The organism is Kitasatospora sp. NPDC029312, assembly GCF_055569215.1.
In genome coordinates this window covers 1-57,671 of record NZ_JBVHXY010000016.1, presented here as the reverse complement: position 1 = coordinate 57,671, position 57,671 = coordinate 1, and the positions used below count along the sequence as shown (strand labels likewise).

The 57,671-nt window shown below is 73.9% G+C and carries 44 protein-coding genes and 1 pseudogene (1 of these 45 running past the window's edge); 34 read left to right on the top strand and 11 right to left on the bottom strand.

Features of this window, described 5'->3' with window-relative positions; all coding sequences use genetic code 11:
• The 4 genes from ACZ4WV_RS15555 to ACZ4WV_RS15540 all read right to left on the bottom strand — a co-directional run.
• Positions 1-78 carry the beginning of a TetR/AcrR family transcriptional regulator gene (locus ACZ4WV_RS15555; RefSeq protein ID WP_465746795.1) on the bottom strand. Its footprint begins 603 nt before the window's first position, so only the first 78 of its 681 coding nucleotides appear in the window; its start codon is at positions 76-78; the stop codon falls past the left edge of the window.
• A 10-nt stretch (positions 79-88) separates the two neighbouring features.
• Entirely contained in the window at positions 89-1,246 is a 1,158-nt protein-coding gene (locus ACZ4WV_RS15550) for an FAD-dependent oxidoreductase (RefSeq protein WP_465746793.1), read from the bottom strand.
• Positions 1,247-1,650: 404 nt separating this feature from the next.
• Positions 1,651-3,213, bottom strand: a complete 1,563-nt coding sequence (locus ACZ4WV_RS15545; protein WP_465746791.1) for an ArnT family glycosyltransferase — start codon at positions 3,211-3,213, stop codon at positions 1,651-1,653.
• Positions 3,214-3,342: 129 nt separating this feature from the next.
• Positions 3,343-4,188 carry an SDR family oxidoreductase gene (locus ACZ4WV_RS15540; protein WP_465746789.1) on the bottom strand — a complete coding sequence of 282 codons (846 nt, stop codon included), beginning with the start codon at positions 4,186-4,188 and terminating at the stop codon, positions 3,343-3,345.
• Between the two features lie 148 nt (positions 4,189-4,336).
• On the opposite strand from ACZ4WV_RS15540, the gene ACZ4WV_RS15535 reads away from it, so the two are divergent.
• On the top strand, positions 4,337-4,729 hold the full coding sequence (locus ACZ4WV_RS15535; protein WP_465746787.1) for a winged helix-turn-helix transcriptional regulator: 393 nt from the start codon (positions 4,337-4,339) through the stop codon (positions 4,727-4,729).
• 272 nt (positions 4,730-5,001) lie between these two features.
• Here ACZ4WV_RS15535 and ACZ4WV_RS15530 read toward each other — a convergent pair whose 3' ends face one another.
• On the bottom strand, positions 5,002-6,006 hold the full coding sequence (locus ACZ4WV_RS15530) for a LacI family DNA-binding transcriptional regulator (RefSeq protein WP_465746785.1): 1,005 nt from the start codon (positions 6,004-6,006) through the stop codon (positions 5,002-5,004).
• 281 nt (positions 6,007-6,287) lie between these two features.
• Here ACZ4WV_RS15530 and ACZ4WV_RS15525 point away from each other — a divergent pair, with 281 nt between their 5' ends.
• From ACZ4WV_RS15525 to ACZ4WV_RS15475, 11 genes are all read left to right on the top strand, one after another.
• Entirely contained in the window at positions 6,288-7,586 is a 1,299-nt protein-coding gene (locus tag ACZ4WV_RS15525) for an ABC transporter substrate-binding protein (RefSeq protein ID WP_465746783.1), read from the top strand.
• 2 nt (positions 7,587-7,588) lie between these two features.
• Positions 7,589-8,554: a carbohydrate ABC transporter permease gene (locus tag ACZ4WV_RS15520; protein WP_465746781.1), complete on the top strand. Its 966-nt coding sequence runs from the start codon at positions 7,589-7,591 to the stop codon at positions 8,552-8,554.
• 118 nt (positions 8,555-8,672) lie between these two features.
• Positions 8,673-9,518, top strand: a complete 846-nt coding sequence (locus tag ACZ4WV_RS15515) for a carbohydrate ABC transporter permease (RefSeq protein ID WP_465746779.1) — start codon at positions 8,673-8,675, stop codon at positions 9,516-9,518.
• A complete protein-coding gene (locus ACZ4WV_RS15510) occupies positions 9,515-11,401 on the top strand; it encodes a DUF5107 domain-containing protein (RefSeq protein ID WP_465746777.1) in 1,887 nt (628 codons plus the stop codon). Before ACZ4WV_RS15515 ends, ACZ4WV_RS15510 begins: the two co-directional genes overlap by 4 nt.
• A 104-nt stretch (positions 11,402-11,505) precedes the next feature.
• Positions 11,506-14,016, top strand: a complete 2,511-nt coding sequence (locus tag ACZ4WV_RS15505) for an RICIN domain-containing protein (protein WP_465746775.1) — start codon at positions 11,506-11,508, stop codon at positions 14,014-14,016.
• Positions 14,017-14,141: 125 nt separating this feature from the next.
• The gene (locus ACZ4WV_RS15500) at positions 14,142-14,609 is read left to right on the top strand and encodes an SIS domain-containing protein (protein WP_465746773.1); all 468 of its coding nucleotides are present in this window, start codon (positions 14,142-14,144) and stop codon (positions 14,607-14,609) included.
• Entirely contained in the window at positions 14,606-15,568 is a 963-nt protein-coding gene (locus ACZ4WV_RS15495; protein ID WP_465746771.1) for an ROK family protein, read from the top strand. Before ACZ4WV_RS15500 ends, ACZ4WV_RS15495 begins: the two co-directional genes overlap by 4 nt.
• Entirely contained in the window at positions 15,565-16,515 is a 951-nt protein-coding gene (locus ACZ4WV_RS15490) for a 1-phosphofructokinase family hexose kinase (protein ID WP_465746769.1), read from the top strand. The genes ACZ4WV_RS15495 and ACZ4WV_RS15490 overlap by 4 nt, the downstream gene beginning before the upstream one ends.
• 100 nt (positions 16,516-16,615) lie before the next feature.
• On the top strand, positions 16,616-16,879 hold the full coding sequence (locus ACZ4WV_RS15485; RefSeq protein ID WP_465746767.1) for a class II fructose-bisphosphate aldolase: 264 nt from the start codon (positions 16,616-16,618) through the stop codon (positions 16,877-16,879).
• Positions 16,880-17,195: 316 nt separating this feature from the next.
• On the top strand, positions 17,196-18,026 hold the full coding sequence (locus tag ACZ4WV_RS15480; protein WP_465746765.1) for an RICIN domain-containing protein: 831 nt from the start codon (positions 17,196-17,198) through the stop codon (positions 18,024-18,026).
• Between the two features lie 131 nt (positions 18,027-18,157).
• On the top strand, positions 18,158-20,626 hold the full coding sequence (locus tag ACZ4WV_RS15475) for a ricin-type beta-trefoil lectin domain protein (RefSeq protein WP_465746763.1): 2,469 nt from the start codon (positions 18,158-18,160) through the stop codon (positions 20,624-20,626).
• A 249-nt stretch (positions 20,627-20,875) separates the two neighbouring features.
• Here the strand turns inward: ACZ4WV_RS15475 and ACZ4WV_RS15470 are convergent, their stop codons facing one another.
• The 3 genes and pseudogenes from ACZ4WV_RS15470 to ACZ4WV_RS15460 form a co-directional block, all read right to left on the bottom strand.
• Positions 20,876-21,424, bottom strand: coding sequence for a DUF1062 domain-containing protein (locus tag ACZ4WV_RS15470; protein ID WP_465746761.1), 549 nt, complete (start codon positions 21,422-21,424; stop codon positions 20,876-20,878).
• A gap of 211 nt (positions 21,425-21,635) precedes the next feature.
• Positions 21,636-22,104 (bottom strand): annotated as a pseudogene (locus ACZ4WV_RS15465) (IS5 family transposase); the annotation flags it as partial.
• A 118-nt stretch (positions 22,105-22,222) separates the two neighbouring features.
• Positions 22,223-23,110 (bottom strand): S1 family peptidase, encoded by an 888-nt coding sequence (locus ACZ4WV_RS15460; RefSeq protein WP_465746759.1) that lies wholly within the window; start codon positions 23,108-23,110, stop codon positions 22,223-22,225.
• Between the two features lie 652 nt (positions 23,111-23,762).
• Here ACZ4WV_RS15460 and ACZ4WV_RS15455 point away from each other — a divergent pair.
• The 4 genes from ACZ4WV_RS15455 to ACZ4WV_RS15440 all read left to right on the top strand — a co-directional run bounded on the left by ACZ4WV_RS15455 (position 23,763) and on the right by ACZ4WV_RS15440 (position 31,028).
• Complete coding sequence (locus ACZ4WV_RS15455; RefSeq protein WP_465746757.1) at positions 23,763-25,109, top strand: GH1 family beta-glucosidase; 1,347 nt, start codon at positions 23,763-23,765, stop codon at positions 25,107-25,109.
• Positions 25,110-25,211: 102 nt separating this feature from the next.
• On the top strand, positions 25,212-25,865 hold the full coding sequence (locus ACZ4WV_RS15450; RefSeq protein ID WP_465746755.1) for a DUF6461 domain-containing protein: 654 nt from the start codon (positions 25,212-25,214) through the stop codon (positions 25,863-25,865).
• Between the two features lie 146 nt (positions 25,866-26,011).
• Positions 26,012-28,147: a SpoIIE family protein phosphatase gene (locus ACZ4WV_RS15445; protein WP_465746753.1), complete on the top strand. Its 2,136-nt coding sequence runs from the start codon at positions 26,012-26,014 to the stop codon at positions 28,145-28,147.
• Positions 28,148-28,205: 58 nt separating this feature from the next.
• On the top strand, positions 28,206-31,028 hold the full coding sequence (locus ACZ4WV_RS15440; protein WP_465746751.1) for a SpoIIE family protein phosphatase: 2,823 nt from the start codon (positions 28,206-28,208) through the stop codon (positions 31,026-31,028).
• Positions 31,029-31,113: 85 nt separating this feature from the next.
• Here ACZ4WV_RS15440 and ACZ4WV_RS15435 read toward each other — a convergent pair whose 3' ends face one another.
• Together ACZ4WV_RS15435 and ACZ4WV_RS15430 are read right to left on the bottom strand one after the other, a co-directional pair.
• Positions 31,114-32,436 carry an eCIS core domain-containing protein gene (locus ACZ4WV_RS15435; protein WP_465746749.1) on the bottom strand — a complete coding sequence of 441 codons (1,323 nt, stop codon included), beginning with the start codon at positions 32,434-32,436 and terminating at the stop codon, positions 31,114-31,116.
• Positions 32,437-32,856: 420 nt separating this feature from the next.
• Positions 32,857-34,245: a COG1470 family protein gene (locus tag ACZ4WV_RS15430; RefSeq protein WP_465746747.1), complete on the bottom strand. Its 1,389-nt coding sequence runs from the start codon at positions 34,243-34,245 to the stop codon at positions 32,857-32,859.
• A 260-nt stretch (positions 34,246-34,505) separates the two neighbouring features.
• On the opposite strand from ACZ4WV_RS15430, the gene ACZ4WV_RS15425 reads away from it, so the two are divergent.
• From ACZ4WV_RS15425 to ACZ4WV_RS15340, 18 genes are all read left to right on the top strand, one after another.
• A complete protein-coding gene (locus ACZ4WV_RS15425) occupies positions 34,506-35,285 on the top strand; it encodes a helix-turn-helix transcriptional regulator (protein WP_465746745.1) in 780 nt (259 codons plus the stop codon).
• A gap of 207 nt (positions 35,286-35,492) precedes the next feature.
• A complete protein-coding gene (locus ACZ4WV_RS15420; protein ID WP_465746743.1) occupies positions 35,493-38,750 on the top strand; it encodes a hypothetical protein in 3,258 nt (1,085 codons plus the stop codon).
• Positions 38,747-39,457 carry a Pvc16 family protein gene (locus tag ACZ4WV_RS15415; protein ID WP_465746741.1) on the top strand — a complete coding sequence of 237 codons (711 nt, stop codon included), beginning with the start codon at positions 38,747-38,749 and terminating at the stop codon, positions 39,455-39,457. Before ACZ4WV_RS15420 ends, ACZ4WV_RS15415 begins: the two co-directional genes overlap by 4 nt.
• Positions 39,454-41,682, top strand: coding sequence for an ATP-binding protein (locus ACZ4WV_RS15410; RefSeq protein ID WP_465746739.1), 2,229 nt, complete (start codon positions 39,454-39,456; stop codon positions 41,680-41,682). Before ACZ4WV_RS15415 ends, ACZ4WV_RS15410 begins: the two co-directional genes overlap by 4 nt.
• A gap of 200 nt (positions 41,683-41,882) precedes the next feature.
• A complete protein-coding gene (locus ACZ4WV_RS15405) occupies positions 41,883-43,430 on the top strand; it encodes a phage tail sheath family protein (RefSeq protein WP_465746737.1) in 1,548 nt (515 codons plus the stop codon).
• Positions 43,431-43,478: 48 nt separating this feature from the next.
• Complete coding sequence (locus ACZ4WV_RS15400) at positions 43,479-43,919, top strand: phage tail protein (RefSeq protein ID WP_030290301.1); 441 nt, start codon at positions 43,479-43,481, stop codon at positions 43,917-43,919.
• A complete protein-coding gene (locus ACZ4WV_RS15395; RefSeq protein WP_465746735.1) occupies positions 43,916-44,401 on the top strand; it encodes a hypothetical protein in 486 nt (161 codons plus the stop codon). The genes ACZ4WV_RS15400 and ACZ4WV_RS15395 overlap by 4 nt, the downstream gene beginning before the upstream one ends.
• On the top strand, positions 44,398-44,556 hold the full coding sequence (locus tag ACZ4WV_RS15390) for a DUF6760 family protein (RefSeq protein WP_392877556.1): 159 nt from the start codon (positions 44,398-44,400) through the stop codon (positions 44,554-44,556). Before ACZ4WV_RS15395 ends, ACZ4WV_RS15390 begins: the two co-directional genes overlap by 4 nt.
• A 3,173-nt stretch (positions 44,557-47,729) precedes the next feature.
• Positions 47,730-48,086, top strand: coding sequence for a hypothetical protein (locus tag ACZ4WV_RS15385; protein WP_465746733.1), 357 nt, complete (start codon positions 47,730-47,732; stop codon positions 48,084-48,086).
• A gap of 105 nt (positions 48,087-48,191) precedes the next feature.
• On the top strand, positions 48,192-48,617 hold the full coding sequence (locus tag ACZ4WV_RS15380) for a phage tail protein (RefSeq protein ID WP_465746731.1): 426 nt from the start codon (positions 48,192-48,194) through the stop codon (positions 48,615-48,617).
• A gap of 104 nt (positions 48,618-48,721) precedes the next feature.
• Entirely contained in the window at positions 48,722-49,444 is a 723-nt protein-coding gene (locus tag ACZ4WV_RS15375) for a CIS tube protein (RefSeq protein ID WP_465746729.1), read from the top strand.
• Positions 49,441-51,219, top strand: a complete 1,779-nt coding sequence (locus ACZ4WV_RS15370; RefSeq protein WP_465746727.1) for a VgrG-related protein — start codon at positions 49,441-49,443, stop codon at positions 51,217-51,219. Before ACZ4WV_RS15375 ends, ACZ4WV_RS15370 begins: the two co-directional genes overlap by 4 nt.
• A gap of 64 nt (positions 51,220-51,283) precedes the next feature.
• The gene (locus ACZ4WV_RS15365) at positions 51,284-51,595 is read left to right on the top strand and encodes a PAAR domain-containing protein (RefSeq protein WP_465746725.1); all 312 of its coding nucleotides are present in this window, start codon (positions 51,284-51,286) and stop codon (positions 51,593-51,595) included.
• On the top strand, positions 51,592-52,014 hold the full coding sequence (locus ACZ4WV_RS15360; protein ID WP_465746723.1) for a GPW/gp25 family protein: 423 nt from the start codon (positions 51,592-51,594) through the stop codon (positions 52,012-52,014). Before ACZ4WV_RS15365 ends, ACZ4WV_RS15360 begins: the two co-directional genes overlap by 4 nt.
• Positions 52,014-53,978 carry a putative baseplate assembly protein gene (locus ACZ4WV_RS15355; RefSeq protein WP_465746721.1) on the top strand — a complete coding sequence of 655 codons (1,965 nt, stop codon included), beginning with the start codon at positions 52,014-52,016 and terminating at the stop codon, positions 53,976-53,978. Before ACZ4WV_RS15360 ends, ACZ4WV_RS15355 begins: the two co-directional genes overlap by 1 nt.
• Complete coding sequence (locus ACZ4WV_RS15350) at positions 53,975-54,538, top strand: phage tail protein (protein WP_465746719.1); 564 nt, start codon at positions 53,975-53,977, stop codon at positions 54,536-54,538. Before ACZ4WV_RS15355 ends, ACZ4WV_RS15350 begins: the two co-directional genes overlap by 4 nt.
• 654 nt (positions 54,539-55,192) lie before the next feature.
• Positions 55,193-55,966 (top strand): zinc ribbon domain-containing protein, encoded by a 774-nt coding sequence (locus ACZ4WV_RS15345; protein ID WP_465746717.1) that lies wholly within the window; start codon positions 55,193-55,195, stop codon positions 55,964-55,966.
• 194 nt (positions 55,967-56,160) lie between these two features.
• Positions 56,161-57,111 (top strand): PI-PLC domain-containing protein, encoded by a 951-nt coding sequence (locus ACZ4WV_RS15340; protein ID WP_465746715.1) that lies wholly within the window; start codon positions 56,161-56,163, stop codon positions 57,109-57,111.
• A 360-nt stretch (positions 57,112-57,471) separates the two neighbouring features.
• Here ACZ4WV_RS15340 and ACZ4WV_RS15335 read toward each other — a convergent pair.
• The coding region (locus ACZ4WV_RS15335) for a hypothetical protein (protein ID WP_465746713.1) at positions 57,472-57,671 on the bottom strand (200 nt) is incomplete at its 5' end.

Sequence of the window (57,671 nt, the reverse complement as noted above, 5' to 3'; positions counted from 1 at the left end):
GATGCCCTCGTAGGTGAGAGCGGGCTTGGCCGGGCGCTCGCGGCGGCTGCGGGGGCGGGGGGTCGGGGCGCTGCTCATGGCGTCCACCTTAGGACGCCGCCGGGAGGGCGTTCCGGGCGCCCGTGACCACGGCCACCATCCCCTGGAGCCCGTCCGGCCCGAACATCAGCTCCAGGTTGGCCGCTGACTCCGCCGCTGCCGCCGCGCTGCGCGGGAACAGGCCCCGCTCGTACGCCGACAGCGCGGCCTGGGCGTCGCCGGGGTGGGCGGCGAGCGCCCTGCCCAGGTCGGCGCCGTCGAGCATGGCGAGGTTGGCGCCCTCCCCGGCGAACGGGGACATCAGGTGGGCGGCGTCGCCGAGCAGCGTGACGCCGGGGACGCGCTCCCAGCGGTGGCCGACCGGCAGGGCGTGGATGCGGCGTCCGACGAGGGGGCCGTCGGCGTCGGCGACGAGCGCGCGCAGGCCGTCCGACCAGCCCTCGAACCCGGCGAGGACGGCCCGCTCCACGGCGGCCGGGTCGGCCGGGTCGAGGCCGTCCAGCCAGTCCTCGTCCGTCCGCAGCGCGGTGTAGACGTGGATGCTGCCGTCCGGTTCGCGGTGGGCCAGGAAGCCGCGGTCCTCCGCGAGCGCCATGAAGAAGCCGCCGCCGACCAGTGCGGCGGCTTCGGGGTGCCGGACGGCGGCGTCGTGGAGGTCGGTCTCCACGAAGGAGATGCCGGTGTAGGCGGGCACGGCGTCGGACAGCAGCGGGCGGATCCGCGACCAGGCGCCGTCCGCGCCGACCAGGAGGTCGGTGGTGATGGCGTCGCCGTCGGCGAAGGCCACCTCGTGCCGTCCGTCGCCGAGCGCTCGCGCGCCGGTGGCCTTGCGGCCCCAGCGGACCGTGCCGGCGGGGAGGGAGTCGAGGAGCAGGTCCCGCAGGGCGCCGCGGTCCACCTCGGGGCGGGCGCCGGTGCCGTCGTCCGGCTGGTCGAGGCGGAGGGTGCCGTCCGGAGCGACCAGGCGCAGCGACTCGCCGCCCGGGTGGACGAGGGCGCGGAAGCCGTCGTACAGCCCGGCCGCGTGCAGCGCCCGCTGCCCGGAGTCCTCGTGGATGTCGAGCATGCCGCCCTGGGTGCGGGCCTCGCGGGACGCCTCCAGGTCGAAGACCGCGGCCTCGATGCCGTGGACGTGGAGCACCCGGGCGAGGGTGAGGCCGCCGAGGCCGGCTCCCAGGATGGCGATCGGGAAGTGCTGGTGGGCCATGTCCGCTCCTTCGGGTCGCGGTAGGTGGTGGTGTGGCTCCACCGTAACGAACATGTTCGTAGCGAACAAGTTCGTTGCGCGACGCGGGGTCTCTCTGTGCGCCCTGTGGCGCATCCGGCCCTCAGGCCAGGCCGTCGCCTTTTCCTGGTGAGGAATACCGCCACGGGAGGGCGGGCCGGAAACTCCGGAATCGGCCTCGATATCCTCCGGGGTGTGGTCGGTGGTTTTGCCGATCGGTTCCGGGATTTCCTTCTACAATGAGGCGGCCACGGTTCCGGACAAGGTGGGCCGGGGCAATAATTGTTCCCCTCTGATCGGTTACGGGCCGTCCGCTGGTATCCGGCGTCCGATGTCCGGCCGAATGGCGCCTGAATAGCAAGGCCCGCTGCGGGGAGGAACCTCGGTCAGTACTGGCGCAGGGACGGCCAGAGCACGGACCACGGCTGGTGGGCGCCTTCGCACAGCACGACCCCCGCGTGCTGTTCCTCGTTGCCGATGCCGTGGCCGTTGTCGATCCGGTCCACGGTGCGGCAGTTGGCGAAGTGCTGTTCCAGCTGGTGGCCGTCGGCCTGCTCGACGAGCAGGACCGGGCCGTCGTCGCCGTCCGGGGGCGGGCCCCAGTCGTACAGGCTCATGTGGCCGGAGTAGGGGATGGGGAGCCCGTAGGCGGGCCCGTAGTGGGCGAGGGCGGCCGCCTCGCCGTAGTTCGAGGTGAGCAGGACGGCGCGGGCGCGCTGGGCGGTGGGGATCGCGCTCCAGGCAGCTGCGGTGGTACGGGTGAGCTGGGGCCAGCCGACCTGCTCCCCCTGGTCGATGTCGACGGCGTTGGTCACGGCGACCGCCGAGACCGGCAGCACCGGCAGCGCGGCCAAGGCGCTGGTGGCCGCCGCCAGGACGACGAGGCCCGTGAGGGTCCGCCAGGAGCGGCGGGCGTGGTGGAGGACGGGCTCGCAGCCGGCCGCGGTCACGGCGAGCAGCAGCGGGAGCGGGTAGTACGGCTTGCCGCCGCCGAGCAGCGTCAGCGCGCAGAGCACCGGGTAGGCCAACCCGAGCGGCCGGGCCCAGCGCAGCCCGTCCTCGCGGAGCAGCCGGCGCAGGCCCACCACCGCGACGGGAACGAGGACCGGGGAGAACTGGAGCAGTTGGAGCGGCAGGAACAGCAGCCGTCCCGACACGCCGTCGACGTGGCTGAGGACCCGGGCCACCTTCACCTCCGGCCAGCCGTGTACGGCCTGCCACGCGAGCGTGGGTGCGCTGATGAGGAGGGCGAGGAGCAGCGCGAGGAGCGGTCCGAGAAACGGTCCCAGAAACGGTCCGAGCGGCCGTCGTGTGCCGTCGGCGGGTCGGGGGCGCCGCCGGGGCCGGTGGCGGGCGCGGGCCGCGGGCAGACCGACCAGTAGTGCGAGGAGCAGGGAGAGGAGCAGGGGGAGGACGAGCTGTTTGTTCAGCAGGGTCGTCCCGACCGCCGCGCCCAGGACCGGCCACCAGCGGGCGTCCCCGGTCCGCAGCAGCCGGAGGGTCAGGAGCAGGACGCCGAGTTCGGCGGTCAGGTCGAAGGTACTGGTGGACAACAGGTGGCCGATGGCCAGCACGTACCCCGAGCAGGCGCAGCACCCGGCCGCGAGCACCTGCCCGCCACGTCCCGCTCCCAGTTCCCTGGCCAGCAGGGCGGTCAGCACCACGGAGCAGCCGGAGAGCAGGGCGGGGACGACCCGCAGACCGGTCGGACTCGCGCCGAAGACGGCTGCGCCGGCCCGGGCCAGCAGCGGGGTCAGCGGAGGCTGGTCGACGTAGCCCCAGGCCGGATGCCGGCCGGCGAGCAGGAAGTAGAGCTCGTCGCGGTGGAAGCCGTACCGCCCGGAGAGCGCGATCAGCACCCCGGCGACCACGGTCGCGACGAGCGCGACCGGCCGGACCGCGAACGGCAGCAGACCGCCCCGACCCCGACCATCCCCCCGAACGCCCACCGCAGCAGCATGGCAGTTCACCCTGGCGCGGCCAAGGGGTGCAGCCCGCGGGGCCGGGGCGGGCTCACCAAGGCCGAGCCGCCCCCGACGGCGCGGAGCCGACGGGGGCAGCGGCGTCAGGAGGCGGGCCTATCGGAAGGCGGCGATGTGGCGCTGAGCCCAGTCGGCGAAGGTGCGGGGCGCGCGGCCGAGGACCTGCTCGATGTGGGGGCTGATGCGCCGTTCCGCGGGGGTGGGCTCGCCGAGGATGGCCAGCGTGGTCTCGACCACGGGCTCGGGCAGGAACCGCAGCATTTGTGCGCGGGCCTCGTCCCGGGGCTGCTCGACGAACCGGACGGGTTCGCCGAGTGCGTCGGCGACCGCCGCGGCCTGCTGGCGCGGGGTGGTGAGCGCGGGCCCGGTCAGCTCGTAGATCTGCCCGGCGTGGCCGTCCTCCCGCAGGGCTACGGCAGCGACCTCGGCGATGTCGTCCGGGTCGACGGTCGGCAGGCCGATGTCGGCGAACGGCGCGGCGACGGTCCTTCGGGTACGGACCGACTCGGCCCAGGCGTACGCGTTGGAGTCGAAGCCTGCGGGCCGCAGGATCGTCCAGGCCAGGCCCGATTGCCGGACGGCTTCCTCGATGGCGCGCGCCGTGACCCCGTGCGACGCCGACCCGGGTCGGGTGGCGACGCCCTGGGAGGACAACAGGACGACTCGTCCGACGCCACCGGCCTTGGCGACCGCGAGGATCTTCCGGGGGTTCAGCAGGTGCGCGCTCGGGCCCCCGTTCTGCAGGAACACGGCGTCGGTTCCATCGAAGACGGGCCGGAGGCTCTCGGGATCGATCAGGTCCGCCCGCCGGTGCTCGACGCGCTCCGGCACGTCCGCCGTCGTGATCTCCCGGGACGTCGCGGTCACGCGCGCACCGGTTGCCGCAAGGGCCCGTACGAGCAACCGGCCGACGTTGCCGGTTGCCCCCGTCACTACGAACATGAACAACTCCCTGTCGAATCAGCATGGTTGTCGCCGCCCGAGTGGGCGGGGACGGTCGCGGAGAGCTGCTCTCCGGCCGACGCAGGGACGCTAACACCGCCGATATAGTAGGTACCTACAGGAAAGTGACTATCCCGGGGGATGTGCGGTGGCCGACAACACTGACTGGACGGCAGGCGCTGGGACCGATCCGGAGCTCGCCTGTCCGACCAGCGCGGTCGTGGACATCGTGTTCAGCCGGTGGACCACACCGATCCTGTGGACCCTCCACACCGACGGTCGGCAGCGGTTCGTCGAGTTGGAACGACGGATCGGCACGATCACACCGAAGGTCCTGACCCAGCGGCTGCGGCAGCTGGAACGCGACGGCATGGTCGTGCGTACGTACCACCCCGAGGTGCCGCCTCGGGTCGAGTACGAGATCAGCGAGTTGGGCCGCAGCCTGGCCCCGCTCTTCGCGCACCTCGCCGAATGGGCCGCAGCCAACCTGGACCGGGTCGAGCAGGCCCGGCGCGACTACGACACCGAGTCGCCCCGGTAGCGACGGAAGGCGACCAGCGCCCCGGCGCCGATGACGATGACGATGGCGCCGACGCCGAGGCCGAGATACAGGCCCGTGCCGGTGCCGCCGCCGGTCGAGGCGAGGTGATTCGCGTCCGGACTGGCCGCAACCGGCGTCCCGGTCGGCGATGCGCTCGGGATGGCCGCCGAGGGCGAGGGCGAGGGCGAGCGCGAGCCGGTGGTGCCCGGGCCGGCGGACGGTGCCGCGGTGGACGGCCCCAGTGCGGGGCGGGTGCTTCCGGACGGGCCGGTTCAGCGGCCGCCGGCCGGGCCGGTGCTGTCCCGGACGATGAGCTCGGGGCGCAGCAGGTGGATCGAATTGGCCGGGCTGCCCGACCGGGTGAGGGCGCGCAGCAGCAGTTCGACCGCCTCCCGGGCCATCTCCCGTCTGGGGACGGCCACGCTGGTGAGGGCCGGGCGGGCCACGCCGACCGTCGGGTCGTCGTCGTGTCCGACGATCGACAGGTCGTGGGGGACGGCTCGGCCCGCGGCCCGCGCGGCCTCCAGGGCCCCGAGGGCGAGGACGTCGTAGGTGGCGAAGAGCGCGGTGACCGTCGGGTCGGCGGTGAGCGCCGTCGTCGCCGCCGCGAAGCCGCCCGCGGGGGTGGGTTCGGGCGCCAGGTGGACGGCGGCGTCGGGGACGGTCAGGCCGTCGGCGGTGAAGGCGCGCCGGAAGCCCGCCACCCGCGGGGTGTGGTCGGGGCCGGCGAGCACGGCGACGCGTTCGTGCCCGAGTTCGCGCAGGTGGCGCCCGGCCAGGTAGCCGGCCCGCTCGTAGTCGATGGTGACCACCGGGAAGCGGTCGGGGGCGTCGGTCTCCCAGGCGCACAGGACGACCGGGAAGGAGGCCTCGGCCAGCAGTGGCAGGTGGCCGATCAGGTCCCGGTCGCCGGCGATCAGCAGGGCGTCCACCGAGCGGCTGGTCAGGCCGGCCAGGTGGCGTTTGGCGCGCTCGCCGTCCAGGCGGGTGGTGCAGAGCAGCAGGTGGTAGCCGTTCTCGTCGAGGACGTCCTCGACCTCCTCGACGATGTCGGCGTAGAAGGAGTGCGTCACGGTGGGGACGAACAGGCCCACCGTCCGGGTGGCGCCGGTGGCCAGCGAACGCGCCACCAGGTTGGGTGTGTAGCCCAGTTCCTGGATCACGGCGCGCACCCGGGCCGCGGTCGCCGGGCTCACGGCGCCCCGGCCCCGGATGACGTTGGAGACGGTCTGCTTCGTGACCCCGGCGCGCTCGGCCACGTCCTGCATCGTCACCATGGTTGGATCCTTCGATTTACCGGTCAACTTGCTTCCAGCGAAAGCTAGGGCACCGGTGACCAGGCGTCAACCTCTGTCAAAGTCGTTAATTTCTAAGGAGTTTGAGGGAGGTTGGGCCGGAGCGGCGGTGCTCGGCGCGTGCTGGGGGCGAATTCTGCAAGGGCCCTTGATTTACCGGTCAACCCGCCCGTATCGTCCCAGCCATCCAGCCGCTCTCCGGCCTCGGGCCCCGGCTGACGACACGTCCGCGCCGCATCTCGCGCCACCGAGAGGAACCACCCATGGGGAGAACGACCATGTCCGCGGCCCGCGTCGTCGGCGCGGCGACGGCCGTCGCAGTCGCGCTCGGCGTGACCGCCTGCGGCAGCGGCTCCGGTGGCGGCGCGCAGGCCGGTGGCGGCTTCACCTACTGGTCGATGTGGCGCGCCGACGAGCCGCAGGCACAGGTCCTGAAGGCCGCGATCGCCGACTACACCGCCGCCACCGGCGCCAAGGTCAACGTCACCTGGGCGGGCCGCGACATCGCCAAGAAGATCGGCCCGGCGATCGCCGCCAACCAGGCGCCGGACCTGTGGGACGATTCCGACGACAAGGTCTACGGCGCCACTGCCTCGGCCGGGCAGGCGCTGGACCTCTCTCCGGCGCTGGACCAGCGGATCCCGGAGGAGAACGTCCCGGTCTCCCAGGTCATCCCGGCCAAGTACTTCGACATGCTGCCCAAGGACCCGTCCGGCGCGAACCACTACGTGATCCCGTACGAGGTCGTCACCAACGCCATGTTCTACAACGCGGCCGACCCCGTCCTCGCCTCGGCCATGCCCAGCCCGCCGACCGACTGGGCCGGGCTGCTCAAGGTGTGCGACGAACTGAAGGCGGCCGGGAAGGCGTGCCTCGCCTCCGAGGGCGAGGACCCGTGGAGCAATGCGCTCTACTTCGACTACCTGCTCAACGGCGCCGGGGTGAACGTCGCCAAGCTCGCCGCCGACAGGTCCGGCGCGGCCTGGGACGACCCGGCGGTCCTCGCCGCCGCGCAGCGGACCGAGCAGCTGGTCAGGGGCGGCCACCTGATCGCCGGCTACGACGCGACCAAGTACCCGGCACAGGAGACCAACTGGGCGAACGGCAAGGCCGCCTTCTACCTCGACGGCGACTACGTCACCGCCGAGGTGGCCAAGCAGGTCCCGGCGGGCTGGAAGACGGCGTCGATGCTGCCGCCCACCGCCAAGGCGCCGGACGCCAACCTGATCGGCTTCGCCATCCCCAAACGGGCCAGGAACGCCACAGCCGCCCAGAAGTTCATCGCCTTCTTCCTGCAGAAGAAGCAGCTGTCCGGCATCGCGACCACCGCCCTCAACCTCACCCCGCGCACCGACATCCCGGCCCCCGCCGAACTGGCCGACGCCCAGAAGGCCCTCGACGCCCCGGTCGTCCGCCTCACCTTCGACGGCGTGTCCGGCGCCTGGCTGCCCAAGGTCCTCAACGAGAACTACCTGGACCTGTGGCACGGCAAGTCGACGGCCGCCCAGTTCGTCGCCAAGGCCAAGGCCGACCAGGTCGCCTACTGGCAGACCCAGGGCTGACGGTGGCGACGACGATCGAGGGTCCGTCCCGGACGGACACCGCCCGGGCCCGGCCCGCCCGCGCCGTCCGCCCCGGCGCCGGCCCCCTGGAGCGCCAGCGCCGCCGGATGTTCTGGCCGTTCACCGCACCCGCGCTGATCGTGTACGCGGTGCTGTTCCTCGCCCCGGTGGGGTTCGCGCTGTGGACCAGCCTGTACAAGTGGGACGGCATGGGCGCGATGGAGTGGCGCGGCCCGCAGAACTACGTGCTGCTCTTCCGGGACCCGGACTTCCGCACCTCGCTGGTCAACACGCTGGAGCTGATGGTCATCGGTGGCGCCGTCACCTTCGTGCTCAGCTTCGCACTGACCCTGGTGCTGCGGGAGATGCGGGCCCGGCTCTTCGCCCGCTCGGTGCTGTTCTTCCCTTCCCTGGTCAACGGCATGGTCTTCGGCATCGCCGCCGGGTTCCTGTTCTCGCCCACCGGCCCGGTGAACCAGGCGCTGAAGCTGTTCGGAGTGACCACGCCGCCCAAGTGGCTGTCGACGGACAACCTGCTGCCGATGGTCCTCGGCACCCTGGTCTGGACGGCGACGGGCTACTACACCTCGATCATCATGGCGGCGGTCGACCAGATCCCCGACTACCTCTACGAGGCGGCCGAACTCGACGGCGCCGGACCGTTCCAGCGCTTCCGGCACGTCACCCTGCCCTGCGCCTGGGACGTCATCGCGGTCTGCGCGGTGCTGTGGACCGTCAGCTCGGTGAAGATCTTCGAGCTCATCCTGCTCTACGGCGGCAGCACCAACGCCTTTCCACCGGTGAGCAGTTGGAACACGGCTGTGTACGTGTACACCGAGGCGTTCCCACAGGGCACCGTCCCCCGGCTGGGCATGGCGACCGCCGCGGCGATGGTCAGCCTGGCCATGGTCACCCTGGTGACCGTCGTCCTGCGCCGTCTGCTGCGCCGCGAGCCGATCGAGTACTGATCGGGCCGAGAAGCCGGGCCCAGCAACCGGATCGATGACCGCGCGGCGACTACCGACCGGGTCGAGTGCCGACACGTCGCGTACCGGCCCCACACCGCCATCCGAAAGGCCACCACCCGTGCGACGCAGAACCCCGGCCGCGGGACTCGCGAGCAGGATCGGCACGGCAGCCGTCTGGCTCGTCGTCGCCGCCGACCTGCTGCTGGTCCTGTGGATCCTCCTGACCTCGCTGCGCAGCGGCCCCGACATCCTCCGACACGGGTTCGGCCTGCCGACCAGCCCGCAGTCCGGCAACTACGCCACCGCGCTCGACCAGGGCGGCTTCGGGCGGGCGGCCCTCAACAGCGTGGTCACCGCCGGCGCCTCCTCGCTGATCGCCGTCACCCTGGCCGCGCCCTGTGCCTACGCCCTCGCCCGGCGGCGCTCGCGGACCTCCTCCGCGCTGACGATGACCTTCGCCATGGGGCTCGGCGTGCCCGGACAGGTCCTGGTGGTGCCGCTGTTCGTCGGCCTGTCCAGGATCGGCCTGACCGACAGCGACCTCGGCCTGACCCTCGTCTACGTCGGCCTGGCCATGCCGTTCACGGTCTTCCTGCTCACCGGGTTCTTCAGCGGCATCCCCGCCGTCCTGGAGGAGGCGGCCGTCCTGGACGGCGCCGGGCCGGCGCGCACCTTCGTCCAGGTGATCCTCCCGGTCGCCCGGGGCGGCCTGGTCACCGCCCTCCTCCTCCAGTTCATCGCCGCCTGGAACGAGACCCTCTTCGCGCTGGTACTGACGAACAGTCAGAACCAGCTCACCCTCCCGGTGGCACTCGCCTCGTTCGTCGCGGCGCAGCAGTTGAACGGCCTGGACTACGGCACGATGTTCGCCGGAGTCTGCATCATCCTCGCCCCGATGATCGCGCTCTTCTCCTGGATGGGCACGCGGATCATCCGGGGCATGACGGTGGGAATCGGAAAATGACCTCGACGCTGCGCACCGACCTGCTCCGCATTCCCGGCGCCCCCGATCCGCTCGGTGGCACCCTGCCGATCCTGCACGGCCTGCCGAACCGGGTCGGCGCGGGCGCCGGGATCGACGCCGAGATGCGCCGCAACCTCGCCTACGGGGCGCCCGACACCCTGCTGCCGTACACCCGGCAGGGCGGCTACGACCGGGTCCGCGCCGAGCGCGAACTCCCGTGCGTGATCCTGGAGAACGACACCCTCGCCGCGACCTTCCTGCCCTCCCTCGGCGGGCGGCTGTGGTCCCTGGTCCACCGCCCCACCGGGCGGGAGCTGCTGCACCGCAACGGCATCCTCCAGCCCGCCAACCTCGCGCTGCGCGACGCCTGGCTGGCCGGCGGGGTGGAATGGAACCTCGGTGCCACCGGGCACTGGCCGCTGACCTGCGAGCCGCTGCACGCCGCCCGGCTGTGCGCGCCCGACGGCACCCCGGTGCTGCGGATGTACGCCTTCGAACGGCTGCGGCGGCTCGTCCTGCGACTGGACACCTGGCTGCCCGCCGGCTCCCCGGTGCTGTACGTCCACATCGCCGTGCACAACCCCGCGCCGACCGAGACGCCGGTCTACTGGTGGTCCAACATCGCCGTACCGCAGGACCGGGACGTCCGGGTCCTCGGCCCGGCGGACCACGCCTTCCACTGCGACTACGTCAGCGACCTGCGCCGCGTCCCCTTCCCGTGGAGCGACGGCGCCGACCGCAGCTACCCGGGCCGGAGCCGGCGCGCCGCCGACTACTTCCTCGACGTCCCCACCGGCGAACGCCCCTGGATCGCCGCGCTGGACGGCGCCGGCACCGGGCTCGTGCAGACCTCCACCGCCCGGCTGCGCGGCCGCAAGATGTTCTGCTGGGGCACCGGTACCGGCGGCACGCACTGGCAGGAGTGGCTCTCCGGTCCGGACCGCGCCTACCTGGAGATCCAGGCGGGCCTGGCCCGCACCCAGCTGGAGCACCTGCCGATGCCCGCCGGCGCCACCTGGTCCTGGACCGAGGCGTACGGTCTGCTGGAAGCCGATCCAGCGGCTGTACACGGGAGTTGGGAGGCGGCCAGGTGGGCCGCCGGCGAGGCGCTGGACCAGCTGGTCCCGCCGGGGGAGCTGGCGCTGGCCGAGGCGCTGGCCGACGGGTTCGGCGCGCCCGAGGAGGTGCTGGCCGAGGGCGGCGGCTGGGCCGCGCTGGAGATCGAGGCCGGCGCCCTGCCCGCCTCGCCGATGCTGCCGTTCGGCGCGCCGGCGGCCGCCCAGGAGCCCTGGCGTCAGTTGCTCAAGACCGGCAGTCTCCCGGTCTGCGATCCGCCGGCCGAGCCGGTCACCGGGGCGCACTGGAGGCTGCTGCTGGAGGCGAACGCCCCGGACTGGCACGCGCTGTACCAGCTCGGGCTGCTGCGCCTGGCCGCCGGGGAGCGGGAGTCCGCCCGCGAGGCGTTCGAACGCTCCGTCACCGTACGGACCTCGCCCTGGGCGCTGCGGTCGCTCGCCTTCCTCACGCGGGACCGGCCGACGGCCGCCGAGCTCATGGTCGCGGCCCACCGGCTCCGCCCTGAGCTACGGGAGGTGACGATCGAGACGCTGGAGGCGCTGCAGCGCGCCGGGCTCTTTGCCGAGGCGCTCGCGCTGATCGCCGACCTGACCCCGGCCGACCGGGCGCACGGCCGGATCAGGCTGGCCGAGGCGGAGGCGGCGCACGCCTGCGGTGACGACGACCGGGTCCGGCGGCTGCTGGCCGAGGGCATCCAGGTCGACAGCATGCGCGAGGGCGAACTCTCCCTGGACACCCTCTGGCTCGCCGTCCACCCCGGAACACCGGTGCCGCCGCAGTACGACTTCCGCATGGCGGACGGCTGAGCCGCACACCGTCCCGCGTCCGCCCCGCACCGACCACGCTTCCGTTCCGCCACCCCCACGACGAGGGACGCGACGGCGCGCCCCCGCACGGAAGAGGAGCACCAGTGTCAGTCGCACGAACCCGCACCCGAACCCGAACCGGAACCCGCGCCCGAACCCGAACCGCCCGCACCGGACTCGTCCGCGCCCTGACCGCCGTCGCGCTGGCCGCCCTCGGTGCCGGCACGCTGGCCGCCGCTCCCGCGCCCGCCCCCGCACCCGAGCGGGCAGCCGCAGCCGCCACCTACACGGTGTCGGTCGGCGGGACCGGCGCCTACCCGTACCCCGACGACACCCCCGCCGCCGTTTACACCGACAAGGACGGCACCTTCTACTTCCAGGAGGCGCACTCCCTGTACGGCGCGAACGACTCCCGGCAGTGGACCTTCTACACCGGCAAGGACTTCGACAGCGCCACCAGGTCGGCCGCGATCAGCGACGCGGTCGATCCCGCCAACCCCGCCGACCGCAACGACGACACCACCTGGCGCTGCGACCACAGCCCCACCGGCCGCACCGCCGACAACGCGCCGCGGGGTTCCGGCTACTCCCAGAAGAACTACTGCGACCTGACGGGAGTCTGGGTCGACCCGGACACCGGCGACTGGTACGGCCTGGTGCACAACGAGTTCACCCCCCAGCCCTTCGGCGACGGCCTCCACTACGACGCCATCGACTACGCCGTCTCCACCGACCAGGGGCGGACCTGGGACATCAAGGACCACGTGATCACCTCGCCCTACAGCACCACGCGGGGCGACACCACGGCCTTCCCCGCCCAGACCTTCGACTACGGCGACGGCGACCAGCGGCTCTTCGTGGACACCGCCTCCGGGTACTTCTACGTCTTCTACGGCTCCCGGATCGTCGACAAGGGCGGGTCCTGGGGCGACTTCATGGCGCACGTCGCGCGGGCCCCCATCTCCGCCAAGATGGCGCCCGGCAGCTGGCGGAAGTGGTACGACGGCGCCTGGTCGCAGCCCGGGACGGGCGGCCGGGAGAGCGACATGGTGCCCGCCGACGCCGCCGATCCGACGGGCTACCTGCAGCCCGCCGACGAGTACGACCCGGCGAACCCCGGCACCGTCAAGCAGCAGGTCGCGGCAGGCACGCTCGCCCCGACCTCGCCGCTGTTCGTGATGAACGTCGCCTACGACGCCCACCTGGGCCTCTACCTCGGCACGCCGCAGGCCGTCGACCAGAGCGGCGACGCCCCGCAGCAGATCTACGCCACCAAGGACCTCGCCACCCAGAAGTGGACCCTGCTCGGCGACACCGGCGACTACCACACCGCCTCCTGGTACCGCTGGTTCCTGGACAGCGCCAACCTGACCGGCTCCACCATCGTCGGCCGCGACTTCCGCTTCTACTGCGCGTACGGCTGCTCCAACGGCTCGTCGGGCGAGTACGTCGACCTCACCGTCGGCACCTCCAAGCCCGCCGCCCCACCGTTCGACCTGACCAGGACGTACCGGATCGGCAGCGGCGACGGCCGGGTGCTGGCCCAGCGCCCCGGCAGCCCGGCGACCACCTCGGCGGCCCGGGCCACCGGCTCCAAGCTGGAGTCCTGGTCGTTCGCGAGCAACGGCGACGGCTCCTACCGCATCGTCAACGCCGCGACCGGCGGCGCGCTCGGGGTGGACGCCTCGACCAGCGCCGGACGCGCCTGGGGCGCCGCGCCGACCGTCGGCACGGCCGCCGGCGTCGGGCAGCAGTGGTTCATCGTGCCGGCCGGTACCGGCTACCGCCTGGTCAACCGCTACAGCGGCCTGGTGCTCGGCCTCACCGCCGCCGGCACCCCGGCCGAGACCACCCCCGCCCGGTACTGGACCGACACCACCGGCTCCACCGTCGGCGGCGGCCGCACCGCCGCCGCGCAGACCCTCACGCTCACCCCGACCGGGAAGGCGCCCGAAACGGTCGTGCTCACCGGCCCCGGCGACCGCTCCGGCACCGTCGGCAAGGCCGCCTCGGTCCAGCTGACCGCGACCGACACCTTCGGGAAGCGGCTCGCCTTCACCGCGGCCGGCCTGCCCGCCGGGCTCACCCTCGGCTCCACGGGCCTGATCTCCGGGACCCCGACCGGCGCCGGCGTCTCCACCGTCACCGTCACCGCCTCGTCCGGCACCGCGCACGCCTCGGCCTCCTTCACCTGGACCGTCACCCCGGCCCTCGGCGGCGTCCACACCCTCACCACCGGCGGCCGGGCCCTCGACGACGCCGACCACAGCACCACCGCCGGCAACCGGCTCATCACCTGGACCCCGACCGGTGCCGGCAACCAGCGCTGGCAGTTCCGCCCGCAGCCCGACGGCTCGTACGAACTGGTCAACGGCCTCTCCGCGATGTGCGCCGACGTCAGCGGCGGCTCCACCGACGCCGGTGCCGCCGTCATCCAGTGGCCGTGCGGCGGCGCCAACCAGCACTGGACCGTCCGGCTGCTGGCGGACGGCACGTACCGCGTCACCTCGGCCGCCAGCGGACTCCTGCTCACCGCCGACTCCGCCTCCGACGGCGCCGCGGTGGCCCAGCAGCCCGACACCGGCTCACCGCTCCAGCGCTGGTCGATCGCCTGACCCGGGCCCGTCCGGCGGGACGGGCCCGACGCCGGGCCCCGGGGCCGTCCCGGGGCCCGGCCTATTCGCCGCGCCCCTTCATCCCGCACGCGCGATGATCGTGCACGACCACCCAGGAGGTATCCATGGCCCATGTGGACGAGGAGAACGGCAGTCAGCCCGAGCGCTGGCAGCGCGCCCTCCAGCTGACGCCGAAGCACCTGCCCGATCCCGGCGAGCGGGTGGCCGTCGTCGGCTGCGGCACCTCGCTCCACATCGCCCAGGCCTACGCGGCCCTGCGCGAGAGCCTGGGCCTCGGGGAGCCCGACGCGTTCGCGGCCCCCGAGTTCCCGGCGGCCCGGCGCTACGACCGGGTCCTCGCCCTCACCCGCTCCGGTACGACCACCGAGGTGCCCGGCGCCCCGGCGCGCACCTGGGACACCGAGACGGTGGCGATCACGACCGACCCCGGCACCCCGATCGGCGGGGCCGCGCGCCACATGGTGGCCCTGGAGTTCGCGGACGAGCGGTCCGTCGTACAGACCAGGTTCGCTCACCCGGTCCGTCGTCTTGGAGCAGTCGTGACCGGCCGGCACCCCGGGGCGGCCTCATGAGCGTCATCGCGCTGGACGTGGGCGGCACCCACATCAAGGGCGCCGTGGTCGACGGCGGCGAGCTCGTCGAGGGTGCGCAGTGGTCCACCCGCGCCGAGCGCGGGCCGGACGCCGTGCTCGAAACGGTGCTGCGGTGCGCGGACGAGCTGGTGGCGTACGCGGCGCGCAGGGGGTCGAAGCCGGAAGCCGCCGGGATCGTCGTGCCGGGCCTGGTGGACGAGACGCACGGCACCGCCGTGCTGGCCGCCAACCTCGGCTGGCGTGACACGCCGGTGCGCCGGTGGGCCGCCGAGCACTTGGACCTCCCGGTCGCCTTCGGGCACGACGTGCGGGCCGGCGGCCTCGCGGAGGGCCGGCTCGGCGCCGGGCGCGGCTGGGCGGACTTCGCCTTCGTGCCGGTCGGGACGGGCATCGCCGCCGCGCTGACGATCGGCGGCCGGCCGTTCGCGGGGAGCCGCGGCTTCGCGGGCGAGCTGGGCCACCTGGTGGTCCGGCCCGGCGGCGAGCGGTGCGCCTGCGGCAACCGCGGCTGCCTGGAGACGCTGGCCTCCGCCTCGGCGATCGCCCGCCGCTACGCCGAGGCGTCGGGCCGGGCCGGGGCTGGTGCTGGGGAGGTCGGGGCCAGAGAGACTGGGGCCAGGCAGGTCGGGGCCAGGCAGGTCGTGGCCCTGGCCGAGGCGGGCGACCCGCTGGCCGGCCGGATCTGGACCGAGGCGATCGAGGCGCTGGCCGACGGCCTGGCCGCCCTGACGGCGCTGCTCGACCTGGAGCGCGTCGTCCTGGGCGGCGGGCTGACGCAGGCCGGCGAGCCCTTCCTGGCCCCGCTGCGCGGCGCGCTCGCCGAGCGCCTCCCGTTCCGGCCGGCGCCTTCGCTGGTGGCCGCGGTGCTGGGCCCCCGCGCGGGCTGCCTGGGGGCGGCCCTGCTCGCCGAGGACCTCCTGGACGGAGCCGCCGCGTGATCCTCACCGTCACCCTCAACACGGCCCTGGACGTGACCTACCGCCTGCCCGAGGCCCGGCTGCACGCGAGCAACCGGGTGCGGGCCGTCACCCGGCAGGCCGGGGGGAAGGGCGTCAACGTGGCCCGGGTCCTCGCCGCCCTCGGCCGGGAGGTGGTGGTGACCGGGCTGGTCGGCGGCCCGGCGGGCCAGGCCGTCCGGGCGGACCTGGCGGACCTGGCCGACGTCGGACTGCGCGACGAACTGGTCGAGGTGGCCGGGGAGACCCGGCGGACCGTCGCCGTGGTCGACGACCGGGACACCACCATGCTGCTGGAACCGGGCCCCGAGATCGAGCCACTCGAATGGCGGCGCTTCCTCACCCACTACGAGCACCTGCTGCGCGGCGCCTCGGCCGTGGTGCTCTCGGGCAGCCTGCCACCGGGACTGCCGGCCGGCGCCTACCGCGAGCTCGTGGAACGGGCGGGCGCCCGGGACGTCCGGGCCGTGCTCGACGCGGACGGTCCGGCCCTGCTCGACGCGCTGCCCGCCCGTCCTGCCGTGGTGAAGCCCAACGCCCCCGAACTGGCCCGGGCGGGCGGCACCGAGGATCCGCTCCGCGGCGCGGAACTGCTCCGCTCCGCCGGAGCGGAGGCGGTGGCCGCCTCGCTCGGCCCGGACGGCCTGCTCGCCGTGACGGCCGGGGGCCGGTGGCACGCCCGCCCGCCCGAGGTCCTGACCGGCAACCCGACCGGGGCGGGGGACTCCGCCGTCGCGGCCCTCGCCCTGGGCCTGGCCGACGGCGAGCCCTGGCCCGACCGGCTGCGCCGTGCCGTGGCGCTGTCCGCCGCCACCGTCCTGGCCCCGCAGGCCGGCCGCTTCGACGCGGCCGCCTACCACCGCCTGCTCGACCTCGTCCGGGTCGAGGAACTCGACCCGGCGCACCCGCGAGGAGAACCGTGCCCCTAGTCGGAACCGGGGGGATCGTCGGCGGAGAGATCGTCAGCGGGGAGATCGTCGGCCCGCCGCGCACGGAGGCCACGGCGTCGGTGCCTTCAACGTCGTCCAGTTGGAACACGCCGAGGCCATCGTGGCCGGGGCCGAGGCCGCCGGCGCACCCGTGGTCCTCCAGATCAGCGAAAACGCGGTGCACCACCACGGCGGCCTCGCGCCCGTCGGCGGCGCCGTGCTCGCGGTGGCCCGGGCGGCCGCCGTGCAGGTGCCGCTGGTGCTGCACGGCTCGTCGGGTGCCTCGGGCGACACCCTGGCGGCGGCGGTCGACCACGGCATGACGAAGCCGCCGGGGAGGTGGCGAGCCTGCTCGGGATCCTGAGCGCGCCGCGGTCGGCGGTCGCCGCCTGCTGAGTCTGGACTGGCCGGAAGCAACAAGATCACTCAGGAACCACTGCAATCAAACGCATCGGCCCGAAGGATCGTGTTCGGGACTGGAACTGAGTGACGCTCACCCGTCCGGTTCTCCGGGCTGCCGCCTCGGGTCGGCTGGATGGCTGATCGCGTTGCATTTCATCCGAAGTTGTTGATTGGTGTTGGAAGATGGGTCTACTGTCCTCCCCGGCAGGTCGGCATGCACCCGCCAGTCCACCTGATGGCCCCGCCCCGCCGACCCAGCCCGAGGACAGGAGTAGTCGATGAACAGACCTGCCCACCCACTCCGCCGGGGCGTCACGGCCCAGGCGGCGCTCGCACTCGGTCTCGCCGCCGTCGCCCTGGCCGCGCCGCCCGCAGTGTCCGTACCGGCCCCCGCGACGCAGTCGGTGAAGCTGCGCGCCGACCTCGACGGCCGCGGCCACCAGGGCACCACCCTGGTCGCCTCCGACAGCGACGACGAGCACTGGTCGATCGCCGCCGACCTGGCCGCCGACCCCGCCTTCGCCCAAGCCGTCGGCGTCATCGGCCTGCACGGCACCTGCTGGCCCTCGACCCCGGTCTACACCGCCTGCCCCGGCAGCGACACCGCGGCCGGGCTGGGCAAGCGGCTCTGGGCCTCCGAGGACGACAACGACAGCTACGGCGCCGACCCGGCTGCCCTCGCCCGCAACGTCAACCGCGAATACCTCGACGCCCGGATCACCTCCCTGTTCAGCGAGGACTGCTCCGGCACCGACACCGTGCTGGCGAGCGGGAGCTACCCCGGCGCGGGGGCCGGCACCTGGCCCAACCTCGCGCTGGCCGTGCAGGGCCAGACCATCACCCCGTCGATCGACCACAGCCAGGTCGCCTCGGTCGGCGACGCCGGCCACGGCGTCGGGCAGATCGGCCTGGGCGTCGGCGGCTTCCAGCACGCCGACTTCGCCAACACCACCATCACGCCGCTGGCCGCGCCGGCCACCCACACCGTGACCAGCGTCAACAGCGGCAAGTGCCTGGACGTCGCGGGGGCTTCGACGGCCGACGGGGCCCAGGTCGTCCAGTGGACCTGTGCCGCCGGCCGGACCCACCAGGAGTGGACCGTCTCGTAACGGGCCGGCGAGACCGGGCCGACGAGGCCCCAGCCCCGACGCCGTGCCGGACACCCCCGCCCGGGTGTCCGGCACGGAGCAACACCACCCCACCCTCCCCATCCCACCCCCTCCCCACCTCGGAGACGCCCATGGGTCGTCAACGCCCCTCCTCCACCTGGCGCACCGCCCTGAGCGCGGCGCTCGTCCTTGCCGGCACGCTCGGCGGCCTGGCCGCGCCACCGGCCGCCCTTGCCGCCGCGCCGGAGGCTGCCACCGTCACCTCCACCCCCACCTCCAGCGCAGCCGCCTCTGCCTCCGCCGCCGGTGTCTCCACCGCCGTCACCATCGACGGCACCAAGCCGGGCCTGACCTTCGACGGGGTCGGCGCGATCTCCGGCGGCGGCGGCAACTCCCGCCTGCTGGTGGACTATCCGGAGCCTCAGCGCAGCCAACTGCTGGACTACCTGTTCAAACCCGGCTACGGCGCCTCGCTGCAGGTCCTGAAACTGGAGATCGGTGGCGACACCAACTCCACCGACGGCGCCGAGCCGAGCATCGAGCACGCCAAGGGCACCATCGACTGCAACCAGGGCTACGAGTGGTGGCTGGCCGAACAGGCCAAGGCCCGCAACCCCGGGATCACGTTCTACGGCCTGTCCTGGGGCGCCCCGGGCTGGATCGGCAACACCGGCAGTGGCGGCGACTTCTGGTCCCAGGACACCATCGACTACCTGATGTCCTGGATGGGCTGCGCCGCCCAACACCACCTGAACGTCTCCTACCTCGGCGGCTGGAACGAGCGCGGCTTCGACAAGGCCTGGTACGAGAACCTCAAGAGCACGCTCATCGCCCGCGGTTACGGCGCCACCAAGGTCGTCGCCGCTGACGACACCTGGGCCGTGGCCGACGCCATGGCCACCGACCCGGCGTTCAAGAACGCCGTCGACATCGTCGGTGTGCACTACCCCTGCGGGTACCTGAGCTCCTTCACCAACTGCCCGAGCACGGCGAACGCCCAGTCCCTGGGCAAGCCGCTGTGGGCGAGCGAGAACGGCTCCGAGGACGCCGACGGCGGTGCCTCCGCGGTGGCGCGCGCGATCAACCGCGGCTACCTCGACGGGAAGATGACCTCCTTCATCAACTGGCCGGTCATCGCCGCGCTCTACCCCGACCTGTTCTTCTCCACCGACGGCATGTCGATCGCCAACCAGCCCTGGTCCGGCAACTACAGCGTCGGGAGGACGACCTGGGTCACCGCGCACACCTCCCAGTTCGCCCAGCCAGGGTGGCGCTACATCGACTCCGCGAGCGGCTACCTCGGCGGCGCGCGGGCCAACGGCAGCTACGTCACGCTGAAGAGTCCGGGCAAGCGCGACTACAGCACGGTCATCGAGACCCTGGACGCCACCGCCGCCCAGACCGCGAGCTTCACCGTCACCGGCGGCCTGTCCACCGGCACGGTCCACGTCTGGTCCACCGACCTCGGCTCCACCAATCCGGCGGACTGGTTCGTCCAGCAGAACGACGTCACCCCATCACGCGGCAGCTACACCCTCACCCTCCAGCCCGGCCGGATCTACACCGTGACCACCACCACCGGCCAGGGCAAGGGCACCGCCACCCCGCCGGCCGCCGCGCCGATGAAGCTGCCCTACGCGGACGGCTTCGAGACGCCGGCCACCACCACCTCGCCGAAGTACTTCACCGACATGAACGGCGCCTTCCAGACCGTCGCCTGCGGCGGCGGCCGCACCGGCACCTGCCTGCGCCAGATGGCCCCGATCTCACCGATCCGCTGGACCGACGAGCCGTACAACGCCCCGTACACGATGATGGGCGACGGCAGCTGGTCCAACTACACCGTCACCGCCGACACCATGTTCGAGCAGGCCGGCACCGTCGAACTCCTCGGCCGGGTCAACCAGCAGGGCCGCAACAACAACGGCCTGAACGCCTACCACCTGAGGGTGAGCGACACCGGAACCTGGTCCATCGACAAGAGCGACACCAGCTGGCACTTCACCACCCTCGCGAGCGGCACCGTCGCCGCCCTCGGCACCGGCCGCTGGCACACCGTCGCGCTCACCCTCGACAACGAGACCCTCACGGCGAGCATCGACGGCACCGCCGTGGGCAGCGCCACCGACGCAAGCTTCACCAACGGGCGCGCCGGGCTCGGCGTGACCGGCTACCAGACCGACCAGTTCGACGACTTCGCCCTCACCCCCGGCACGCCCGCCAACCACACCGGCCCGATCGCCTCCGCCCTGCCCGGCACCTGCGTCCGGCCCGCCGCCGACACCAGCGGTGCCGCCGTGCAGCTCTGGGCCTGCGACGGCAGCGCCCAGCAGGTGTGGACGCGTTCCAACGGAACCGTCACCCACAACGGCAAGTGCCTCGACGTCACCGGCGCCGGCACCGCCAACGGCACCCCGGTCGAACTCTGGGACTGCAACGGCGGCGCCAACCAGCAGTGGACGCCCCAGCCGGACGGCACCCTGAAGAGCGCCCAGTCCGGCCGCTGCCTCGACGACCCCGCCGCGGCCACCGCCGACGGCACCCCGCTGGAGATCTGGGACTGCAACGGCGGCGCCAACCAGCGCTGGACGCTGCCGTAACCGCCTGAGACTCCGGACCCGTTCGGCTGCGGTCGGAACCCGTCCGACCCGGCCCCCGAGCGCCACGCCGCCCGGGGTCCGGGCGCGTCGGTCGAGCGGTGGCAGGGCGAGGACCGCGGTCGGTCCGCGGATGGAGGCGAACGGAATCACGGCCCGGACGTTCGCCGTGATCGCGTACTGCGCGGCAATCTATCTGCTAGGGCCTGTCCGGCGGATCTTGCCGGACAGGCCCCTGGTCCCGAGGAGTGCTCAGCGCTTGAGCGTGAAGGTGAAGTCGCCGGAGAGCTTGCCGTTCAGCCGGACTGCCGAAACGAGTTTGCCCTCCGTGATCAGTCTCTCGACCTCGGCCCGCGAAAGACCGCACCCTTCAGCGATCAGTCGCACCGGCCGGACAGGGATCCGCGCCGCGAAGCGGACCGAGACGTCGATCACCTCGCGGTCCAGGTGATCCGATCCGCCGGTGTCGAGGCGCCAGGCGTTATCCCAGTCGAGGGCGACGCGGTTACGGCGCCGCACGACCGGATCCTGGAGCAACTCAGCCGCCAGGCCAGGGTCGTTGTCATGCATCCGGTCCAGCAGCTCAGGTCGTACGGAGCGCACGTTCATCCGCTCCAGGACCGTGAGCTTTGCCGTGTCCCCACAAGCGGTGCAGAGCACGAGGAGCCAGGCGTCGAGGAGCTTGTGGTTTGCGTTGACGCGGAATTTGCCGTTCGCCCGGAAGCGGTCGGACGCGCACACGGGGCAACGGCGGAGAACGGTCGGCAGGCAGGTGGGCATGACCACCCAGTCATTGAGCACAGAAGTACACCGGTTTCAGTGAGAAGTCCGCAGCAAAAAGCAGCGCGGCGCACAGGCGCGACGCGCGACAGATCAGCACTCGGGAGGTCTCACAGGGTGTACAACGGCACGTCCTTGCCTAGACGACTTGACTCGGCAGCACGGTAACGGCACACAGCGGCGCTGCTCCACTGGTTTTCGAGCGCCTCACGGCCAGGGTCTGCCCAGCGGATCATGGGCGGAGCCAGAGCCGGATCGCCGCGACGGTGACGGTGCCGTGGGAAACGTAGGCCCTCTTGTCGAACCTCGTGGCCACGGCCCGGAAGTTTCTTGAGCGCGTTGATCGTTCGCTCGACTTCGTTTCTGCGCTTGTACGAGGCCCGGTCGAAGGCGGGTGGGCGGACGCCTGCCGAGCGTCGGGCGAGGCGGAGGCGGATCTGGCCCGTCTTCTCCGGGATGCCGTGCGGGATCTGCCGTCGCCGCAGGTAGGAGCGGATACGGCGGCAGCTGTACGCCTTGCCCGCGCTGAGGGCCCCGGGGCGGGTGCGGGGGCGTCCGCCGCCCTGGCGGGGAACCCGGATCTCGTCGACGACAGCCTCGAAGACGGTGCCGTCGTGGGTCTGGCCCGGAGTGACGAGCAGGCCGAGCGGGCGCCGTTCGGCTTCGCCGGCGAGGTGGATTCTGGTAGTCAGCCCGCCGCGTCCGTGGGCTGAGGGCCCGGCCGCCGGACAACGGGTGCTTGAGAAGGGCCGCTTGAGAACGGCCGCCTGCCCGCTGCCCAGGTCGGGCAGCGGGCAGGCGGGCCGGGTGACCGGTGTGTCAGTAGACGCCGACGTTGTACCTTTCGAGCGCCGGCTTCACCGGCTGGTAGAAGGTCGTCCCACCCTTGGTGCAGTTGCCGCTGCCGCCCGAGGTGAGGCCGAGCGCCTTGGTGCCCTCGTACAGCGGGCCGCCGGAGTCTCCCGGCTCGGCGCAGACGTTGGTCTGGATCATGCCGTAAACGACGTTGCCGCTGGTGTAGCGCACTGTGACGTTGAGGGCGGTGACCGTGCCGGTGCGGGTGCCGGTGGTCGATCCGGTGCGGGTGACCTTCTCGCCGACGTACGCGTCGGGGGTGGAGGTGAATCCGCCGGGGTGGCTCAGATCCTCGTTGTCGTAGCGGACGATCGCGTAGTCGCGGTTCGGGAAGGTGGAGGCCATGGTCGGCCCGATCTTGGTGGTGCGCTGGGAGTCGGCGTACCAGGTCGCGGCGGCCCTGCCGCAGTGCCCGGCGGTGAGGAAGTAGTAGATGCCGTTGTTCACCACGTTGAAGCCGAGCGAACAGCGGACGTTGCCGCCGTAGATGGCGTCGCCGGCGGCCAGCAGCGGGGTGAACTCCCCGGGCACCCGTTCGATGGTCAGGGCGGACGCGTCGGCGTCGGCGGCGCGCATGATCCTGGCGATCCCCTCCCGGGTGACGGTGCTGTCGGCGGTCACCACGACGCGGCCGGCGGCCTCGTCGATGTACCAGGCGGTGCCGTCGACCTCGGCGCTCAGGACGGCGTCACTGATCGCCGCCAGTTGCTCGGGTCCGGGGGTGTGGCGGGGCGCGGCCGCGGCGCCCGGCACGGCGACCGCGGTGGCGGTCAGCAGGCCGAGGGCGACGGCGAGCAGTCTGACGCCGCGTCTGGTGCCCTTGCGGGCGGCGTGGCGGGGGGTCCTGCGCATGGTCGTCACCGGGGTTCCTCCTAGGGGCGCGCGGCCCGGAGAGTCGGGGCCGCGAGGCGCGGTCAGGCTGTGGGCGGACCCCGGCCGGTGCTCACCGGAAGCACGACGGGATGATCTGCTCCTGACAGACGCTGTCCGGAAGTATCAGGAAACGGACCTTTCGCGACAAGCTTCCTGACCCGGTGTCGGCGGGGCGGCGAGCGGTTCGGATGACCCGGGTCCGCCATGCGGCTGATGCGCCTCAAGCCGCCACGGCGGGTCGCAGCAGGGCGTCGATCCGCGCTGCCACGGCCAGCAGCTCCCGGTCGGCCGTCCGGGGCCCGGTGAGCTGGAGGCCGACGGGGGCGGAGCCGGCGACCGGGAGGGGCGGCGTCAGCGAGGGCAGGCCTGCGGTGGCCGCGGGGGAGGTGTTGCGGTGGTCCCGGTCGGCTGCGGCCGAGACTGGACGATCACCTGGGCAGCGCGGGCGGCGGGGGACGACGCTGTCCGGCTGCCCGCCGGGCGGTCCCCGGGTGGCCCGGGCGTGGGACCGGACGCGCAGGGCCCGCGTTCGCTGAGGCCGGCACTCCGGCGCGGCGGCCCTGTGTCCTCTGGCGTTTCGGTGCGGTGGCAGTAACATGAGCATTCCTCATGTTCCCATCGGGAGGCTGCCATGCCGGACCGCTTCGACCTGCCGGCGGGGTTCCGCTGGGGCGTCGCCACCGCTGCGTACCAGATCGAGGGGGCGGTGGAGAAGGACGGGCGCGGGCCGTCGGTGTGGGACACCTTCGTCGCCCGCCCCGGGGCCGTGCGCGGCGGGCGGACGGGGGCGGTGGCGTGCGATCACTACCACCGGTACCCCGAGGACATCGCGTTGATGAAGGACCTCGGGCTGGACGGCTACCGCTTCTCCATCGCCTGGCCCCGCGTGCTGCCGACGGGTGGCGGCGTCGTCAACCCCGCCGGGCTCGCGTTCTACGACCGCCTGGTGGACGCCCTGTTGGAGGTGGGCATCACCCCGCTGCCCACGCTCTTCCACTGGGACCTTCCGCAGGTCCTGGAGGACGAGGGCGGCTGGCTCAACCGCGACACCGCGTACCGCTTCGCCGAGTACGCCACCGTCGTGGCCGACCGGCTCGGCGACCGCGTTCCGGAGTGGATCACCCTCAACGAGCCCTTCGTGCACACCGTGTTCGGCTACGCGCTGGGGACCCACGCACCGGGCCGCACCCTGATGTTCGAGGCCCTCCCGGCCGCCCATCACCAGCTCCTCGGCCACGGCCTGGCCGCGTCCGTCCTCCACGAGCGCGGGCTGACGGTCATGCTCTCCAACAACCTCAGCCCCGTGCAGCCGGCGTCCTCCCGCCCTGCCGACGCGGCCGCCGCCGAGGCCTACGACGCCCTGCACAACCGCCTGTTCACCGACCCCGTCCTCCTCGGCCGCTACCCCGACCTGTCCGCGCTCGGCGTCCCGGACGACATCTACGGCGCCGTCCACCCCGGAGACCTGGGCCTCATCCACGCGCCCGGCCTGGACGCCCTCGGCGTCAACTACTACAACCCGACCCGCGTCGCCGCCCCCGCCGAACCCGGCTTGCCCTTCGAGCTCGTGGACATCCCCGACGTTCCCCACACCGCCTTCGGCTGGCCCGTGGTCCCCGACGGCCTCCGCCAACTCCTACTCAACCTCCGGGAGTTGCACGGCGTGGACCTCCCGCCCATCACCATCACCGAGAACGGCTGCTCCGTCACCGAGGAGACCGTCCCCGACCAGCCCCGCATCGACTTCCTGGCCGCCCACCTCGACGCCGTCGCCCGCGCCATCGCCGAGGGCATCGACGTTCGCGGCTATTACACCTGGTCCCTGATCGACAACTTCGAGTGGGCGGAGGGGTTCAGTCAGCGCTTCGGCCTCGTCCACGTCGACTTCGAGACGCAGAAGCGCACACCGAGGGCTTCGTATGCCTGGTACCGCGATCTGATCGCCTCCCATCGGGAGCGGAGTAGGAGTAGGGGATAGGCGGTGGGCCATAGCCGCTGCGATCTGTGCGATCGGGGTTGAACCCGTCGGCCGCCGGTGCCGTTCGCCTGGGCGACTCGGAACCTGACCCATGGAGGACAGATGCCAACGCCCGGCTTCGGACCCGGCACCCTTGATGAGGACGGTGGCCCCGTCTGGATCACGGGCCTCGCGGCGGAGGGGCCGAATCACACCGTGCACGTGGTCCGTGATCTGAGCCCGACGGAAGCCCTGCTGGCGTTGGGCGTCAAGCCACAGCTCGTGACCCCTTGTGAGCTGCCCGTGCAGCGCCCTGATGAATGGACATCGCTCGCGCGTGCGGCGATCGGCGAGGCGGAGAGCGGCGCGGTGCTGTTGTCCGGCCGAGTGGGTGGCTGGACGTTCGTCTACGACGACGGCGGCCTGACCTCCTTCGCCGCGGATGGCGAACCTTCGGCGAAGCAGTTGTCGGTTGTGGGCGCGGAGGCGGCCACCAGCACCTTCTCCGTCAATGCCGACACGAATCTCGCCTACGCGGTCGACGGCGAGCTGCTGTTCTCCGTCTTCGAGGAGCTCGACCCGGCTCGGGATGCCGAGGAGATCCCCGCCGGACTGTGTGACGCGGTCGCGGCCGCCGGAATCTTCGAACAGGAGGACCTCGACGAAGGCGAACCGGACCCGGCGATCAACCTGCGCGTCCTGTGCGCGCTGGCAGGTCTGCGGTCCACGGTGGACGAGCTTCGCCGCATCCCGCTGTGGGCCGCGCCCCTCGGCTGATGCCCTCGCTTTGATCTTCACCACCGGTCCGGGCTGCCGGGTGCCCAGTCGGGCCTGCCCGGCCACGACGGGACGTACGGTGGCGGCCGCGCCACTATGGGAGGGAGCCTGCGGGTTCACCGGTCGGTTCGAATGGGGTGCTCGTGATGGGCGTGCCGTGGCATCCGTCGCCGGGGCCCGGACGCGCGGCCGCCGGGGCGCCGGTCGGGCGCGGCCTGGAGGAGGCGGCGGAGGTCCTGCGATCGGCGCCGGAGCGGCTCGGCGCGCACATGGGCGGGCTGTACCTGCTGTCGGAGGACGGGGAGCGGCTGGAGCTGGCGGTGACGCTGGGGGCGGCCCGGCAGTTCACCAGGCCGTGGCAGCGGGTGGGGATCACCGCCCCGGTGCCGGTGGCCGACGCGGTGCGCAGCGGCCGGGTCGTCTGGGTGGGCGGGGCGGAGGACATGGCGCGCCGGTACCCGAGGGTCGCGGTCGCGATGCCGTACGCGTTCTGTCTCGCGGCCGCTCCGCTGGTCGCGGGGCGGACGACGTACGGGGCCGTCTTCGTGATCTGGCCCGCCGCGCATCCGCCGGAGCTGTCGCCCGATGAGCATGACCGGTTCACCGCCTTCGCCGCGCGCCTGGCCGAGGTGCCGGCGGACGCGGCCCGGGCGGGCCGGCCGGTGCGGGCCGGACCGCGACCGGACGTGGCGGAGCGCGGCTCCGTCGACCCCCTCGCCGCGATGGTGGCGCGGCTTCCGGAAGGGGTGTGCGACATCGACCTGGACGGCAGGCTGACCGCCGTCACCCCGGCCGCCGCCGAGCGGTTGGGCGAACCGGTCGGGCGGCTGCTGGGCGCCCGGCCGTGGGAGGTCCTGCCGTGGCTGCGGGATCCGGTCTACGAGTACCACTACCGGGCCGCGATGATCAGCGGGCAGCCCAGCTCCTTCGTCGCCTGGCGCCCGCCGGACCGGTGGCTGTCGTTCGAGCTCTTCCCCGGCCCGTCCGGACTGACCGCGCGGATCGCCACCGCCGCCGCCGACGGACGTGACCGGCCGGTCGGAAGTCCGTCCGACGGGGCTGCGCACACCCGGCCGGGGGCGCTGTACCACCTCCTGCACCTCGCGGGCGCGCTGACCGAGGCCGTCAGCGTGCAGGACGTGGTGAGCATGATCGCCGAGCAGATCGTGCCGGCCTTCGGTGCCCGGGCCGTGGCGGTGCTGATGGCCGAGGGGGGCCGGTTGCGCATCGCGGGCCACCGCGGCTACCCGCCGGGGCTGGTCGACCAGTTCGACAGCACCCCGCTGACCGAGGCCACGCCCGGAGTCCAGGCGTCCACCCACCGCGTGCCGGCGTACTTCGAGAACCGCGCCGAGCTGGAGCGGCTCTACCCGGGCCGTCGGGAGACGCAGGACGGGATGGGCGCCTGGGCGTACCTGCCGCTGGTCACCTCGCGCAGGCTGATCGGCACCTGCGTGCTGGCCTTCGCCGAGCCGCACCGCTTCGACCTCGAGGAACGCGCCGTGCTCACCTCGCTCGGCGGGCTGATCGCGCAGGCCCTGGACCGCGCCCGGCTGTACGACACCAAGCTCGACCTCGCCCAGGGCCTCCAGGAGAGCCTGCTGCCCCGGGCACTGCCGGACGTCCCGGGCCTGGAGGTCAGCGCCCGCTACCTGCCGTGCACCGAGGGCATGGACATCGGGGGCGACTTCTACGACCTGATCCGCGTCGGGCCCGACTCCGTGGCCGTCGTGATCGGCGACGTCCAGGGCCACAACGTCAACGCCGCCGCGCTGATGGGCCAGATCCGCACCGCCGTACGGGCCTTCGCCACCGCCGACGCCGATCCGAGCACGGTGCTCTCCCGTACCAACCGGCTGGTGGCCGACCTGGACACGGACCTGTTGGCCAGCTGCGCGTACCTGCGGGTCGACCTCGCCCGCCGCGAGGCCTGGCTGGCCGACGCCGGCCACCCCGTGCCGTTGCTGTACGGTCCGGACGGCCGGGCGGGTGCGCTGGAGCCGCTCGTCGGCCTGGTGCTGAACGTCGACCCGGCCGCCGACTACCCGCAGATCCGCGTCGACCTGCCGGTCGGCACCACGCTGGCCCTGTACACCGACGGCCTGGTCGACACGCCCGGCGCGGACCCGGACCAGGCGCTCGCCGACCTCACCGCGACGCTGGCCCGCCACGGCGGCGAGCCGCTCGACCGGCTGGCGGACGCCCTGGTCGACCGGGCCGGCCACGGAGAGCACCGCACCGATGACGTCGCGCTGCTGCTGATCCGTTCCGTCCCCCGGTGAGCCGGGACGGGGCGCGGGGCGCCTCGTCGGCGGGCGGGCGCGGCGGGACCATGGGGGTATGGCGAGAGACACTGGCCCCGGTTCCCGTGCTCCGGACCGAGCGGATGGTCGTCGTGGGCGGCAGCGTCCACGCACGGGCCCCGGGGATCCTCGGGTGCGGCGGCTGCGGTCGGTGCTGAGCATCCGCAGCGTCGCCGGTCAGATGTTCCTCCTCCAGGTGTCCGTCGTGCTGGTGCTCGTGGTGGCGGCGGTCGTCGCGCTGCTGATCGCGTCCCGGAGCGACCGGTTCGCGGCCGCGCGCGACCGTTCGCTCGCCGCGGCCGAGGCCTTCGCCCACAGCCCCGGTCTGGTGGCCGCCATGCAGGGGCCCGATCCCACCGCGGTGCTGCAACCGCTGACCGAGGCGGCCCGCAAGGACGCCAAGGTCGACTTCATCGTGGTCGCCGACCGGAACGGCATCCGCTACACCCACCCCCAGCCGGAGCAGATCGGGAAGAAGTTCGTCGGCACCATCGGGCCGTCGCTGCAGGGGCGGGTCACCGTCGAGCAGGTGCACGGTCCGCTCGGCCTGGAGTACCAGGTGGTGGTCCCGGCGGAGGACACCGGTGGCGGGGTCGTGGGCATCGTGTCCGCCGGGATGAAGGTCGCCAACGTGAGCAGCGCGATCGACCGCCAGCTGCCGGTCGTCCTGGGCGCCGCCACCGTCGCGCTGGGCCTGGCCACGGCCGGGACGGCGCTGGTGGGCAGGCGGTTGCTGCGGCAGACCCACGGCCTGGGGCCGGAGGAGATGACCAGGATGTACGAGCACCACGACGCGGTGCTGCACGCGGTGCGGGAGGGCGTGGTCATCGTCGGCGGCGACGGACGGGTCCTGCTCGCCAACGACGAGGCGCGCCGGCTCCTGGACCTGCCACCGGAGGTGGACGGGCGGGCCGTCACCGACCTCGGACTCGCCCCCCGGACGACCGAACTGCTGCTCTCCGACAGCGCGGTCACCGACGAGGTGCTGCCCGTGGGCGACCGCCTGCTGGCCGTCAACAGCCGCCCCACCCTCGGCAGACGCCACCCCGAGGGCGGGCGAGGGACCTCCGAGGGCGGGGAAGGGCCCTCCGAGGGCGGGGGACGGCCCGCCGAGGGCGGGGGAGGGCCTTCCGGCAGCGTCACCACCCTGCGCGACTCCACCGAGCTGCGCGCCCTCGCGGGCAAGGCCGAGGTCGCCCGCGGCCGGCTCAGGCTGCTCTACGACGCGAGCATGGCCATCGGCACCACCCTGGACGTGCGGCACACCGCCGAGGAACTCGCCGGGACGGCGACCCGGGAGTTCTGCGACTACGCGACCGTCGACCTCGCCGAGGAGGTGCTGCTCGGCGAGGAGCCGCACCCCCGGACCGCCGGCGCCACGGTGGAGCTGCGGCGGGTGGCCCTCGCGGGCGTCCGCGACGATTCGCCGCTGTACCCGCAGGACACGGTGGTCCGGTGGGCGGGGAGCACCCCGCAGGCGGCCGGCTTCGTCAGCGGCAGACCCACGCTGGTCCCGGAGTTGGCGACGGACGCGGGCTGGCGGATGCAGGACGTCGAGCGCACCCAGGCGGTGCTGGACTTCGGCCTGACGTCGCTGATCGCCGTTCCGCTGACGGCGCGCGGTGTGCTGATGGGCGTCGCCTGCTTCTGGCGCGGCCGGGACAGGAACCCGTTCGAGGAGGACGACCTGTCACTGGCCGAGGAGTTGGCCGCCCGGGCCGCGGTGTCCGTCGACAACGCCCGCCGCTTCACCCGCGAGCACACGATGGCCGTGACCCTGCAGCACAGCCTGCTGCTGCGGGCGTTGCCCGAGCAGAACGCCCTGGAGGTCGCCTACCGTTACCTGCCCGCCCAGGCGGGCGTGGGCGGCGACTGGTTCGACGTCATCCCGCTGCCGGGTGCCCGGGTCGCCCTCGTCGTCGGCGACGTGGTCGGCCACGGCGTGCACGCGGCCGCCACCATGGGCCGCCTGCGCACCGCCGTCCAGAACTTCTCCACCCTCGACCTGCCGCCGGACGAGCTCCTCGGGCACCTGGACGATCTGGTCGCCCACCTGGACCAGGAGGCGGCCGCGGCCGGCGGCGAACCCGCGATCACCGGGGCCACCTGCCTCTACGCGATCTACGACCCGAGCACCGCCACCTGTGCGCTGGCCCGGGCGGGCCACCCCCCGCCCGCCGTCGTCCACCCGGACGGCACGGTGGAGCTGCTCCACCTCCCGGGCGGTCCGCCGCTCGGCCTGGGTGGGATGCCCTTCGAGGCCGTGGAGGTGCGACTGCCGCCGGGGAGCCACCTGGTGCTCTACACCGACGGCCTGGTCGAGGACCGCACCCGCGACATGGGTGTGGGCCTGGACGTGCTCACGAGCGTCCTGGCCCGCCCCGGTCGGTCGCCCCAGGAGATCTGCGACGCCGTGCTCGACGCCCTGCTGCCCGCCCGCCAGAGCGACGACATCGCCCTCCTCGTCGCCCGCACCCGCGTGCTGGAGCCCGACCGGATCGCCGAGTGGGAGGTGGCCTCGGCCCCGGAGGCCGTGGCGCGGGTCCGCGCCGAGGCCGTCCGCCGGCTCGCCCGGTGGGGCCTCGACGAGGCGGCCTTCGTCACCGAGCTGGTGCTCAGCGAGCTGGTGACGAACGCCATCCGCTACGCCACCGATCCGATCAGGGTGCGGCTGCTGTACGACCGCACGCTGATCTGTGAGGTCTCCGACAGCAGTAGCACGGCCCCGCACCTGCGGTACGCCGTCGCCGAGGACGAGGGCGGCCGCGGCCTGTTCCTGGTCGCCCGGCTCACCGAGCGCTGGGGCGTCCGCTACACGCCCGAGGGCAAGATCATCTGGGCTGAGCAGCACCTGGAGTAGCAGCACCTGTGACGGGTGCCGGGAGTCCTGGCAGCGGTAGGCGTGCTGCGGGAGCTCCCGGCGCCGGCAGGGTGGTGGCGCGGGCTCAGGCCTCGTCCGCTCCCGCGGTGGAGATGGTGGAGAGGTCGACGTTCCAGGTGGCGTCGCCGGCCGCCGTCGCGGTGACGGGGCCCTGCTCGGCATGCTCGTCGAACGGCGAGACGAAGGTGTGGGTGACCACGGGGCTGGTCCAGGCGGGCAGGTTCGGGTTCCACTTGCCCGTGTTCCGGGCGACCTTCCAGCGGAACGAGACGGTGTACGACTTCAGCCAGTACCCGGAGGACATCTTCGCCGTGGTGCTGAAGCCCGGGTTGTCCGCGAACGCGATCTCGTTCTGGGCGTCGGTGATGACCGGGTTTCTGTAAGAGGGGCAGTAGGGGCCGTCCTGCTCCCACGGGCGGTCGAACGCGTGCTCGCTGAACGTCGGCTGCTTCGTCTTCTTGTCCTCCGACTCGATGACCTGGACGTTCGAGTCGGTGACCTCCTGCCAGAAGTGGTAGTTGGTGGAGACCCGCTGCGGGGCGCCTGCCGGGTTCTTCAGGCGTGCCACCTGCGAGAACCCGATGTCCTGGGCTTTGTGCAGGTTCTGGGTCTGGGGTCCCTCATACGCTGCCCGGAACTCCAGGACGGGCCGGTTGAGGTCGAGGTTCTCCGCGCGGGCCCGGCCCCGGGTGCGCCGTTCCGTGGGCGGGCTGCTGCCGCGGATGGCGGCGGCGTCCGCGTCCCGCTTCGCGGGCATCCGCTGCACCGCCGCGCCGGCTCGGGGGGAGGCCGCGGCGGATCCGCCGGCCTCCGCCTCCTCGCGGAGCAGCGGGGCCGACAGGGCGCGGACGGCGTTGGCCTCGGCCTCGCGTTCGTAGCGGTCGGACGGGTCGGAGACCCGGAGGCCGTCGCCGCGGTCCGTCCCGGCGACCGGGCCGTGGCGCTGCTGGATGACGTGGGTCAGCTCGTGGGCCAGGGTGTGCCGGTCGCCGCCGCCCGCCCCGAGCACCACGTGGTTGCCGGAGGTGTAGGCGCGGGCGCCGACCTCGGCCGCGGAGGCGCGGGCCGTACTGCCGGTGTGCAGCCGTACGTCGGAGAAGTCGGCCCCGAGGCGGGATTCCATCTCGCGTCGGACGGCACCGTCGAGCGGTTGTCCGGCGGACCTCAGCACCTGGGGCACCAGGGAGCGTTGCAGGGGCAGTTCCTCCGGCCCGGCGGCCCCGCCGGAGCCGTGGCGGGCCTGGTCGACCAGGCGGGACACCGCTGCGTTGCCGATGGTCCGTTGCAGGTCGAGCGCGCTGGCGGACCGCGGGCCCGATCGCGCGGTGCGGGTGGTGGCCGGGGCGGGGCCCCGGACGGTCCGCCGGTCCGGTTCGTGAGCGCGCACGGCGAGCGGGGTCCTTCCTCCTTGTGGCGGTTCGGTGCGCATCCGGCACCGAGCCCGCCTCCGGCGCGGAAACAACGCAAAGCTACTGTTGAGGAGACGATGCGTCAGCACCGTGCGGGGGCAGATCCGCCTGTCCGTGGGGGACGGTCCGGTTGCCCTTGCAGGCCGGCCCGGGTTCCCCCAAAAGGCAGGCGGGTCGAGGTGGCGGGCTTCGGGCGATTTGGCGGTTGGTGCTCGAACGGGTCAGGGTGTCCGTCGGGTGTTGACATGGTCACGGGCTGTGAGAGGCGATGGGTGGGGGAAGATCACGAGGGCGGAGGGGCCCCTTCCGGGGGGAAGGGGCCGTTGACAGCGTCGGGGCGCCCGGAGGACCTTTCCGGTCCGGCTGCCCGGGGAGGAAAGGTCACTGTGTACCCCGGCTCAGTTCCCCTGCCGGATGTCGCTCAGCGTTCCACTGACATTGAGGAGTTCGTGGCACGCCGACGCCTGCTTGCCGGAGGCCGGGGTGCCCGGTGACTCGCAGGTCACGTTCGCCGTCACTGCCTGGTCCGCGGGGACCTGGATGGGAGTCACCCAGTGGTAGTCCTGGTTGCGGAAGGTCTCCAAGGCGATCGTGGTGATCGTCTGCTTGCCGGCCGTGATCGTCAGCACACCCTGGTCACCCTGGAAGTTGGCGACCACGATGTCCGTGATGTCGAAGACCTTGCCGTGCGGCACCTGGTAGTTGCCCACGGCCGAGGCGCCGTTCGCGGTCTGCACATCGACCGTGGCGGAGCTCTGCTGGCCCGTCCCGGGCACTGCCAGCCCGGAACGGCCGCCGCCCGAACCGGCGCTGCCGGAACCGGCGCTGGTCTGCCCGGCGCTCGGCTTGCCCTGGCCGGCGGGAGTCCCGCCGGAGGACGCCGGCAGTGCGCCGTCGGCAGGTGTGGCGGCCGCGGCCGGGGTGGCGTTCTGCTGGGCGACGGCCTTCTCGGCGGCCTGCTTCGCGGAACTGCGCACCGCCGGGCGGACCAGGGCGAACCAGGCCAGCAGCAGGGCGATCAGCGCCGCCAGGAGTGCGAGCAGCCACTTGGGGAAGACCGGGATCTGGATGAACTCGCCATCCAACTTCGGCTTCTGGAGCTCCGTCGGATCGGCGGCCGGGCCGGTACCGGCCTTTGCGCCGCCGTCCCCGTCCTTGCCGTCGCCGGCCTGGCCGGCCGCGGGCTCCGCCGGGCCGACGGTGACCTCGAACGGCCAGGTGGCCTGCTTGCCGAACCAGATCAGCTTGCGGGCGCGGGCCTGCAGCCGCATCTCGCCGGACTCGCCGGGTTCGAGGCGCAGCCGCTCCGGGCTGACCCGGAAGCGCAGGTCCTCGCCGGCCTGGCCGGGCGTGGGGACGACGGTGGTGGGTGCGTTCCCGAGGTTGCGCACCGACGTCCGGTAGCGTCCGCGCAGCCAGCCGCGCCGTCGGCGGGGGGCGAGCGCGGCCTGCAGCTCCTGGAACGGTGTGACGGTGACGGTGGTCTCCGGAACCGTCACCAGCTCCGGGCGTTCGGTCGGCAGCACCCGGATGCCGAGCGGGAACTCGCCGGCGCGGGCGGCTGGCGAGCGCGGCGGAGCCAGACGGACCGTCACGGTCTCGGAGGTCCCCGGAAACAGGGAGACCCGGGCCGGCTCGACCGTCGTCCATGCGGCGCAGTCGCCGACCACCTCCAGCGAGTACGCCTCGACGATGTCGAGGTCGTTGCGCACCGTCAGGGTCGTGGTGGCCACGCCACCGGGCGCCACCGTCAGCGCGGGCAGGCCGAGTTCGGCGGAAGTGGTCATGCCGTGACGGTAGGGCCGACGGACCGTCCGCGGAGAGGTCCGTGCGGGCAAGCCGTGGGCACACCCCTTGCCCGCACGGGCGGACCGGCCCTGCCCGGCGCCGCCGTGGCGCACCGCCCGCGCTGTGCGCACCGCCCACACCGGGCGCACCGCGCCGCCGCCCGGGGCCCGCGTCCCTGAACCCCCAGGCCAACGGCCGGCACCGCCCCCGGGGCGCCCGGCCGTCACCAGTGAATGTCCAATGAGGAATGGAGAGTTCGATGACGTCGACCGATACGAGCAGTGAGGGAGTCGTCACCGCCCGGCGGACCACGGGGTCGCCACGGTCCGCCGGCTCCGGAGTGATGAACGGCTCCCGGACGGCGGGCGGCGCCCGCCCGTCGGGCGTGGGCATCCCCGTGCAGCCGCGCGGGAAGCCGGCCCAGATACGCGTGGCGGTGTACGCGGAGGACATCATCCTGCAGACCGGCGTGGTCCAACAGCTGCGCCAGCGCCCCGAGGTGGAGCTGCTGAGCGAGAGTGACGCGGGGAACGCGGAGGTCTCGCTGCTGGTGGTCGACGCCCTGACCGAGGAGGTGGCCGAACACCTGCGCCGGCTGCGGCTCGCCACCTCCGGCCGGATCGGCCTGGTGGTCGGCCACTTCGAGGCCGGCGGGCTGCAGACGATCGTCGAGTGCGGGGTCGCCGCCGTGCTACGGCGCGCGGAGGCGGACCAGGACCGGCTGGTGCACCTCATCACCGCCCTCGCCAAGGGGGAGGGCGTGATGCCGGGGGATCTGCTGGGCGAGTTGCTCGACCGGATCGGGATGCTCCAGCGCACCATGCTCGACGGGCGGGGGCTGACCCTGTCGACCCTGACGTCCCGGGAGGCGGAGATGCTGCGGCTGGTGGCCGAGGGGTTCGACACGAGCGAGATCGCCGCCAAGACCTCCTACTCCGAACGCACCGTCAAGAACGTGCTGCACGAGATCATCACCCGGCTGGGGCTGCGCAACCGGGCGCACGCCGTGGGGTACGCGATGCGGCGCGGCCTGATCTGACGGTGACACCCGCGAGAGCGACGCCTCGGTGTGCCGTGACTCCCAGGAGCCGGCTCCGAGGCCCCGCGCCCGTCCCCGACCGTCGCGGTCTGCCCTTTGGGGACACCGGTCGTTACCCCCGGCTCGGGCGCCCGGGCTCTGTACCCGGGCGGCCCGAGCCGGTGAGACTGCCAGGGAGTCCGCCCCTGCCACCCTGTGAGGTCGTGCGTGATCGCCGCCACCGGCACCCCCCGCCCCATCCGGCGGCCGGCCCGGGCCGCCGTCGCGGTCCTGCTCGCGCTGGCCGCGGCCGTGCTGACCCTGGGCTCCGCCCCCGAAGGGCAGGGCGGCGCGACAGCGCCGACCGCCTCGGCCGACCCGGCCGCCGGGCGGGTCCTGTTCGCCGGCACGAACCACCGCGGCCTCGGCCGGGTGACCGGCGCGGCGTCCAGCACCCCGCTGTTCGGCCCCGGCCCGATCCACTTCGACCAGGACCCGTCGGCCCGCGGCGGCGAACTGGTCTTCACCAGCCTTCGGGACGGCCCGCTGCCGCAGGTCTACCTGCGCGACGCGGCCGGCGCCGTGCACAAGCTCACCACCGGCATGGACACCGCCCACCCCGCGCTGGCCCCGGACGGCAAGGGCGTCGTCTTCGAGGCACTGGAGCCGAGCGGCAACGGCGGCACGCCGCAGCACGTGCTGTGGGTGGTCAACCGGGACGGCGGCGGACTGCGGCGCCTGACCGACGGCTCGTCCGACGAGACGCACCCGACGGTCTCGCCCGACGGCCGCTGGGTCGCGTACGCGTGCACCGGCGACCCGGCGCACACCCAGATCTACCTGCGGCCGTTCGAGGGCGGGGCGCCGGTCAAGATCACCAACGTGACCACCGGCAACGCCCTCGACCCGACCTGGAACCCGCAGAACGACGACGCGCACCGCAACGAGATCGTCTACACCTGGGACAAGGGCGACCAGGGCCGGACCCTGATGCTCACCTCGCCCACCGGCGGCGACAAGGCGTTCTTTCCCGGTACCGGCTCCACCTGGCACACCGGCTCCGCCTCCTGGCTGGCCGACGGCACCGGCGTCCTCTTCCTGAGCCCCGACCGGCCCGCCCCCGCCCCGGGCCAGCAGCCCGACCCGACCCAGCCGCCGGTGGTGAACCTCTACCGGGCGCCCACCTGCTCCTGCACCGACCCCCAACTGCTCTACAGCACCAACCGGCTGATCGCGACACCGACCTGGCTGGGCACCCAGGCCGAGGGCGGCCCCGTCGTGGAACAGACCAGCGCCGCCGCCGCCAACGTCGCCGACGTCCAGGACGTCCGCCCGGACGGCGCCGACCCGCGCGACCTGGGCATCAGCGTGCTCACGGAGGACCCCGCCGCCGACACCAACACCAATCCCAACCCGGCGGCCGACCCGCTCTTCCACCCCCGCCCCGGCTACGACCCCTGGTTCGAGCGGCAGACCTACACGCCCGACGGCCGGCAGATCGTGGTCACCCGCTACGAGGACTCCTCGACCGGCCGGATCGAGCGGATCTGGCTGGCCGACGCCGACGGCTCCAACCCGCGCCCGATGAACCTGGCCGGGCGCGGTCCGCTCGACCGGGACACCGACCCCGCCCTCTCGCCGGACGGCCGGCTGATGGTGTTCAGCCGCAGCTCCCCGGGCAGTGACCGGGCCCCGGCGCGCCCGGGGCGGATCCTGATCGCCGAGGTGGCCACGGGGGCGATCGTCGGCACCGTCGCGCCGCCGGCCGGCCAGGACGGGGCCTCCGACGGCGAGCCCTTCTGGTCCCCGGACGGCAAACTGATCGCCTTCTCCAGGACCGCGGTGATCAACGACAACGCCGGGAACATGCACATCTGGACGGTGGCCGCCGACGACCTCACCCGGCAGAACGACCTGAGCCGGGCCGCCTGCCCCGGCAGCTGCAACGTCATCGACGACAGCCCGGTGTTCTCGCCCGACGGCAAGCGGATCGCCTTCAACCGCAAGGCCGGCGACGGCGGCAACAACCGGCGGGACGGCGTGCTGGTCACCTCGCCCACCGGCGGCGACTGCACGGTGATCCTGCCCACCGCCCTGCGCGGGCGCAAGGACGCCTGCACCCAGCCGCTGCCGGACACCTCCGAGAGCGGCCCGTTCCAGCCCCGCGACGTCGCCTGGACGGCGAACGGCGCGCAGCTGGTGCTCACGTCCCGCCGGGCCCTGCCGCCCAACTCGCCCGAGGGGCTGGCCGTCTACGACTTCGCGGCCGGCACGCTCACCCCGCTCGACCGGCGGCTGCCCGGGCGCCAGAAGGAACCGGCCGTCCAGCAGTCCGTGGACCTCGCGCTGGGCGCGCCCGCCCGGACACCCGCCGTCCCCGTCGAGGGAGGCACCGACGTCACGGTCACCGTCACCAACAAGGGTCCCGCGCCCTCACCCGGCACCGTCCTCACCGTCTCGGTGCCGACCGGCGCCCGGCTCGGCGGGCTGACCACCCCCGTCGGCACGTGCGACGCTGCGGCGCTGCGCTGCGAACTCGGCACGCTGGCGCCGGGAGCGGCCGTCCGGGTGACCGCGCGGCTGATCGGTACCAAGAGCGGCTCGCAGCACTTCGGCTGGAGCGTCACCGGGACGGTCGTCGACCCGAACCCCGGGGACGACTCCGCCGAGACGCTCCTGCCGGTGCTGGACCCGACCACGCCCTCGCCGACGCCCTCCCCCTCCGCCACGCCGACACCCACGCCGACACCGACGCCGACACCGACCCCGACCGTGACCCCGGCGCCCGCGCCGCCCGCGACACCGGCCGTCACGCCCGGACCGGCACCGGCCCCGGCACCGCTCGCCGGCCCCGGCGTGTCCGTCGACGCCCAGCCCAACCCGGGCTACGTCGGCGGCCGGGTGACCGTCAGCTACACGGTGCGCAACACCGGACGGGCCCTCGCGACGGGCCTGCGCCTGACGCTCGGCCTGCCCGCCGGAGTGCCCACCGAGGCGCTGCCCCCGGGCTGCCGCGGCGGCAGCTGCGAGCTGGCCGACCTCGGCCCGGGTGGCAGCCAGGTGGTCCGGGTCGTCCTGGCGCCCGTGGCCCCCATGGACACCACCATCAGCGCGGAACTCACCACGACCGGCACCGACGCCGTCCCGGGGCCGCACCGGGCGAGCACCCCGCTGCGCATCCTCCAGCCGCGCATCGTCGCCGTGCCGCCGATCGGCAAGCCCGGCTTCGTGACCTCCGTCCGCGGGATCGATTTCCCGCCCGGCGCGCCGGTGCGGTTCACCTGGCAGCCGGGCATCACCGCCGCGGCGGCGCCCACCTACCCGCGCGCCGACGGGACCTTCGCGGGCCAGCTGCTCATCCTCCCCAAGGACGAGACCGGCCCGCGCACCATCACCGCCGACGGCCCCGGGTTCTCCCCGGTGACCACTCCCTTCCTGGTGGTCGAGGGCAGCATCGGCCCGCCGGGGGAGGTGGAGCGGCGGTGATCCACGAGGTCGATGAGGCACTGCGCCTGCTGCTCGCCGAGACCGGGTTGCCGGAACGCGGGATCGAGGTGGTCTTCGACGCGCCCACCCGGGACCTCGCGGCCCGGCGCACCGCGCCGACGGTCAGCGTCTTCCTGTACGGCATCCGCGAGGAGACGGGCCGCCGGCAGGCCGGCGTGGTCGCCGAGCACGACGCCGACGGCATGGTGGTGGGCCACCGCGCCGCCCCCCGCTGGTTCGAGCTGGCCTACCTGGTCACCGTCTGGACCAACCGGCCGCAGGACGAACACCGCCTGCTGGCCGAGGTGCTGCAGTGTCTGACGGCCGTGGAGGCGCTGCCCGCCCGGATGCTCACCGGGACGCTCGCCGAACTCGGGCTGACCGTCGAACTCGACATCGCCGGCCGGGACACCGGCCTGCCCTCGGTGTCCGACGTCTGGTCGGCGCTCGGCGGGGAGCTGCGGCCCTCGATCGACCTGAGGGTGCTCGCCCCGCTGCCCGGCGGGCGCACCCCGGCGGGTCCGCCGGTCACCGAGGGGCTGGTGCTGCGCGCCGAGGACGCCACCCGGGACGGCACGGCGCCCGCCGACGGGCCGGGCCGCCGACTGCGCTACCACGGCGGCACGGACCCGGGGGCGGACGGCTTCGCCGCACCCCGGGACCGCGGGCTGCCGCCGGGCCGCCGGCCGAGGGGCAGGGCGCGATGAGCGTGGACCTCGAGCCGGAGGCACCGGCCACCTCCGCCGCGTCGGCCCCGTCGGTTGCCGGTCCGGCGGCGTCCGCCGCGAACGGCTTCCCGGCCGGCCTCGACCACCTCTGGGAACGGCTGCACCGGGTCGAGCAACGCGTCCGCACCGCGGTGCGCGAGCGCCGGGCCGACGACCCGGACCCGGACGACCCGTACCGCGGCCAGTACCTCGGGCCGGAGGCGGTCGAGCGGATCCTCGCCGCCTCCGCCGCGGCAGGCCTCGGCGCCACGGCGGCCGGCGACGGCGGTCCCGCCGGTCACGCGGGCGATCCGGACGACCCCGGTGCCGCCGCCGACGCGTCCGCGCCGCCCCCGCCACCGGGCTCCCGGCTCGCGCGGCTGAGCGCCGCCTTCGGGCTGCTCCCGGTGGACGTCGACCTGCTGCTGGTGGCCCTCGCCCCCGACCTCGACCACCGCTTCGAACAGCTCTACGGCTACCTCAACGACGACCTGACCAGGCGCCGGGCGACCGTCGCCCTGGCCCTCGAACTGTGCGGACTGCCCGCCGCGGGCGCCGGCCGCTTCCGGTTCTCCGGCCGCGCCCCGCTGGTCGCCGGTGGCCTCCTGGAGGTCACCGAGCCGGAGCGCCCGCTGCTCTCCCGAACGCTCCGGGTGCCCGACCGGGTGACGGCCCATCTGCTCGGCGACGACGCACCGGACGACGCGCTCGCCGGACTGGCCCGCCGTGCCGCGCCGGGGCACGTGCCCGCGGCGGCCGCGGAGTCCGTCGGCCGGCTGCGCGCGGCCGCGGCGGACGGCGGACTCGTCTACCTGCTGGACCGCGGCGGGCATGCCGCCCCGCTGGCGGCGGCCGCCCTCGGGGCCGACGGCCGTCCGCCCCTGGTGGTCGACGCCGCCGCGCTGGCCGCCCGCCCGCCGGGCGGCGCCACCCTGCGGGTGCTCGCCCGCGAGGCCCGGCTGGGCGGGGGCGGTGTGGTGCTCGGGCCGCTGGACCGGCTCGAACCCGATCGCGCCGACCGGCCCGAACGCTCCGCCCTGCTGCGTGAGCTGTGCGCGGAACTCGCCGGGGTGCCGTTGATCGTGTACGGCCCGCAGGTGTGGGATCCGGCCTGGGCGCGGGAGAGCCCCGTGGTGGTCACCGCCCCGGCGCCCGATGCGGGCGACCGGACCGCGCAGTGGGCCCGTGCGCTGGCCGCCGCCGGGACACCCCTGAGCGGAGAACTGACCGAGGGGCTGGCCGAGGCGGTGGGCGCGTACCGGGTGGACCTGGAGAAGCTGGAGCGGGCCGCCGCGGTGGCGGCCAGGACGGCGGCCGCCGAGCAGCGCCCGGTGCACGCCGCGGACCTGCGGGCCGCGGTGCGCGCGCAGAACGCCGCCGGCCTGGCCCGCCTCGCCCGGCGGATCGAGCCGGCGGTCGGCTGGGACGACCTGGTGCTGCCCGACCCGACCGCGGCCCGGCTGCGTGAACTGGTGCGGCGGGCCCGGCACCGCGACCAGGTGCTCGGGCAGTGGCGGATGCGGCCGGGCGGCGGCCGGGGGAACGGCGTGATCGCCCTGTTCGCGGGGGAGTCGGGCACCGGCAAGACGATGTCGGCCGAGGTCGTCGCCGCGGAGCTCGGCATGGAGCTGTACGTCGTGGACCTCTCCACCGTGGTGGACAAGTACATCGGCGAGACCGAGAAGAACCTGGAACGCATCTTCACCGAGGCCGCGCAGGTCAACGGCATCCTGCTGTTCGACGAGGCGGACGCCCTGTTCGGGAAGCGCTCGCAGGTCAAGGACGCCCACGACCGCCACGCCAACGTGGAGACGGCCTACCTGCTCCAGCGGATGGAGTCCTTCGAGGGGATCGCCGTGCTGACGTCCAATCTGCGCGCCAACCTCGACGAGGCGTTCACCCGGCGGCTGGACGTCATCGCGGAGTTCCCGCTGCCGGACGAGTCGCAGCGGCGCCTGCTGTGGGACCGCTGCCTGGGGCGGTGGCTGCCCCGCGGGGACGACCTCGACCTCGACTTCTGCGCCCGGCGGTTCGAGCTCACCGGCGGCTCCATCCGGGCCTGCGCCGTCTCCGCGGCCTACCTGGCCGCCGGGACGGGTGCCCCGCTGGGCATGGCGCAGCTGGTCGCCGCGGTGGTCGGCGAGTACCGCAAGCTCGGCCGGCTGGTGCTGGAGAGCGAGTTCGGCCCGTGGCTGGGCGTCCTCGCCGACGCCGGGCACGCCTGACCCGCCCGGGCGGCTGGGGAAGACGTCGCGGCCGCCCGGCACGCCCGGGCGTGCCGGCTGCCGGGACCAGCCAGGCTGCCCGCGGGGGCAGTCGTTCCTGCCCCCGGTCCGGGACCTCGGGACATGTCCCCCGACGGCGCCCGGGCAGCAGACTCGTGGGCGAATGATCGGCGAATGACCGGCCACCCGAAGGAGCGCGAATGCCGTCGTACCTCACCCCGGGCGTGTACGTGGAGGAGGTCCAGTCCGGTGCCCGGCCCATCGAGGGCGTCGGCACGGCCGTCGCCGCCTTCGTCGGCTTCGCCGAGACCGGGCCCTTCCACGAGCCCACGCTGGTGACCAACTGGGACCAGTACGTCCAGCGCTTCGGCGGGTTCACCGAGGGCACCTACCTGGCGCACTCGGTGTACGGCTTCTTCGCCAACGGCGGCGGCTCCGCCTACGTCGTGCGGGTCGGCGATCCGTCCCGCCAGGCCGCCGCCGCCGGCGCCCCCGCCCCCGCCGTCAGCGCGGCCCCGCCCGTGGCGATCTCGGGCTTCCTGTACTCGGCCCTGCCCGGGGCCGGCGGCGAGGTGTCCGTCGAGATCGCCGACGTCGAGGGGGACAACGTCCCCGACGACCGCTTCCGCCTGCTGGTCCGCCGCGGCGCCGACGTCGTGGAGACGTACGACGTCTCGACCCGCAGGAACACCAAGGGCTACGTCGTCACCCAGCTGCGGGAGTCGAAGCTGATCGCGGTCGCCGAACAGCCCGGCACCGCCCCCAGCCGCCCGGAGCGCGCGACCCACGGCCTCGCCGCCGCCCCCGCGCCCGTGCCGGCCACCGCGTCCGGCACCCGGCTCGACCCCGCCGAGTACGTCGGCGACGCCGCGGCCCGGACCGGCTTCTCCGGCCTGGAGGCGATCGACGAGATCACCATGGTCGCGGTGCCCGACCTGATGAGCGCCTACCAGCGCGGCGACCTCGACGACGAGGGCCTGCGGACCGTCCAGCTGGCGGTGATGTCGCACTGCGAGCAGATGGGCGACCGGATCGCCGTGCTCGACCCGCCGCCCGGCCTGAACGCCCAGCGGATGCGCACCTGGCGCAACGAGGAGGCGGGCTTCGACTCCCGCTACGCCGCGCTCTACTACCCGTGGATCAAGGTCTTCGACCCGGCGAGCGGCCGCAACGTGCTGGTCCCGCCGAGCGGTCACGTCGCCGGCGTGTGGGCGCGCAGCGACGCCGAGCGCGGTGTCCACAAGGCGCCGGCCAACGAGGTCATCCGCGGCGCGGTGGACCTGGAACTCCGCCTCAGCAAGGGCGAGCAGGACCTGCTGAACCCGATCGGCGTCAACTGCGTACGGGCGTTCCCCGGACGCGGCATCCGGATCTGGGGCGCGCGCACCCTCTCCTCCGACCCGGCCTGGCGCTACCTGAACGTGCGCCGGCTCTTCAACTACCTGGAGGAGTCCATCCTCCTGGGGACCCAGTGGGTCGTCTTCGAGCCCAACGACGACCGCCTGTGGTCCAGCATCCGCCGGAACATCACCGCGTTCCTCACCGAGGAGTGGCGGCGCGGGGCGCTGTTCGGCCAGACCGCGGCCGAGGCCTTCTACGTCAAGTGCGACCGCGACAACAACCCGCCGGAGTCCATCGACCTCGGCCAGGTGATCTGCGAGATCGGGGTCGCGCCGGTGAAGCCCGCGGAGTTCGTGGTCTTCCGGCTGTCCCAGTTCTCCGACAGCACGAGCCTCGTCAACGAGTGACCGCCGTCAGGTCGGCACACCCATCGCATCGGAAGGTGACAACCAGCCATGGCTGAAGGCGATCCGCTCTCCACACACATATTCGGCGTCCAGCTCGGCGGCTACAACGTCGAGTCCGTCAAGGAGATCAGCAACCTGACGGTCGAACAGGACGTCGTCGAGTACAAGCAGGTGACCCAGGAGGGCAAGCTGATCGTCCGCAAGCAGCCCGGTGCCCGGCTGCCCGGCGAGGTGACGATCACCCGCGGCCTCGACAAGAGCGGCGCGTTCACGGACTGGATCAAGGAAACCCTCAACAACGGGGCCATCAACACCGCGCGGCAGAACCTCACCATCGAGGTCAAGGACACCACCGGTGCCACCCTGCGGCGCATCCAGCTGACCAACGCCTGGGCCAGCCGCTGGGAGGGCCCCACGCTCAGCGCGGGCGAGTCCAGTGCCGCGACGGAGACCGTGACCATCGTGTTCGAGGAGATCAGCGTAGAGTGAGGCGACGGATCGGCCTTGACGAGCTGCTGGAGCGGGCCCCGGCCCCCCAGGACACCGCGCCGCAGCAGCCGGCCCCGGGGCAGACGGGCCCGTCCGGGCCCCGGGGGCGGGCCCCGCACACCGAGTTCGAGTTCGAGCTGCCGCTCGGCTACGTCGACGACGAGGGCACCGTGCACCGGCACGGCGCGATGCGCCTGGCCACCGCCCGCGACGAGCTGATGCCGCAGATCGACCTGCGGGTCAAGGAGAACCCCGCCTACCTGAGCGTGGTGCTGCTCAGCCACGTCATCACCAGGCTGGGCGACATCACCGACGTGCACGCCGGGGTGGTGGAGCGGATGTACGCGACCGACGTGGCGTTCCTCCAGGACCTCTACCAGCGCATCAACAGCGAGGGCCACACGCGCGCCGCCGTGACCTGCCCGCACTGTGACGGCGCCTTCGAGGTCGACCTCGCCGGTGGGCGCCTGGGGGAATCGTGACGTACGCGCCTGCTCGGCTGTACGAGGAGATCGCGTACGTCGCGTACCACTTCCACTGGCAGCGGGAGGACATCCTCGACCTCACCCACCGCGAACGCGGGCAGTGGGTGCGCGAGATCGCGCGGCTCAACACCCGCATCAGCGAAGGCGGGTGAGCCGGGTGGGGCTTCGGGACTGGATCGGCCGCCGCAGGGGCGGCGAGGGCGCCGGCGCGGACGGGGTGTCCGGCGGCGCGTCGGTCGGTGCTTCGGACGGTGCGCCCGCCGGCGTCTCCGGCGGTGCGTCCGCCGGTGCCGGTGGCACGGGCGGGGCCGCTCCGCGGCGCCCGGCGGGGGACGGGGGCTGGCGCGCGGTGCGCCCGCTGGTCCCGACCCTGGCCGGGGCCGCGCACGGCGTCAGCGACGGCCTGGCGTTCCGCTCCCGGCTCGCCTCCTGGCAGGACCCCTCGCTCTGTGGCCCGCTCGGCCACGCCGTGCTCCCGACCGCCCCGGCGGGCATCCTGCGGGCGGTCGCCCGGCCCGGCTCTCCTGCCCCCGTGCTGACCGGCGGGGACGACCTCGTGGTGCCGGCCGTCCCGACCGCCCCCGGGGCGGAACAGCCGCCGGAGGCGGGGCAGTCGGGCGGACCGGGGCCGCGACAGGCCCGACCGGTCCAGCGGTCCGTACGGTTGCGGCGGCTCCCGGTGCGGTCCGGTCCGCGCGCGGCGGTCGCCGCGCGCCCGGGCGGGGCCGACCGGCGGGACGTGCGGGAGAGCGCCGACGGAGGTGCGGCGACCTCCGCTGCCCCGGGGCCGGACGGGCGGACGCCTGCCGTGTCCGCGTCTCGGACTGCCAGGGCCGCTGCTTCCAGGCCTGATGCTCCCAAACCTGGTGTCGGCAAGCCTGATGTGGGCAAGCCCGGTGCTGCCGAGCCCGCTGGGGCGAGGTCCCGTGCGGTGCCGGAGCGAGCGACGGAGAGCGCCGCGCCGGCGTCCGATGCGGCCACCGCCTCCCCGCGCAGCAGCGCGGCGGCGGGGCGGTCAGCCGGTGCGGTGCGGCCGCGTTCCGTCGGCGCACCACTGACCGTGGCACGCCGGCCCCGGGCACTGCCCGTGCGCCCGGTGACGGCAGTCCCCGGGCCGACCGTCGCACCGGAAACCGCCGCCGAGCCGTCGAACCACGCTGCGGACGCGCCGCGGCAGCCCGCGCCGTCGGCAGCGGAAGCCGCCGGCGGCACGCACCCGTCCGCGCGCGCCGAGTCCGGCGTAAGGACGCCGTCGGGTACGGCCGGCACCGCCGCGTCCCCGCGCAGCGGGCACGGCGAACCCGTGGTCCAGCGCGCCGCCGCGGCGGGCACCGACACGTCCGCCCGCCCGGTCCTCGGCGCGCCCCTGACCGCGCTGCCTGCGAGCGCCTCACCCCTGGCGTCCACCGGCCCCCGGCCGGCTGCTGCCGCTTCGGGTGCGCCGCTCATGCCCGTGGTGTCCGCCGACGCCGGGTCCGCCGACGCGGGATCCGCCGGGCCGCGATCCGTCGCTCCGGAGGCCAGTGGGGTCGACAGCGCCGTCCGGCCGTCCGGCAGCGGCGGCCGTGGCGCCACCGCTCCGGCTCGCCGTACCCGTACGGCCCCTGAACGGGGCGGCCAGGCACCTGCCGGTACGGAGCGGGCGTCCGCTGAGGGTGTGTCGGTCCAGCGCGCACCATCCGGGGCGGCCGCCGCGCCCACGCCGTCCTCAGCCTCCGCGCCCTCCATACCGGACACACACCCCGCGCAAACCCCCGGCCGCGCCGTGCCCGTTCAGCCCGACCCGGCCCCGGCCCGCACACGTGCGGGCCTGGGCGCGCCGCTCGACGCACTGCCGCCGACAGCGGCGGTGGCCGGGGGCACCGCGCCTCTGCTCGGCGGAGGCCGACCGGTCCGGCGGACCACGGCCCCGGCGGCAGCCGCAGGCGCTCCCGCTGCCGCCGCTCCCGCGCCCGCTGCTGCCTCCCCGGTCGCCGGTGGGGGGCTGCCCGTGCAGCGCGCCGGCCGTCGCCCCGGCGACGGCGCGGCGGACCCGACCGCCGTCTCGGTGCCCGCCGCACCGCCGGCCGCCAGTGGCGGCCGATCGGCGGCTCCGGCAGCTTCGACCACCCCGACCACCGCGAACGCCGCCAGCCGACTCGCGCACCCGACCGGGGAGCGCGGCAACAGCGGACCGGCGGCCGAACGCGCGGCCGTCACGAACCCCCCGCCGGGGACGACGGCCGCCCCCGCCGCGACCACGCCCGGCGGCAGCCCGCAGCGGCGCCCTCGGATCGGGGCACAGCCGGCCGTCCCCGTGACTCCGTCCCACCACCCAGGGGCTCCGGGCCCGGTCGCCACTCCGCGGGGAACCGGCGGCGGCCCGGCGGTTCCCGCGACGGTTCCACCGACTCTCCCGCTGACGGTCTCCGCCCGCCCGGCGTCCGGTGGCCTGGGCGTGCAGCGCGCCGTACAACTCACCGGCCGCAGGCGCGGATTGCTCGGCGACCGCCGGATGTCGGTCGCCCTCGCCGCCTCGTCGGCGCCGCCCGCCATCGGCGTCGGCGCGTCCGGTGGCGCGAGCGCGGCGCCCGCCCGGCCCGTGGTCCCGGCCGTCTGGCCGAACGCGCTCGCCTCCCGTACGGGCGGCGAACCGGCAGCCGAGCCCGCCGCCGCACCGGGCGCCCCGCAGCGCTCGCGTCCGCGTCCGCAGGCGGGGCGCTCACCGGGCGCCGGGGACGGCGGTACTTTCTCCAGCGGGCCGGGCCCGTCGGGGTCTTCGACGCGGCCGCGCACCCCGGGGGCGGCCGTGCCGTCGGGCCGCCCCACCGGTGCGGAGACGTCGCGTGGGGTCGTGGGCGCCGTGCAGCGCGCGTTCTCCCGGCGTACCCCGGAACGGGCGGGCGGCCGGCAGGCAGCCGGTCACGCGTCTGCCCAGGGAGGCCCGGCGACCCCCGGCGCCGCCTCAGACGCAGCCGCACCCGCGGACCCACCGCGTGCACTGCGCGGTCGCCCCCGCGGGTCGGCCCCGAAGGCGAGCGCCCTGACGCTGCCGCAGCTCCGTCCGGCGTCGCAAGGTGTTGCGGCGCCGATGTCCGCAGGACGCCCGAGCGCCGCTGCCGCCACTTCACCGTCCGTTTCGCCGTCCGCCTCGGTGCCCACCGGGCGCCCGCCGGTCGTCCGGCTCAGGCCCGTGGGTGCCCCGGCGATCCAGCGCCTCCCGGCGACGTCCCGGCTGCCACAGCCGTCCCCACAGCCGTCCCCGGCGCAGCCGCCCACCGTCGTGGCCCCGGCGGGTACCGGTCGGGCACCGGCGCCGCAACCCCTCACCGCCCCCGCACCCGTCGTGTCACGGGCCCTGCCGGTCGGGCCTGCCGCCGTCAAGGCCTCGCCCGCGACCCCTTCGCCCGCCACGGCGCGGCTGTTGCAGCGGGTGGCCGAGCAGACGGGCCTGACCGGGATTCCGCTGACCGCCGTGCCGGCGCGCACCCCCACCACGGTGCAACTCGCCCCGCCGCCGCAGCCCGCCGCGCCGTCCTCAGCCGCCGCGGCTCCCGGGAAGGCCCCCGGCGGCCCGCCCGCCGATCCCGCCGACCTCGACGAACTGGCCCGCCGACTGGTCGAACCGGTCGGCCGGCTGCTGCGCACCGAACTGCGCAGGGGCCGGGAGCGCAGCGGCAAACCGTACGACATGCGCCGCTGAGCGAGGACCGGAACGCGCACCACGGCGTGGACGGGAAGAACGTGAACCAGACGGACGGCCGACACCGGGCCGCAGTGACGTGACCGGAAGCAGGAAGCGGGACCGATGACCGACAACATCTTCGCGAGCAGCGTGTTCTTCAGCCTGACCATCGGCGGGAACGACCTGGGCGAGTTCACCACCTGCTCCGGTCTCGGCGCCCAGGTCGAGATCGAGCAGTACGCGGAGGGCGGCAACAACGGCTTCTCCTGGCAGCTGCCGGGCCGCATCACCTGGACGAACATCACGCTGACCCGCGCTGTCACCTCGGACAGCGCCAAGATCACGCGCTGGCTGTCCGAGATCGTCCGGAAGGTGGAGCCGAAGGACGGGGAAATCGTGGCGCTGCGGCCCGACTTGAGCCGGATCGTCGGCTGGCAGGTGCTCGGGATCGTCCCGGTCCGCTGGGAGGGGCCGTCCTTCGATCCCGCCAGCTCCCAGGTGGCGGTGGAGACCCTGGAGATCGCCCACGCGGGCCTCCGCGCGGCCTGACCCCCGGCCCTTCGTCCCCAAGGGAGCCCATCCCGCACCGAACCGGTCCCGCACCGAGCCCGCCCGTCCCCACCGGCCGCCCCACCCACGCAAGGAGCACCAGGATGTCCGCAGCGGTCCCCGCGAGCGTCACCCGGGCCCAACTGACCATCATGGAGCCCCCGTCGACGGTCGGCGCCCAGCCCGGTGGAGTGCTCGCCCAGCTCCGCCTCCAGTTCAACCCGGCGAGCCTGGTGCTGCGCAAGACCACCGAGTGGCGACGCACGCCGTCCCGGATGGCGGGCGAGTCCGCGTTGCCCGAGTTCGTCGGCAGCGGCCCGCGCTCGCTCTCCCTCGACGTGTTCCTGGACTCGACCGCGACCCACGACAACTCGGTGGAGCGGGCGGTGGAGCAGCTGATGACGGCCTGCGTGCCCACCCCGAACAGCCTCGCGCGCAAGACGCCGGCCAGCCCGTGGATCCGGCTGGACTGGGGAACCCTGAAGACGACCTCGTTCAACGGGGTGCTGACCGGCCTGTCGGTCACGTACTCGCTCTTCGACGTGGACGGCAAGCCGCTGCGGGCGGTCTGCTCGCTCTCCATCGACGAGGCCAGCGTCGACCCGGCCGGCCAGAACCCGACCTCCGGCTCCCCGGAGGCCCGCAGCACCCACCGGGTGATCGCCGGCGACAGCCTGCCGCTGCTCGCCTGGCGCGCCTACGGGGACGCCACGGCCTGGCGCACCATCGCGGAGGCCAACGACATCGACGACCCGCTGACGCTGGTTCCCGGCGCCGAGCTGATCGTGCCGAGCATCGACGAACTCACCCTGGGCGGCCGCCGATGACCACGCCCGAGGCCCGGGGCGGCCGGTCGTTCGCCGCCGATCCCGTCGTCGAGGCGCCGGGCCCGCTGCCGCCGATCTGGGTGACCCAGCTGGTCTCCTGCGACATCGAGGAGAGCGTCGGCCTGCCCGACACGGCGGTGCTGTCCTTCCGGGACGCGGACCACACCTTCCTCTCCGCGACCGGCATCACCATCGGCACCCGGCTGACGGTCTCCGTGGTCACCGTGCAGGGGAACACCCGGGTGCGGCTGTTCACCGGCGAGGTGACGGCGCTGGAGCTGGAGGTGGACACCACCGGCTCGTACACCGTGGTGCGGGCCTCGGCGGTCACCCACCGTCTGATGCGCGGGCGCCGGGTGAAGGCCTTCCGCAACATGACGACCGCCGACATCGTCCGCCAGGTCGCCGCGGGCGCGGGCCTGTCCTGCGGCCGGGTCGACTCCTTCCCGGTCGTGCACCAGCAGTTGTCCCAGGCGAACGTCCCGGACTGGGACTTCCTCCAGTTCCTGGCGCAGGAGAGCGGCGCCCAGGTGCGGGTGGACGACGACGGGCGGCTGGAGTTCGTCCGGCCCGAGCCCGCCTCCGGCGCACCGGCCCCCTCCACGCCCGCGCCGCAGAGCCCGCTGGTGCTGGAGTACGGCCGCAACCTGCTGGAACTGCGCGGGGTGCTGACCGGCGCCGGCGGCGCGGACACGGTCGAAGCGCGCGGGTGGAACGTGACCACCAAGAGCGCCCTGGTCGCCACCGAGCCGTCGGTGACCTCGTCGACCGTGCAGCCGGGGATGAGCCCCTCGACGGTGGCCTCCGCCTTCCCCGGCCGGGCCCGGCTGACCGTCGCCGACACCCCGTACCGCACCCAGGCGGAGACGACCGCCGCCGCGCGGTCGCTGGCCGCCTCGGTGGCCGCCGGCTTCGGCGAACTGGAAGCGGTCGCCGAGGGCAACCCGCGGCTGCGGGCGGGCACCGCCGTCGCCCTGGGGAACGTCGGCGCCGCCTTCTCCGGCCGCTACACCGCCACCGCGGTCCGCCACCTGCTCGAACCGTTCCGCGGCTACCGCACCACCGTGGTGGTCAGCGCCGCCCCCGACCGCTCGCTGGCCGGCCTGGTCAGCGGCGGTAGCGCCCCGCCGCGCGGGCCGCGGATGCCGGGCCTGGCCGTCGCCGTGGTCACCGACGTGCGGGAGCCGGGCGGCGGGCAGCGCGGCTGGGTGAAGCTGAAGTTCCCCTGGCTGGACGACACGTACGTCTCCGACTGGGTGCGCACCGTCCAGTGGGGCGGCAACGGGGGCGGCGGCGTGGTCAGCCCCGAGGTCAACGACGAGGTGCTGGTCGGCTTCGAGCAGGGCGACCTGGACAGCCCCTACGTGCTGGGCGGCCTCTACAACGGCGTGGACCGCCCCTCCCCGCACGACGTGCCGCTGGTCGACGCGGCCTCCGGCAAGGTCAACCGCCGTTCGGTGGTCTCCCGTTCGGGCCACCGCATGGAGCTGCTGGACGTGCCGGGCGGCAAGTCCGGCGTCCGGCTGGCCAGCGGGGACGGGAAGTTGGAGGTCAAGCTCGACCAGCAGCGCGGCGAGATCGTCCTGACCGTCCACGGCCTGGGCGGTGCGGCCGCGAGCACGGTGCGCCTGTCCTCCACCGGCATCACCCTGGACGCGGGCACCGGCGAGGTGAACGTGCGCGGCGGATCTGTGACCGTCCGGGGCACGACGGCGGTCACCGTGGACGGCGGAGCCGAGGCGGTGCTCAAGGGAGCGTTCGTGCACATCAACTGACGATCCGTCGAGTCGCTCGACCGACTCAGCAGCAGACACCAGACCATCGAAATGGAGACCGCACATGCCCCCCGCAGCCCGGACCGGCGACATGACCGATCACGGCGGCGCCCTGACCACCCCGCCGCCGGGCGCCGTCAGGGTGGCGACCGTCCTGATCGGCGGCCGCCCCGCCGCGGTGGTCGGCAGCGTGCACGCCTGCGTCCCGCACGTGGAGCTGGGCCCCGCCAACCTGGTCGAGCCCTCGCTCGGCACGGCGACCAGGGGAGTGGTCCTGATCGGCGGCCTGCCCGCGGCCCGCATGGGGGACAAGACGACCTGTGGCGCCACCATCGTCGCCGGCGCGTTCAACGTGCTGATCGGAGGTGCGGTATGACCGGGAACTTCATCGGTCGCGGCTGGGCGTTCCCGCTGCGGGTGAACGCCACCGGCGGCATCGGCATGGTGGACCGGGACCGGGAGCTGGCGGAGGCCATCCGGCTGATCCTCGGCACCGCCCCCGGCGAGCGGCCGATGCGCCCGGAGTTCGGCTGCGGTATCCACGACTACGTCTTCGCCCCCGGCGACAGCACCACCGCGGGGCGGATCGCGCGCGAGGTGCGGATCGCGCTGGAACGCTGGGAGCCGCGGATCGAGGTCGACGACGTGGTGATCGCCTACGACAGCGTCGACGAAGGCACGCTCTACATCGACGTCCACTACACCGTGCGCGCCACCAACGACCGCCGCAACCTGGTCTTCCCCTTCTACACCATCCCGGAGTCCCCGGCCGCGCTGGACGGGAGGGCGAGCTGATGGCACTGCCCTCCCCGAACCTGGACGACCGCCGGTTCCAGCAACTCGTCGACGAGGCCAAGCGGTACGTCCAGCAACGCGCGCCCGAGTGGACCGACCACAACGTCTCCGACCCCGGCGTCACCCTCATCGAGACCTTCGCCTACCTGGTCGACCAACTGCTCTACCGGCTCAACCGAGTCCCGGAGAAGAACTACGCGGCCTTCCTCGACCTGCTGGGCGTCCGGCTCTTCCCGCCCGCCGCGGCCCGGGCCGAGGTCGACTTCTGGCTCTCGGCCCCGCAGCCCGAGACGGTCCTGCTCCGGGCCGGCACCGAGGTCTCCACGCTGCGGACCGAGACCGACGAGGCGGTGGTCTTCGCCACCGTCGAGGACCTCCCGATCGTCCCCAGCTCGCTGGAACGGCTGGTCACCGTCTCCGCCTCCGGCGAGCAGTCCGACCGAACGGCCCGGCTGGCCGACGGCGCCGACGTGCCGTGCTTCCAGCCGCGCCCGGTGGCCGGGGACGCCATGCTCTTCGCCCTGCCGGCCGTCACCCCCCGCTGCATTCTGGTCGTCCGGCTGGACAGCCGGGTGGAGGGCGTCGGTGTCGACCCCCGCCAGCCGCCACTGGCCTGGGAGGTGTGGGACGGCGCGCGCTGGATCACCTGCGAAACCGGCAGCGACACCACCGGCGGCCTCAACCGGCCCGGCGAGGTCGTGGTGTTCGTGCCCGCCGGGCACACCGCCTCGGTGGTCGCCGGCCGCCGGGCCGGCTGGCTGCGCTGCCGGGTCACCGAGCCGCAGCCGGGCCAGCCCTTCTACTCCGAGTCCCCGACCATCCGCCGGGCCGAGGTGTTCACGGCCGGCGGCACCGCGACCGTCGTCCACGCGCAGACCGTCACCGACGCGCCGCTCGGCTCCTCGGAGGGCGTCGCGGGCCAGAGCTTCCGGCTCGCCCGCCCGCCGGTCCTGCTCGACGGCGGCTCCCCGGTGGTCGAGGTCGCGGCCGGCGAGGGCTGGGAACGGTGGACGGTCGTCGAGCACTTCGGCGACTCCGCACCGAGCGACCGGCACGTGGTGCTGGACGCGACCAACGGCGAGTTCCTCTTCCCGCCCGCCGTGCGCGAACCCGACGGCAGCCTGCGGGCCTTCGGCGCGGTGCCGCCCAAGGGCGCCCAGCTGCGCGTGCCGCTCTACCGCACCGGCGGCGGGATCGCGGGCAACGTCGCCCGGGGCACGATCACCGTGCTGCGCAGCTCCGTCCCGTACGTCGCCCGGGTGGACAACCGCGAGGCGGCCCGGGGCGGGGTCGACGGCGAGACCGTGGAGAACGCCAAGCTGCGCGCCCCGCACCAGCTGCGGCTGCAGGAACGCGCCGTCACCGCCGGGGACTTCGAACTGATCGCCCGGCAGGCCGCGCCGTCCGCGGCCCGGATCAACTGCGTGCCGCAGACCGGCGGAGAGGCCGGAGCGGTACGGGTGCTCGTCGTCCCCGACGCGGTCGCCGACGACGGCGACCGGCTGCGGTTCGAGCAACTCATCCCCGACGAAGACGTGTTGGCCACCGTCGCGACCGCCCTCGACGAGCGGCGGCTGATCGGCACCCGGATCCTCGTCCAGCCCCCCGCCTACCAGGGCGTCACCGTGGTGGCCCGGCTCACCACCCGCGCCGCCGATCCCGACCGGGTCCGCGAGACGGTGCTCGCCGAGCTGTACCGGTACCTCAACCCGCTGCGCGGCGGCGCCGACGGCCGGGGCTGGCCGTTCGGCCGGGCCGTGCAGTACGGGGAGGTGTTCGCCGTGCTCCAGCGGGTCGCCGCCGTCGCGGGCGTCGAGGAGCTGCGGCTGTTCCCGGCGGACCCGATCACCGGGCGCCGGGGCGCGCCCGCCGAGCGGGTCGACGTCCCGTCGGACGCCCTGGTCTTCTCCCACCAGCACCAGGTCGTGGTCACCGCGGCCGAGGGCCGGGAGGCGGGCGCATGAGTCGCGCAGCCGTCCCGGGCCTGCCGAGTCCGCACCCGATCGGCGAACTGCTCCCGGCGCTCTACGCCGACGACGACTTCGCCCAGCGGTTCACGGCCGGCCTGGACACCGTCCTCGCCCCGGTCTTCGCCACCCTGGACAGCCTGCCCGCCTACTTCCGGCCCCGCCTCGCTCCCGCCGACTTCCTCGACTGGCTGGCGTCCTGGGTCGCGGTGGACGTCGACCCGGCCTGGCCGGAGGAGGTGCGGCGCACGGTCGTCGGCCGCGCGGTGGAGCTGCACCGGTGGCGCGGCACCCGGCGTGGACTCACCGAGCGCCTGCGGCTGGTGCTGGACGCCGGCGCCGAGATCAGCGACGGCGGCGGCGTCTCCTGGTCCACCGCCCCCGGCGCCGCCCCGCTGCCCGCGTCGAGCGGCGAGGTGCTGATCCGGGTCTGGCCGCTGCACGGCCGGGAGCTGGACGAGGACCAGGTGCTGTCCGTCGTCAGGGCGGGCTGCCCGGTCCACCTGACCTGCCGGGTGGAGATCCTGCCCGGTCCACCCGGGCGAGCGGAGGACTGACGGATGCGGGTGTGCCCCGACTGCGGAACGGCCAACGGGGAGGACGACGACTTCTGCGGCAACTGCGGCGCGTACCTGGGGTGGTCGCGCGGCTCTGCCGCGTCGTCGGGCGCTGCGGTGACGCTGGCTCCGGCTCCGTCCCCATCGCCGCCTCCGTCTCCGGCTCCGTCTCCGGCCTCGGCTCCGTCTCCGTCGGCTCCGACGCCGACGCCGACGCCGACGCCGGCACCGGCTGTCGCGCCCGCGCCCGGACCGGACGCGCCGTCCGCGCCCGCCGTGCCCCCTGCGCACGACGCGGCGCGCACCGGCTCCAGCTGGCGGACCGTGTCGCGACGGGTGACGCGAGCTGCCAGGCGGGAGCAGCCACCCGTCCCGGACGACGCGCCCTCGACCACGCCCGCTCAGGAGCCGCCGACCCCGCCGACCCCGCCGACCACCGAGCCCCCGGGGTCGGCCTCCGACCGGGTGCGGCCGGCCCGGGCTCCCGAACCGACCGCCCCTCCCGAACCGACCGCTGCTCCCGAGCCGACCGCGGCGCCCACACCGACCGCGGCGCCCGGACCGGGTCCCGTCCCGGCGTCCGTACCGACCCCGCCCCGGCCCCCGGCGCCGCTCCCGCACCCACCCGCCGTCCCCGAGCCGCGGACCGATCCCGTGGCCGTGCAGCCGGCCAAGCCCGTCGGCCCGCGCCCCGTCGTCCGGGCATCCGCGGCCGAGGAGGCCCAGGAGGGGCCGCCCTGCCCCCGGTGCGGCACGCCCAACCTGCCCGGCCGGCGGTTCTGCCGTCGGTGCGCCGCCCCGCTGACCCCCAGCGCACCGGCGCCGAAACTGCCGTGGTGGCGCACCCGTTGGCCCTTCCGGCGCCGGGTGCGGATCGGCGGCTCCGGGAACGCGCTGCGCCGCACCATCGCGCTGCTCGTCCTGATCGCTCTGGTGGTCGCCGGGATCCTGCTCTACCCGGCCGGCAAGAACGCCTACCAGGACGTGCTGGACAAGCTCCGCAGCACCGCGCCGATCACCCCCGCCCTGACCACGGCGAGCGCCGAGGTCGAAGGCCATCCGGCGGCCGCGGCCGACGACGGCCTCAGCAACACCTACTGGGGGGCACCCGCGATCGGCGACTCGGTCACCTTCGGTTTCCGCACGCCGTTCCGGCTGGTGGACCTGATCATCCACACCGGCGACTCCGTCGACCCGCAGCACTTCCAGCAGCAGGGCCGCCCCCTCGTCCTGTCCCTGGAGGTCACGTCCTCGGACGGGGCACTGCACCGGCAGCAGGTCACGCTCAACGACCAGCCGGGCCCGCAGACCGTGGCGACCGGGATCAGCGACGTCGTCCAGGTGAAGCTGACCGTCCGCGAGGCGGCGGGGACGGGCCCCGGCCGTGCGATCGCCCTGGCCGAGGTGGAGTTCTTCAAACGCACCTGACGGGAGCTCACCATGACGGATGAGCGGGCGAGGTGGATCGATTCCGGACAATCGCGCCCGTTCACCGCTCATTCATCGTTCGACGACGTACCGTTGGTGAGGTGAGCATGTCCACTTCAGGACTCCGAGAAGAAGGAGCACCTTTCTTGACCCCTCACCTCAGGCGCGGCGCGAGCCGGCGGACGCTTTCGGCGATGACGGCGATGACGGCGACTCTGTGCGGGGCCGTCGGGGCCACCGCCCTCGCCGCCACTCCGGCAGCGGCCGCCGACCAGCGCCACGCGATCTACGCCATCGCGCACCGGGTCGACACCGTGAACGGCGTGGACGCCGCACTCAAGCACGGTGCCAACGGCATCGAGATCGACGTCTGCAGCTGGTGGAACCCGAACGAATGGCGCGCCTACCACGACTGTTCCTCGGCCGGAGACAACCGGCTCGGCCCCAGCTTCGACAGCATGATCGACCGCATCGTCTCCAACGCCAACGCGGGCCGCCGTCTGTCGCTGGTCTGGCTGGACATCAAGGACCCGAACTACTGCGGCGAACAGGAGAACCGCGGTTGCAGCGTCGCCGGGCTCCGGGACAAGGCCCAGCGGCTGACGGCCGCCGGGATCCAGGTGCTCTACGGCTTCTACGAGTACCACGGCGGCAACACCCCGGACGTCGGCGGCCGGGGCTGGAAGAGCCTGGAAGGCAAGCTCGGCCCGCTGGAGGGCATGACGACCACCGGTACCCGCGACCAGGCCGAGAACGCGTTCAACCGGTCCGGCTCCGGGATCCCCAACGGTCACCGGGCGATGGACTACGGCGACACCGACATCACCAAGGGCTTCGGGAACTGCACCGAGGCCGGCTACAACACGTGTGCGGAACTGAAGAAGGGCGCCGCCGACCGCGCCGCCGGCAAGCTCGCGGCCACACTGTCCTGGACGGCCACCTACAACGACCCGTGGTACGTCGACAAGCTGCTGGGCGACGCCCGGGTGGACGGCATCATCGCCGGCTACGGCGCCTTCACCGGCGTCCGCGAGTACGACGACAGCTGGCAGTGCGCCAACGCCGTCAACCTGGTCCGTGACTGGGTGAGCCGGCACGGCTCCACCCACCGCATGGCCACCAGCGGTGACCGCCTGTTCCGCTGACGGGAGACCCCGGGCCGGGGCCCTGGCGGCACCTCCGCCGGGGCTCCGGCCCGTCCGTTCTCCTCGGTACGCCGAACGAATCCGGTGGGCGGCATCGAGGGCGTTTGTCCTCGGGCGTGGAGGAGGAGTACTGTTCCTCAGTCGCTCGGCAGGGAGCACCGGACACGCATCTGCACACGCAGGCTGCGCGGACGGTCCCGGGGCGGCCAATCCACAGGAACAGCACTTCCGGTTCGTGCCGGTCGTTTCGCTTTGCGCGGTGCGGCTCGGCGCTTATTCGGCGTGCTCGTTTTATCGGATTGCGGCCGATTGGCTTTTCGGAGCGGGGATCGGCTAGAGTTTGAAACGTCGGACGGGGCGTCAAACCCCGGAAGTCGCCAGCGAGTTGGATGAACGAAGCGCCGGAAACGGAGCGGAAAACATCTGATAAGCTGGGAACACGAAAGAACGAAGCGCCCGGAGGGTCCGCTGGAAGGCGGCCTGAAGGAAGTGTCCGTTCCTTGAGAACTCAACAGCGTGCCAAAAGTCAACGCCAGATATGTTGACATCCCCGGCCTCGG

Bases quoted from the DNA above. Each gene is read 5' to 3' on its own strand.
- ACZ4WV_RS15450 (WP_465746755.1), top strand. From the start codon at position 25,212: ATGCCAACGCCCGGCTTCGGACCCGGCACCCTTGATGAGGACGGTGGC.
- ACZ4WV_RS15445 (WP_465746753.1), top strand. From the start codon at position 26,012: ATGGGCGTGCCGTGGCATCCGTCGCCGGGGCCCGGACGCGCGGCCGCC.
- ACZ4WV_RS15530 (WP_465746785.1), bottom strand. From the start codon at position 6,006: ATGGTGACGATGCAGGACGTGGCCGAGCGCGCCGGGGTCACGAAGCAG.
- ACZ4WV_RS15510 (WP_465746777.1), top strand. From the start codon at position 9,515: ATGACCTCGACGCTGCGCACCGACCTGCTCCGCATTCCCGGCGCCCCC.
- ACZ4WV_RS15360 (WP_465746723.1), top strand. From the start codon at position 51,592: ATGACCGGGAACTTCATCGGTCGCGGCTGGGCGTTCCCGCTGCGGGTG.
- ACZ4WV_RS15365 (WP_465746725.1), top strand. From the start codon at position 51,284: ATGCCCCCCGCAGCCCGGACCGGCGACATGACCGATCACGGCGGCGCC.
- ACZ4WV_RS15380 (WP_465746731.1), top strand. From the start codon at position 48,192: ATGACCGACAACATCTTCGCGAGCAGCGTGTTCTTCAGCCTGACCATC.
- ACZ4WV_RS15400 (WP_030290301.1), top strand. From the start codon at position 43,479: ATGGCTGAAGGCGATCCGCTCTCCACACACATATTCGGCGTCCAGCTC.
- ACZ4WV_RS15375 (WP_465746729.1), top strand. From the start codon at position 48,722: ATGTCCGCAGCGGTCCCCGCGAGCGTCACCCGGGCCCAACTGACCATC.
- ACZ4WV_RS15495 (WP_465746771.1), top strand. From the start codon at position 14,606: ATGAGCGTCATCGCGCTGGACGTGGGCGGCACCCACATCAAGGGCGCC.
- ACZ4WV_RS15350 (WP_465746719.1), top strand. From the start codon at position 53,975: ATGAGTCGCGCAGCCGTCCCGGGCCTGCCGAGTCCGCACCCGATCGGC.
- ACZ4WV_RS15500 (WP_465746773.1), top strand. From the start codon at position 14,142: ATGGCCCATGTGGACGAGGAGAACGGCAGTCAGCCCGAGCGCTGGCAG.
- ACZ4WV_RS15540 (WP_465746789.1), bottom strand. From the start codon at position 4,188: ATGTTCGTAGTGACGGGGGCAACCGGCAACGTCGGCCGGTTGCTCGTA.
- ACZ4WV_RS15370 (WP_465746727.1), top strand. From the start codon at position 49,441: ATGACCACGCCCGAGGCCCGGGGCGGCCGGTCGTTCGCCGCCGATCCC.
- ACZ4WV_RS15440 (WP_465746751.1), top strand. From the start codon at position 28,206: ATGGCGAGAGACACTGGCCCCGGTTCCCGTGCTCCGGACCGAGCGGAT.
- ACZ4WV_RS15410 (WP_465746739.1), top strand. From the start codon at position 39,454: ATGAGCGTGGACCTCGAGCCGGAGGCACCGGCCACCTCCGCCGCGTCG.
- ACZ4WV_RS15340 (WP_465746715.1), top strand. From the start codon at position 56,161: ATGACGGCGATGACGGCGACTCTGTGCGGGGCCGTCGGGGCCACCGCC.
- ACZ4WV_RS15425 (WP_465746745.1), top strand. From the start codon at position 34,506: ATGACGTCGACCGATACGAGCAGTGAGGGAGTCGTCACCGCCCGGCGG.
- ACZ4WV_RS15405 (WP_465746737.1), top strand. From the start codon at position 41,883: ATGCCGTCGTACCTCACCCCGGGCGTGTACGTGGAGGAGGTCCAGTCC.
- ACZ4WV_RS15480 (WP_465746765.1), top strand. From the start codon at position 17,196: ATGAACAGACCTGCCCACCCACTCCGCCGGGGCGTCACGGCCCAGGCG.
- ACZ4WV_RS15455 (WP_465746757.1), top strand. From the start codon at position 23,763: ATGCCGGACCGCTTCGACCTGCCGGCGGGGTTCCGCTGGGGCGTCGCC.
- ACZ4WV_RS15550 (WP_465746793.1), bottom strand. From the start codon at position 1,246: ATGGCCCACCAGCACTTCCCGATCGCCATCCTGGGAGCCGGCCTCGGC.
- ACZ4WV_RS15460 (WP_465746759.1), bottom strand. From the start codon at position 23,110: ATGCGCAGGACCCCCCGCCACGCCGCCCGCAAGGGCACCAGACGCGGC.
- ACZ4WV_RS15525 (WP_465746783.1), top strand. From the start codon at position 6,288: ATGGGGAGAACGACCATGTCCGCGGCCCGCGTCGTCGGCGCGGCGACG.
- ACZ4WV_RS15430 (WP_465746747.1), bottom strand. From the start codon at position 34,245: ATGACCACTTCCGCCGAACTCGGCCTGCCCGCGCTGACGGTGGCGCCC.
- ACZ4WV_RS15355 (WP_465746721.1), top strand. From the start codon at position 52,014: ATGGCACTGCCCTCCCCGAACCTGGACGACCGCCGGTTCCAGCAACTC.
- ACZ4WV_RS15475 (WP_465746763.1), top strand. From the start codon at position 18,158: ATGGGTCGTCAACGCCCCTCCTCCACCTGGCGCACCGCCCTGAGCGCG.